Source organism: Variovorax paradoxus, from assembly GCF_030811855.1.
GTDB lineage: Bacteria > Pseudomonadota > Gammaproteobacteria > Burkholderiales > Burkholderiaceae_C > Variovorax > Variovorax paradoxus_L.
In genome coordinates this window covers 1-54689 of record NZ_JAUSRN010000013.1, presented here as the reverse complement: position 1 = coordinate 54689, position 54689 = coordinate 1, and the positions used below count along the sequence as shown (strand labels likewise).

Here is a 54689-nt window from a genome sequence, read left to right as displayed (position 1 = left end):
CATCGAATTCACGCATGGACAGCTCCGTGTGGCGTTGTTATTGATTTGCTGTTGCGCATTCAGGCGCCGCGCCGTGCCGCAAGGAGCAGCAACAAGCTCACGAACACCACGAGGGAGCCGAGCACCGCGAATTCCATGAACGACATGCCCGCTTCTTCCCGCAGCAGGTTCATGAAATTTCTTGGCGGCAGGTTGAACGATTCCATGCGTGTCCCCAGTGATGTGGTCGGCCGGCGCTGCTTGTTGCCCTCATCGGGCCCAAACCTTTCGCCGTGGGGTCACTGTAAAAATTGCGCCGCATGGGCACATGAGCGGTGCGCCCCTTCTGAAGCGAGACAAGCGCCCCGCGCGCCCTGCCCGCACCCATGACAAAGCGCCTGCCCGCCGGCGGGCGCGAATTACCGCAGCGCAGGGCAAAAAAAAGGCCCTGGCGTTGCGCCAGGGCCTTGTGTAACTACTGATCCAGCGGCTGGTTCAGGTGTCGAGCGACAGGTGCTGGCCATGCAGCGCGGCTGCCGCGGGCGATGCCAGGAAGCCGATGGTCTGAGCCGCAACCGCGGTCGAGACCCACTCGGCTGGATTCGCATTGGGCATGGCCTGTCGGTTGGCTGGCGTGTCGAGCACGCTGGGCGCCACGCTGTTGATGGCCACACCATGCGGCGCCGCCTCGGCCGCCATGGATTCCACCAGGCGCTGCAGCGCACTCTTGGATGCGATGTAAGCCGCCATGGCCGGCAAGCCGCGCGCGGCCACCTTGGCCGTGACCGCCACGATGCGGCCGGCGCCGTGCTCGATCATCGAAGGCAGCACCGCCTGCGTGACCGCCACGAAAGACCAGGCATTCAGATTCATCATGCGGTCCCAGCTCGCACGCGAGAGCGCATGCGTTGCCTCCCCCATCTCGAAGCCCCCCGCAATGTGGATCAATGCGTCGATGCGGCCGAAAGCCTTGAGCGCCTGGCCCGCGAGCTCCGACATTTCAGACGCCGAGGTCACGTCTCCCGCGAGCAGCAGGTGCTGTGAATTGTCCAGGCCCGGGAAGACCTCGGACAGGTGGTCGGCACGGTGGTCGACCAGCGCAAGGCGTGCGCCCTGCTCCAGAAAATGCTGCGCCACTGCGCGCCCCAGCGCGCCTGCGGCCCCCGTGATCACAACATGGGGCATGGTGGTTGTATCTGTCATGGAAGTTTCTCCTGGTGGAAGGCCCGGGCCCGTCGAACGATGGCCAATGCTAACGCTGCCGTGCACAAAATCGTTGAGCCCCAGAATTTTTACGCTATACTTGCGGTCTTGCCAAAAAACGCAAAACGTTTTCTAGTGCAAGGGCTCTTAGCTCAGTTGGTAGAGCAGCGGACTCTTAATCCGTAGGTCGAGTGTTCGAGTCACTCAGGGCCCACCAACCAACATCGCGGAAACGCTGAAAAGCCTGCTACCTCATCGGTAGCGGGCTTTTTTCATTGGCTCAACGGCTACGACTTACCGGTCAACCAGCCCTCGACAAACCGCGACAGGACGTCCCGCTTTTCCCTCACCTCCGCCAGCAGGTATTGCCGCGCGTGCTCTTGGGCGAGTTCGCTCGACAAGAACCATGCCTCACGCGCATCGTCTCCCTGTGGAGGCGGGGTGCCCCAAGATGTGAGACCGCGGCCGAGAAAGGCCTCCGTGACGGGCAAGCGTCCATCGGTTCGGCCCAACTCCGACAGCGGGTTGCGTGGCCCGCCGAGTTCGACGCGGATGTGCACAAGGTCTTCGTCCGCCACGATGGACGCACCCAAACCACCTTGCTGCTGAACCTGCCACAGTTGGGCCGCGACAGCATGGCGGATCCAGCTTTCCAATGCCCGCTCCAGGCTTTCGATGATTGTTTGCTTGTCCATCCGGGACTCTTTCATATCTGAATCAATGGTTGAAGCACTACCTGCCCCGCGCAGGATAGCCGTGCGCATGTCCTGCGGAACCTCGACCGCGCGATGGCTCTCGAGCGAGGTGGTCACAAGCACCTGCTTCATCTGCATGCGCAGTTCGCCGCTGGCGGGGTCGAAGCAGCGCAACACGAGCGTCATGGAGCGCGAGCCCAGCCGCTCCACCGCAAGGCCGAGCGTGACCTTGTCGCCCATGCGGCTCACGGCGCGAAAGTCGGCTTTGAGCCGCACCGTTGGCAAGCCGATGCGCCGCTCGCCGATGAGCGCGTGGTAATCGATACCCAGCCCGTCGCTCACCCAGTCTTCCACCAAGCCGTTGAGCATGACGAAGTACTGCGGATAGAAGACGATGCCCGCGGGGTCGCAATCCGAAAAGCGGATCATCCGCGGGCGCTGGAATTCGGCCAAGGAGGCTTGCGCTTCGCCTGCTTCGCTCATCGTCAGCCCTCCTCGCCCGACGGCTCGCTGCGCATCACGTGCACGCGCAGCTGGCCGAGCTGCGTGTGCATCTGCTTGACGGTCTTCATGTCGAGGCCCGAGAACATTTCGAGAATCCACTGCTCGTGTTCCTTGGCCATGGTCTCGAAGGTCGCGCGGCCCTTGGGCGACAGGCTCACGATCCACGAGCGGCGGTCGTCGGGGCTGTGCGCCCGCGCCACCAAGCCGTCGCGCTCCAGTTCGTCGGTCAGGCCCGTGACGTTGCCGCCGGTCACCATCAGGTAGCGCGACAGCACGCGCATCTTGAGGCCTTCTTCATAGCGGTAAAGCTGGGCCATGTAGTCGAAGCGTGCCAGCGAGATGCCGAAGCGCTCGCGCAGCCGGCGCCGGATTTCGGCCTCGATCTGCGTGGTGCTGGCCAGCATGCGCAGCCAGAGCCTGAGCATGGCGTGGTCTTCGCGGCCGGCGCGGGCCTCGTGGCCGAGTTCTTCGGCATCGCTGAGTGCGGCATGCGAAGCGTCGTTGCGCATCACATCACCTCCCCGCCCGACACCGAGACCGACTGCCCGGTAACGGACGCGGCGCCATCGCCGCAGAGCCAGCGCACCGCGTCGGCCACCTCGGCAGGCTGCACGATGCGCCGCTGCGGATTGACGCTGGAGAACTCGGCCAGCGCGTCGGCCTCGCTGCGCCCGGTCTTGCCCACCACGTTGGCGACGCTTGCGCGCAGGATGTCGGTGTCGGTGTAGCCTGGGCACACCGCATTCACGGTGATGCCCTTGCGCGCCACTTCGAGCGCGAGCGAGCGCGTGAGCCCGATCAGGCCGTGCTTGGCCGCCGAATAGGCCGCGACGTAGGCATAGCCCTTCTGGCCCGCGGTGCTGGCAATGTTGACGATGCGGCCCCAGCCGGCCTCGAGCATGTCGGGCAGCGCCGCCTGCGCACACAGGAAGCTACCGGTCAGGTTTACCGACAGCATGCGCTGCCAGAGCTCGACCGAGGTCTTGAGAAACGGCGCGCTCTCGGCAGCCCCGGCGTTGTTGACGAGGATGGCAACCGGCCCGCGCTCGGCGCGAGCCAGCGCAAAGGCCGACTGGACCGCCTGCGCGTCGGCTACGTCGGCAGCGGCAACACCATGCCCTTGGCCTTCAAGCGTGGACGCTACGCGCTGCAGCGCTTCGAGGTCGCGCCCCAGCAGGGTCAACGTTGCACCCTCCACAGCCAGTGTGCGGGCAATCTCGGCGCCAATGCCGCGCGCGGCACCGGTGACGAGGGCGTGGCGGCCAGTCAGTGAATTTGCGTTCATACTAAATTGTTTAGTTCTGAACTATTCTAGCGCCCGGTCCAAAGTCTATGCACTCACATCCGATCGCGCAGTTTGAACTTCTGCACCTTTCCATCTTGCGGCCCAGCTTTTTAAGCCGCGTGGCCGATGAGAGCGACAAAATTCCACCATTGGAGACCCTCTCGCAAACCCGCAATGAAAAAGCCCGCGCTTCTTGCGAAGCGCGGGCTTTCTTTTGGGGCGAGGCAGCCGGCCGGCCGCTTCGGAATGGATCAGCGCGTCGGCTTGAACGCACGCTTTTGTGCGTCGCGGGGCACGAACACCTTGCCCGGGCCGCCATGGCCTGCGCCATTGCCGCGCGGTGCGAAGCCTTCGCGGGGTGCAAACCCTTCACGGGGCGCAAAGCCGCCGTCGCCTCGGCCGCCGCCATGGCCATGGCCGCCGCGCGGAGCGCTGTCGCCCCAGCCCGGCTTGCGGCCATAACCACCGCCACCGCCGCCATTGCCGCCGTCGTCACGGCTGCCACCGAAGCCGGCGTTGTTGCCGCCCTGGAAGCCGCGCGGGCCCTGGTGACCTTGGCTCGGGGCCGGACCGCGTGCATTGCGGTCGTTGAAGCCGCTGGCACCGGCGTAGCCGCCGCTGTTGCCGCCGCGGTAACCACCGCCGCCGCCTGCGCCGCCATTGCCGAACTTGCGGTCGCGCGACTGGTTGTCGCCACGGCCACCGCGGTACTCGCCCATCGGGGGACGCGATTGCGGCATGCGCTGTTGCGGCTCGAGGCCGGCGACCACTTCGGCCTTGAACTGCTGGCGGCTGTACTGCTCGATGTCCATGATCTTGCGGCGATCGCGGAATTCGGCAAACGTGATGGCCAGGCCATCGCGGCCTGCACGGCCGGTGCGGCCGATGCGGTGGGTGTAGTCCTCGGCCTTCATCGGCAGGCCGAAGTTGAAGACGTGGGTGATGGTTGGCACGTCGATGCCGCGGGCGGCAACGTCGGTGGCCACCAAGATCTGCACCTGGCCCTGGCGCAGCGCCATCAGGCGGCGGTTGCGCAGGCCCTGGCTCAGGGCGCCGTGCAGCGCTACGGCGCTGAAGCCTTCTTGCTGCAGGTCGCCGGCGAGGCCGTCGCATTCGACTTGCGTGCTGGCGAACACGATCGCCTGGTTGATGCTGGTGTCGCGCAGCCAGTGATCGAGCAGCTTGCGCTTGTGCTGGCTGTTGTCGGCCCAGTACAGCGATTGCTTGATGTTGGCGTGCTTCTCTTGCGGGCTGTCGATGGTGATGCGCTGCGGCTCGCGCATGACGCGCTGGGCCAGCTGCTGGATGCGCGGCGCGAAGGTGGCGCTGAACATCATGGTTTGCTGGCGCTCGATGGTGAGCTGGTTCACTTCGGCCAGGTCATCGGAGAAGCCGAGGTCGAGCATGCGGTCGGCTTCGTCGACCACCAGGAATTTGACCTGGTCGAGCTTGAGCTGCGACGAGCGCTGCAGGTCGAGCAGGCGGCCGGGCGTGGCCACCACGAGGTCGGCGTTCTGCAGCTTGGCGATCTGCAACTGGTAGGGCATGCCGCCCACCACATTGGCAACGCGCAGGCCGCGGCAATGGCGAACCAGTTCGATGGCGTCGTGCGCCACCTGCTGCGCGAGTTCGCGCGTCGGGCACAGGATCAGGGCGCCGGGGGTGGCGGCCTTGAAATGGCGTGCGTTGGTCGGGTCCTTGCGCTTCGGCTTCTTCGGCACGGCTTCGCCGCGGGCAGCGGCTTCGGCGGCCAGGCGCTGGAATTCGGCCTTGGCTTCGGCTTCGGCTTCGGCCTGGCGCTTGAGCAGCGTGTGCAGCACGGGCAGCAAGAAGGCCGCGGTCTTGCCGGAGCCGGTCTGGCTGGAGACCATCAAGTCGACGAAACGGGCCTTGCCGTCCTGGCCGGCTTCACCGCCCATGGCGAGCGGGATCACCTTGTCTTGCACGGTGGTGGGCTGGGTGAACCCCAGGTCGGCCACGGCGGCGATCAGTTCGGGCGCGAGGCCGAGCTTGATGAAGCCGTTGGGCAGGCGGGGTTCTTCGGCCACGGCCGCTTCGGGGGCAGCTGCATCGAGCGCCTCCAGAATCGGCGCCTCGGACACGGTGTCCACGGTGGCGATGAATTCGTTGTTGTTGGTGGATTGCACAGGCGCGAACTCGCCCTGCGCTTCAAAAGCGTCGGTCATGTAGATATCAATCTCAAACGCGAGCGCTGCCGTAGGCGGCGCCCCGTTGGTGGTTAAAAACATCAACCATCCAACGACATTCAACTTCTGGCTTACGCCGGAGGCTGCGGCCCTTTTTGATCAGCGGATGCGATCGGGCGCGGTGTGCAAGATAGGGAGATGCAAGAGACGCTGACCAGAAAAACCAAAAATACCGGTAGCCCGGATCAGCGAAGCCTTCGATTATGGCACGGGTCGGGGTTTTTACCTAATCCGTGAGTTTTAGAAAGGTTTCCCGGTAGTGCGCGAGCTCTTCGATGGATTCGTGCACGTCGGCCAGCGCCGTGTGCGCCTGCTGCTTCTTGAAGGAGCTGTAGGCCGCGGGCTTCCAGCGCTTGGCCAGCTCCTTCAGGGTGCTGACGTCGAGGTTGCGGTAGTGGAAGTACGCCTCGAGCTTGGGCATGAACTTGACCAGGAAGCGCCGGTCCTGGCCGATGGTGTTGCCGCACATGGGCGAGCCGCTGCGCGGAATGTATTTGGCGATGAATTCCAGCAGCTGCTGCTCGGCCGCCGCTTCGTCCAGCGTGGAGGCCTTCACCTTGTCGATCAGGCCGCTGCGGCCGTGCGTGCCCTTGTTCCAGGCGTCCATGGCGTCGAGCACCGCGTCGCTCTGGTGGATGACCAGCACGGGGCCATCGATGCGGGGCGTGAGGTCGGGGCCGGTGACGACCACGGCAATCTCGAGCAGGCGCTCTTTTTCGGGGTCGAGGCCGCTCATTTCGCAGTCGAGCCAGACCAGGTTCTGGTCGCTTTTCTTCAGGACGGGCGTGGTCGTGACGATCGTGGGGTCAAGGGATTCGGGCATCGCTGGATTGTCGTCGAAGGTCTGCATCGGTCGGACCCGAGGGCTAAACTCGGCGCTCATGTCCTATTCGCTCATCTTCACCACTGCCTTCGCCTCTGCGCTGGTCGCGGGCCTGCTCGTGAAGTTCTGGCTCGCCTCGCGGCAGATACGCCATGTGGCGCGGCACCGGAGCGCCGTGCCGGCCGCTTTCGAACACACCATCAGCCTGGCCGCGCACCAGAAGGCGGCCGACTACACCATTGCCAAGGCGCGCCTCGGCCTGGTCGAGATGGCATGGAGCACGGCGCTGCTGCTCGGCTGGACGCTGCTGGGCGGCCTGGACGCACTCAACAGGCTGTTGCTGGCCTGGCTGGGCGGCGGCATGGTGCAGCAGTTGGCTCTGCTGGCGACGTTCGCGGTCATCGGCGGCCTGCTCGAGCTGCCCTTTACGCTGTGGCAAACCTTCAAGCTCGAAGAACGTTTCGGCTTCAACAAGATGACCCTTCGCCTCTGGCTCGGCGACACCCTCAAGTCGACGCTGCTTGGCGCGGCGATCGGGCTGCCAATCGCTGCGCTGATCCTCTGGCTCATGGGCGCCGCGGGCAGCACGTGGTGGCTCTGGGCCTGGGCCGTGTGGATGGGGTTCAACCTGCTGGGGATGCTGATCTATCCCACCTTCATTGCGCCGCTGTTCAACAAGTTCAAGCCGCTCGACGACCCCGACCTCAAGGACCGGGTGACGGCCTTGATGAAGCGCTGCGGCTTTGCCGCCAAGGGCTTGTTCGTGATGGACGGCAGCACCCGCAGCGCCCACGCCAACGCGTACTTCACGGGCTTTGGTGCGAGCAAGCGCGTGGTGTTCTACGACACGCTGCTGCGCCAACTCAACGCCAGTGAGGTGGAAGCCGTGCTCGCACATGAACTCGGCCATTTCAAGCATCGCCACATCGTGAAGCGGCTCGTGGCCATGTTCGCGCTGAGCCTGGCGGGCTTCGCGCTGCTGGGCTGGGTGTCGACCCAGGCCTGGTTCTACACCGGCTTGGGCGTGCAGCCCAATATGGCCGCAACGGCGCCAAACGATGCGCTTGCGCTGCTGCTCTTCATGCTCGCGGTTCCGGTGTTCGGCTTCTTCGTCGCGCCCTTGCCCGCCCGTCTGTCGCGCAAACATGAATTCGAAGCCGATGCCTATGCCATTGCGCAGACCAGCGGCGCCGACCTGTCGGCCGCGCTGCTCAAGCTCTATCAGGACAACGCATCGACGCTCACGCCCGACCCCGTGTTCGTCAAGTTCTACTACTCCCACCCTCCGGCCTCCGAGCGCCTCGCGCGCATGACGGCGGCCTGAAAAATACCTGCCCCGGAAGCCGAGACCATGAGCAGCATGTTCAAGCCCAAAGACTGGAAAAACATTCCTCCCCGCCACGCACTGAGCGCCACCGAGATCGTGTCCGGCCTGGCCAAGCTCGACGGCTGGAAGCTCAGCGGCGACGGCAGCGACGTTGCCATCGAGAAGACCTTCAGCTTCGCCAACTATTTCGAGACCATCGCGTTTGTGAATGCGCTGGCTTTCGTCGCCCACACGCAAGACCATCACCCGGATCTGTCAGTGCACTACAACCGCTGCGTGGTGCGCTTCAACACGCACGACGTGGGCGGACTGTCGGTCACCGACTTCGACTGTGCGCGGCAAGCCAACGCGCTGGTTGCGGACCCCGCCGCATGAGGGAACACGCCCGTGGCTAAGCCGGGCCGCGCCGCCGCCTCCGCATCCACTGCTGCGAAGACACTTCACGACGGCCTCGTTGTTGCCAGCCATGGGCGTCATTGCCTTGTCGAAACACCCGCCGGCGAACGGCTGATCTGCCATCCGCGCGGCAAGAAGAGCCAGGCCGTGGTCGGCGACCGCGTGCGCTGGCAGGCCACGGAAGACGAGGGCACCATCGAAGAGGTATTGCCGCGCCGCAATCTCTTCTATCGACAGGACGAGATCCGCACCAAGTCATTTGCGGCCAACCTTGACCACGTGCTGATCCTGATCGCGGCTGAGCCGGAGTTTTCCGAGCACCAGCTGGCGCGTGCATTGATTGCGGCGGAGGCCGAGCGCATCACGCCGATCATCGCGCTCAACAAGAGCGACCTGGTCGAGCCCTTCGCACGCGCATGGAACAAGCTGGCGCCCTATCGCCGCATGCATCACGGCGTGCTGCCGCTGTCGCTGAAGGCTTCGGGCGAAGCGGACTACGCGTCGCTGATGAAGCTGCTTGCCGGCAAGTCGACTCTCGTGCTCGGACCCTCCGGCTCGGGCAAGAGCACCCTGACCAACCTGCTGGTGCCAGGCGCGACCGTGCTGACGCAAGAGATCTCGCAGGCGCTGAACTCAGGCAAGCACACGACCACCAGCACCACTTGGTACTGGATCGACGAGGCACGCACCACCGGCCTGATCGACTCTCCGGGATTTCAGGAATTCGGGCTCAACCACATCCAGCCAATGCAGCTCGCGAAGCTGATGCCCGACATTGCAGAGCACGCGAACGACTGCAAGTTCTACAACTGCACCCATCTGCACGAGCCTGGATGCGGCGTGATCGCGAACGTGGATTCGCCGGCCAGGCCTGGGCCGATCAGCGCGTCGCGCTATAGGATCTACGGCGAGCTCTTTGCCGAACTGAGCCAGTCGCGTTATTGAGCCACTGAGCTACTGAACGCCCAGGATCGATTCGAGCGCCCGCACCAGCGCTCCGCACTGCTCCCGCGTGCCGATGCTGATGCGCAGGTATTGCGCAACGCGCGGCTGCTTGAAATGCCGCACCAGAACCGCCCGCTCGCGCAGCAGTGCCGCGAGCTCTGCCGCATCGCGCTTCGGATGGCGCGCAAAGATGAAGTTGGTCTGCGAGGGCAGCACTTCGAAGCCCAGGTCTTCGAGCTGCAGGCTGAGGCCTTCGCGGGTATCGACTACCTTGTCGCGGGTGGATCGGAACCAGTCTTCGTCCTCGAGAGCCGCGACCGCACCTGCCGTGGCCAGCCGGTCGAGCGGATAGGAATTGAAACTGTCCTTTACTCGGACCAGCGCGTCGATCAGATGCGCCTGCCCGCACGCAAAGCCCACCCGCAAGCCCGCCAGCGAGCGCGACTTGGACAAGGTCTGCACCACCAGCAGGTTCGGATACTTGCCAATGAGCGGCAACGCGCTCTCGCCGCCGAAATCGACATACGCCTCATCGACCAGCACCACACGCGCGGGGCACGCTGCAAGCAGTTGCTCGATGCGCGCAAGCGGCAGCCCGATGCCCGTCGGCGCGTTCGGATTGGCGATCACGAGGCCGGCACAGCCGCCGCGGGCACGGGCCGCCATGGCATCGACATCGACGTGCAGGCCCTCGTCGACCGGCATTAGTTCGCATGCAATGCCATACAGCTGCGCATAGACGCGATAGAAGCTGTAGCTCACATCGGGCATCAGCAAGGCTTCGGCCTGCTGGAAGAAGGCGAAGAAGGCGTGCGCCAGCACCTCGTCGGAACCGTTGCCCGCAAACACCTGGTCGGCTTGCAGGCTGCGCCGCCGCGCCACCGCTTCGCGCACTGCAAGCGAGGTCGGGTCGGGGTAGCGCTCCAGGCCGTTCGCAGCCGCTTGCTGGATCGCATCGATGGCGCGCGGCGACGGCGGATAGGGGTTCTCGTTGGTGTTGAGCTTGACGAGGTTGGCAATGCGCGGCTGCTCGCCGGGCACATAGGGTTCGAGCGCGCCGATGCGCGGGCTCCAGAAAGCCGGCACTGGGGAAGTCATGGCGTTTGCGTTGCTTGTTCTCAGCCGAGCAGCCGGGCCAGCGTGAGCAAGGCCAGCAGAACCATCCACATCACGACCGAGCGCCAGACCAGACCGACCACGCTGCGCAGGTGGCCGGGCTCGGGCTCCCGGCCCGGCGTGCTGCCGCTGTCGGTCCGGCCGCCGTCGACCATCGAGTCGCCGGCCTGCGCGCGCGGCAATGGGTCGGTGACGGGAATCGGGCTCAGCGCACCGCCGCCCAGGCGCACGTTGACGGCGCCCGAGGTCGCCGCGAGGATCACGCCATCGTTTTCACTCGGAAAACGCCGCGCATCGTTGCGCCAGCAATCGATGGCCTCTTCGAAGCTTCCGACGACCGCGAAGCCCAGCGCGGTGATGCGCGCGGGCAGCCAGTCGATCGCGTGCCAGGCGCGTTCCGCGGCCCGCTGCACCGAGACACTCGAAGGCTGTATTGCGGCGCCGATCTTGTGCGTCCAATAGCGCGAGACGAATTCGCTCATTCGATAGAACGCCGCACCGGCCGGCCCCAGACCCAGGGCGGCCAGGATCGAGAACCACGCCAGCACGCCGAACACGTGGCGGTGCGCCGCGATCACCGAATGCTCGATCACGTGGCGGACGATCTCGCTGCGCGGCAGGTCGGCCGCATCGACACCCTGCCAATGCGCCAGCAGCGAGCGCGCGAGCGGCTCGTCGCCTTCGTCGAGCGCATCGCGAATATCAGTGAAGTGGTGGCTGAACTGCCGGAAGCCGAGGGTGACGTAGAGCACCGCAATGCTCCAGAGCACGGCGAACGGAAGCCCCAGCGTGAGCACCAGCAGCCAATGGATGCCAAGCGTCAGCAAGGTGGGCACGAACACCGCAAGGGCCCACGCAACCCATCCGTGATGCGGCTTGCCGGCATCGAAGTTGCGGCTGGTCCAGCGCGTCCACGCCAGCACGCCGCTATACACCGGGTTGTGGGGGGCGAGCGGCCGCACCTGCTCGATCAGCAACGCACACAGGATGGCAAAGAAGCTCATCCTTCGATGATAGCGAGAGAGTTTGCATAGGCCCGGTCCGGGCCAAGTTCAGGCGCTGAGGAAGCGATAGAGATTGCGCAGCATGCCTGCGGTGGCGCCCCAGACAAAGCGCTCTTCGGCGCCGTCCTGGTAGGGCATCGAATACCACTCGCGCCGCGTGCCGTCGGGCGCGGGCACGGTGTGGCGGCGGTGGTTGGCCGGGTCCATGAGCCAGGCCAGCGGCACTTCGAAGGCCAGCGCCACTTCGTAGGGATTGATGGTGAGCTCGAAGTCGGGCTTCACCAGCGCGACCACGGGCGTCACGATGAACGAAGTGACGGTCGTGTAGGTCGGAAGGCTACCAAGCACTTCGATGAACCGGGCGGACAGGCCCACTTCCTCCCAGGCTTCGCGCAAAGCGGCCGCCGCGACGTTCGCGTCCTCGGGGTCGACACGGCCGCCCGGAAACGCCACCTGGCCCGAGTGGGTGGACAGGTGCGCGGTGCGCTCGGTCAGCAGCACGGTGGGGCCCTGCGGTCGCTGCACGATGGGCACCAGCACGGCGGCCTGTGCCGGCGCGCGCTCGGTCATGCGCGGCTCGCGGCGCAATTCGGGCACCCACTCCGGTGGGGCGGCAAAGCGGCTGCGCAGCGCCTTGGTGGTCAACTGCGCGGGTGCAACAGCCGGCAGGCCGTCAGGACCGCCCACCACCGGTGCTTTGCGCGGGTCGATCGCCAACAGCGTGGGTGGCACCACGGCGTTGACGGGTTCATCGGGCGCAAATGACATGGAGGCGGCGGAATTGGTCAAGTGAGAGAGTTTCAGTGAAGGAGTAGAGCGTAAAAAGGGCCTGCTGTCTTTTCGCAGGTTCGCAAGAAGCGTGCACGGCACACAACGCAAAAAGCCGCCAGAGCGGCGGCTTTTTGCACGGGAGCAAGCAGCTTACTTGGCAGCCTGCGACTTGCCCGGCAGCTTTTCCTTGATACGTGCCGAACGGCCGCTGCGGTCGCGCAGGTAGTACAGCTTGGCGCGGCGGACATCGCCGCGGCGCTTGATTTCGATGCCGGCGATCAGCGGGCTGTAGGTCTGGAACGTACGCTCCACGCCTTCGCCGCTGGAGATCTTGCGCACCGTGAAGCCGCTGTTAAGGCCGCGATTGCGCTTGGCGATCACGACGCCTTCGTAGGCCTGCACGCGCTTGCGGGTGCCTTCGACGACGCTCACGCTGACGATGACCGTGTCACCGGGCATGAAATCGGGGATCTTCTTGCCGAGGCGGGCGATTTCTTCCTGCTCGAGGGTTTCGATGAGGTTCATGATTTCCTGATATTCGATCGTGCTCGCGCTACACAAAAGGCGCCTTTGGTTTCATTGCTTCTTTACTGCCAAAGGCAAAAAGAATCCGCAACGAGGCCAGGCGCGGCCGGGCAGAGGATCGGGGAACCGAAGATTATAGCTTTTTTTTCAAAGCCGCCTCATCGGCCTTGCTCAAGCGGCCGCCAGCGCGCGCGGCGTCAATCAGGTCGGGACGCCGTGCGGCGGTAATGGCCAGCCGTTGGTCGCGCCGCCAGCGCTCGATCTGCACGTGGTGCCCCGAGAGAAGCGGCGCCGGCACGCCCTGCCCGTTCCATTGCTCGGGCCGCGTGTAATGGGGGCAGTCCAAGAGGCCATCGAGCGACGGATTGAAGCTGTCCTGCACATGGCTGGCTTCGTCGCCCAGCACGCCAGGCTGCAGACGGGCTACCGCATCGAGCAGCGCCATGGCCGGGATCTCGCCACCGGAGAGAACGAAGTCGCCGAGGCTGATCTGGTGCGTGACGCGCGTGTCGATAAAGCGTTGGTCGATGCCTTCATAGCGGCCGCAAACCAGCACCGCGCCCTCACTGGCGGACCAGCGCTCGACCGCTTCGTGGCGCAGCGCCTCGCCGATGGGGGAAAACAGCACGACAGGCGCCAGGGAGCCGCGCGCAGCGAGCGCCGCATCGAGGCAGGCTGAGAGCGGCTCCGCCATCATCACCATGCCGGGACCGCCACCGAAGGGCCGGTCGTCCACGCGCTTGTAGTTGCCCTGCGCAAAATCGCGCGGATTCCACAGCACGACCTCGACCTGCTTGGACTCGTAGGCACGGCGCGTCACGCCGCTGGCCATGAAAGGCGCGAACAGTTCGGGAAAAAGCGTGAGGACGTCGAAGCGCATGCGCGCGAGCCTCAATCAGTATTCAGGCTGCCAGTCGACCGTGATGAGGCGGCCAGCCAGGTCGACCTTGTCGACGAAGACCGAGACGAACGGCACCATGCGCTCGATGGCCTTGCCGTCTTCTTCGGCCGCGAGCACCAGCGTGGTCTGCGGTCCGGTGGCGAGCAGTTCGCGCACCGTGCCGAGCGCCACGCCTTCGCGGTTGACCACCGAAAGGCCGATCAGGTCGACCCAGTAGTACTCGTCGTCGCCTGCCGTCGGAAAGCTCGAGCGCGGCACGAAAACGCGCGCACCGCGCAGTGCCTCGGCGGCATTGCGGTCGGGCACCTCTTCGGACGAGGCAACGATGCAGTCGGAGTGTTCTTTGGCTTCGCGGATCGCGAGCCGGAAAGCTGCGGTTGCCGAGGCTCCGGGAGCCTGCAGGAACCAGCGCTTGGAAGAAAAAAGCGCCTCTGGCTGGGCGCTGTGGGGCAGGACCTTGAACCAGCCCTTGATGCCCCATGCATCGGCGATGCGTCCTACCTCGATCGCATCCACCGGCAATTCGGCGGCTTCGAGTGTAGGCAGCATCGGCGTGCCGGGCAGCTTAGGCAGCTGCCTTGGGCGCTGCGGCTGCAGCTTGCTTGATCAGGCGCAGGACCGTGGGCGAAGCTTGTGCGCCAACGCTCTTCCAGTACGCCAGGCGGTCCTGGGCAATACGGATGCTTTCTTCGTTTTCCTTGGCGATCGGGTTGTAGAAACCCAGGCGCTCGATGAAACGGCCATCGCGGCGAACGCGCTTGTCCGACACGACGATGTTGAAGAACGGACGGCCTTTGGAGCCGCCGCGGGAGAGTCGAATGACGACCATGATTTATCCTTGGGTGGTGCAGCAAGCCCGTTTTCTAAACAGAAGGCCCGCTCACAGTGTTCTTTCAACGTCGAGACACGCGACATGGCCACCCGGCCAGCGACACGCTGAAAAGCCTGCGATTATAGCCCGACCCGCGTTTTCTCCAATTTCAGCGCTTGGCGCGCTTCGATTTCCACCCGCATGACCCTCACCATCCGCCCCAGCCGCGACGAAGACGTCGCAGCCATCACGGCCATTTACGCCCACCACGTGCTGAACGGCACCGGCACCTTCGAGACCGAGCCTCCCTCGACAGCCGACATGATTGCGCGGCGCGCCGACGTGCTCGGCAAGAACCTGCCCTACCTCGTTGCCGAAGAAAACGGCGAAGTGTTGGGTTTTGCCTACTGCAACTGGTTCAAGCCACGCCCGGCCTATCGCTTTTCGGCCGAAGACTCGATCTATATTTCCGAAGCCGCACGCGGACGGGGCCTGGGCAGCAAGTTGCTGGCGGCCCTCTCAGAGGCCGCAGAGGCGGTGGGCGTGCGCAAGCTCATCGCAGTGATCGGCGACTCGGCCAACGCGGGCTCTGTGGGCGTTCATCGCAGCCAGGGCTTCACGCACGTGGGCGTGCTCAAGGACTGCGGCTGGAAGTTCGGCGAATGGCGCGACGTGGTTCTGATGGAAAAGGTGCTCGGCGAAGGCAGCACCACCAAACCCGAATGAAAAACAAGACCATTGCCGCCTGGCTCTCTTTCCTGGGCGGCCCCTTGGGCCTGCATCGCTTCTACCTTCGCGGCATGGGCGACTGGCTCGGCTGGCTGCTGCCCATTCCCACGGCACTGGGCCTCTATGGCATTGAGCGCGCACGCATGTACGGCCTGGACGACGGCTGGAGCTGGGTGCTGATCCCGCTCCTGGGCTTCACCATTGCCGGATGCGCGCTGATGGCCATCATCTACGGCCTCATGACACCCGAGAAGTGGAACGCACGCTTCAACGCGGGTGCCGCATCGGACGCCGAGCCCGGCCGCACCAACTGGGCCACGATTGGCGCCGTGGTGCTTGCGCTCCTCTTCGGCACCACGGTGCTGATGGCCAGCATCGTGTTCAGCTTCCAGCGCTACTTCGAACACCAGGTCGAGGAAGGCCGAAAGATTTCCCAGTAGCCGTGCGCGCCGCCGGCGGCGGCTGCACGCGTCAGAAAATCTGCAAGCTGACCCAGTAGGCGATGGCGGCCACGAAGGCGGACGCCGGAATCGTGAAGATCCAGGCCCAGACGATGTTGCCCGCCACGCCCCAGCGCACCGCGCTCGCGCGCTGCGCGGAGCCGACGCCGACGATGGCGCCGGTGATGGTGTGGGTGGTCGATACCGGAATGCCCAGCGCGGTGGCCAGGAACAGCGTGAGCGCGCCGCCGGTCTCCGCGCAGAAGCCGCCCACCGGCTTGAGCTTGGTGATCTTCTGGCCCATGGTCTTCACGATGCGCCAGCCGCCGAACATGGTGCCCAGCGCAATTGCGGCATAGCAGCTCACGATGGTCCAGGTCGGCGGGCTCGCATCGGTGGCCGAGGCATAGCCGGTGGCGATCAGCAGCATCCAGATGATGCCGATGGTCTTCTGCGCATCATTGCCGCCGTGGCCCAGACTGTAGGCCCCAGCCGAAACCAGTTGCAGCCGCCGGAACCAGCGGTCGACGCGTGACGGCGTGGCGCGGCGGAAACCCCAGGCCACCACCACCATCATCATCGAGCCGAGCACGAATCCGAGGAATGGCGAAACGAAGATGAAGGCCACGGTCTTCCAGATGCCAGTGGCCACCAGGCCGCCGGTGCCGGTCTTCGCGATCACGGCGCCGACGATGCCGCCGATCAGCGCATGCGACGAGCTGCTCGGGATGCCGTAGTACCAGGTCACGAGGTTCCAGCTGATGGCGCCCACGAGAGCGCCAAAGACCACGTGCACATCGACCACACCGGGCTGGGCAATGCCCTTGCCGACCGTGGCCGCCACGCTCAAGTGGAAGATGAAGATGGCGACCAGGTTGAAGAAGGCCGCGAACAGCACGGCGTGTCCCGGTTTGAGCACGCCGGTCGACACCACAGTGGCGATCGAGTTCGCCGCATCGTGGAAGCCATTCATGAAGTCGAACAGGATCGCGAGCGCGACCAGCACCATCACCACCCAAAGGGCGACCTGAACCGTTGCCATCGAGTGCTACCGATCAGGAATTCTCGAGGACGATGCCCTCGATCACATTGGCCACGTCCTCGCATTTGTCGGTGATCGTCTCGAGCAATTCATAGATCGCCTTGAGCTTGATCACCTCGCGCACATCGGGCTCCTCGCGGAACAGCTTGCTCATGGCGCTGCGCATCACGCGGTCGGCGTCCGACTCGAGGCGGTCGATCTCCTCGCAGGTCTTGAGCGTGGCCTCGGCCACCGCCGGATCGGCGATCTTGCCCAGGAACTTGACGGCGTCCTTCAGGCGGTCGCAGCACTTCACGCTCAGGGCCGTGAGGCGCACGATCTCGTCGGTCATGTGGCGCACGTCGTACAGCGCCATGGTCTCGGCCGAGTCCTGGATCAGGTCGGCCACGTCGTCCATCGTGTTGATGAGCTTGTGGATCTGCTCGCGGTCGATGGGCGTGATGAAGGTCTTGTGGATCAGCCTGTTGACGTCGTGCGTGACACGGTCGGCCGCACGTTCGGCATTGTCGACGTCGCGGTTGTATTGCTCCCGCAGATGCACGTCGTTGTAATTGGCCACGAGTTGCTCGAACGCCCGCGCCGCTTCGACGATGCGCTCGGCGTGCTGGTTGAACATCTCGAAAAAATTCCCCTCGCGGGGCAGCAGCTTGCCAAACATGGCGCTCTCCTGGGTTCGCGGCTGCCACAAATGCGTGACAACGTCATGAAAAACCGCGCAAGTGTAATGGGCGGCGCAAAGTCGGCCGGTCCGGCAGGGTTCCGGACTCCGGCCGGGTCAGTCGCGGATTCGCTCGATGACCTGCGACGAGACGCGGGCGAGCGCCGCGCGCGGCACCTTGTCCGGGGCGATCTCTGCCAGCGGCTTGAGCACGAAGGCGCGATCGCGCATGCGAGGATGCGGCAAGCTCAGCGCGGGGGTGTCCTTGATCGCATTGCCGTGCATCAGCAGGTCGAGGTCGAGCGTGCGCGGCGCATTGGGAAACGGCCGCTCGCGGCCGGCCTGCTCCTCGAGCAGATGCAGCTCGGCCAGAAAAGCCTCGGCCGTGAGCCCGGTCCGCACGGCCACCACGGCATTGATGAAATCGGGCCCGGTTGCATCGACGGGTGCGCTGCGGTAGAGCGACGATCGCGCCGTGACCACGGTGCGCTCGATGGTGCCGATGGCATCCATGGCCGCTTTCACCGCCGCCTGTGCGTCGCCCAGGTTGGCGCCAATGGCGACGAAGGCCTGCACGGTCGGGTAGTCCTCGCGCGTGCGGCGCGCGGCGGGGCTGCCTGGCGCGACCTTGCCTGAAGGCCGGCTGGGCGCGCGGCGTGCCGGCGCGGTGCCGCTCTTCGGCTTGGCGGCGCTGCCACGCGGCGCGGGCGTGCGCTTGCCGCCGGTTGTTCCACTCTTGCCGTCCTTGGGCCGGTTGGGCGCGCTCATTCGCCTGCGGCGCTCCCGCCGCCCTCGCCTGCACCGCCACCGCCTGCGGCACCACCGGTGCGGGGCTTCCGACGCCGCCGGCGTTTGCGCGGCGCCGCGGCATCACCGTCGGCCGACGCGCCGGCGGTTTCGGTTTCCAACTCATCGTCCGGCTGCGCCGGCTCCTGGCTGTCCTGTTGCTGGCGGGCAGCCGGCTCGCTGCGGGGCTTGGAGGGGACTGGATCGCGCGTGCGCACGCGCTGGCGGGTCTTCTGCTCGTCGCGCACCTGCTCCAGCAAGTCTTGCCGGCGGACGTCGTCGGAGGTACTGAACTCCTGCCACCACTCGGCAATGGCCTCGCTGACCTCACCCACGTCAGCGCGAAGGCGCATGAAGTCGAAGGCCGCGCGGAAGCGCGCTTGCTCGACCAGGCTGTAGGGCGTGGAGCCCGTGCGCTTGTCGAAGCGCGGCTGCATCATCCAGATCTCGCGCATGTCGGCGGCCAGCTTGCCGCGGCCCGATACGTCGCCAATGCGGGCGTTGAACACGTCGTCGATCGCGTCTTGCAGCGCCGGGAATGGTGGCTGCGGACGCTGGCCGTGCCGGCCTTCGATGCGCTGGGCCCAACCGTCGCGCACGTCGGCCCAGAGCACGCAGGCCAGGAGGAAGCTGGGCGCCACGGGCTTGCCTTCGCCCACGCGGCGATCGGTGTCCTGCAGGGCGGCCTTCACGAATTGCGAATCGGCGCGCTCCACCACCACGTCGAGCAGCGGATAGATGCCCGTGACCAGACCCAGCTTGCGCAGCTGCTCGACCGTGGCAATGGCATGGCCGGTCTGCAGCAGCTTGAGCATCTCGTCGAACAGGCGACTCTGCGGCACGTCGGCCAGCAGCTTGCTCGATTCGACCAGCGGTGCGGCGGTCTTGGTTTCCATCTTGAAACCGAGGGCCGCGAGCTTGGCCGAGAAGCGAATGGCGCGAATGATGCGCACCGGATCTTCGCGGTAGCGCGTGGCCGGGTCGCCGATCATGCGCAGCGTGAGCTTTTGCGCGTCCTTGATGCCGTTGTGATAGTCGACCACGATCTGGTTGGCCGGGTCGTAATACATGGCGTTCACGGTGAAGTCGCGGCGCGCAGCGTCTTCGTCCTGCGGGCCCCAGACGTTGTCGCGCAGCACCCGGCCGCTCGAATCGACCGCGTGCGTCATGCCCGCGAGCTCGCCCTTGCTGGTGCGCTCGTTGCCCTTCACCTGCTCGGCTGCCGCGTTGTCCATGTAGGCGCGGAAGGTCGAGACCTCGATCACCTCGTGCTCGCGGCCGCGCCCGTACACCACGTGCACGATGCGAAAGCGCCGCCCGATGATGAACGCGCGCCTGAAGAGCGATTTCACCTGTTCGGGCGTGGCGTTGGTGGCCACATCGAAGTCCTTCGGACGCAGTCCCAGCAGCAGGTCGCGCACTGCGCCGCCCACCACGTAGGCCTCGTAGCCAGCCTGCTGGAGCGTGGTGACGACGTTCTTCGCGCGTTCGTCGACCAGGGCGGGATCGATCTTGTGAACCTCTGCAGGCACCTCCTGGCGCTTGCCGAAACGGCTCTTGCCCTGTGCGCCGCCGGCCGATTTGCCGAGCAGCTTGTCGATGAATTTCTTGATCATTGTTGGTTGAAGCTCTTCTTATTCGTTTTCGAGCATGGATCGGATCAGCGGGATCGTGATCGCGCGCTGTGTCTGCAGGGCATAGCCGTCGAGCTGCGTGAGCAGCTCCATGAGGCTGCCCAGGTCGCGGCTGAAGCGGTGCAGCATGAAGTCGAGCACGTCGTCCGACAGCATGACGCCGCGCGCGTCGGCCGCCTGCCGCAGCACCGCGCGGCGTTCGCTTTCGCTCAGCACCTGCAGGTGGAACACGTGGCCCCAGCCCAGCCGGGTGCGAAGGTCTTCGCGCAGCGGCAGGTCCGCCGGCGGCAGGGCGCCCGCGGCCACCACGCCGCGCTGCAGACTCTGCGCGTTGACGAACCAGTTGAAGGCCGCGTGCTGCTGCACCGCGGTGTACAGGTGCACGTCGTCGAGCAGAACGGCGCCCCAGCGCTCGTCGAACTCGGGCGGCTCCAGCAGGCCGGCGTGCAGCCAGCCCACGCTCGCGCCCTGCTCGCGCAGTGCGACACGCACCGATTCGAGCAGATGGGTCTTGCCACTGCCGCTTTCGCCCCACAGATAGGTGGGCACTGGAGAGTGCGGCACCGATTGGCCGGCGCCGCCCACCCACAGTTGCAGGTGCCGCAGCGCCGCCTCGTTGGGGCCGGCAAAAAAAGCGTCGAAGCTGGGGCCCGTCGCAATGCCGATATCGAGCGCGAGCTGTTTCATCCCGGGAAGGTTCATGGAGGGGGCCCGGAGGGCCCTTAAAATCGTGAGGAATTCTATCGGCCCGGCCGCTTCGGTGACCGGCGCCCCTACCTCTTCGTCTCCTTCCCGCCCCTTTCTCGACACCGTCCGACCATGACTTCCCCTACGCCCACCCCGCTCAGCTACAAGGATGCCGGTGTCGATATCGATGCCGGCGACGCCCTGGTCGACCGCATCAAGCCCCTCGCCAAGAAGACCCTTCGCGAAGGCGTGCTGGCCGGCATCGGCGGTTTTGGCGCGCTGTTCGAGGTGCCCAAGCGCTACAAAGAGCCGGTGCTGGTGAGCGGCACCGACGGCGTGGGCACCAAGCTCAAGCTGGCTTTCGAATGGAACATGCACGACACGGTCGGCATCGACCTGGTGGCCATGAGCGTCAACGACGTGCTGGTGCAGGGTGCCGAGCCGCTCTTCTTTCTCGACTACTTCGCCTGCGGCAAGCTCGACGTGGACACGGCCGCGGCCGTGATCGGCGGCATCGCCCGCGGCTGCGAGATTTCAGGCTGCGCGCTGATCGGCGGCGAAACCGCTGAAATGCCCGGCATGTACCCGGCCGGCGAGTACGACCTGGCGGGCTTCGCGGTCGGTGCGGTCGAAAAGTCGAAGATCCTCACGGGCCAGAACGTCAAGCCCGGCGACGTGGTGCTGGGTTTGGCCTCGGCCGGCGTGCACTCCAACGGCTTCAGCCTGGTTCGCAAGGTGATCGAGCGCGCGGGTGCCGATCTGCCCGCCACGCTCGACGGCAAGCCTTTCCGCGAAGCCGTGATGGAACCCACCCACCTCTACGTGAAGCCGGTGCTCGAAGCGCTGGCCAAGCACCCGATCAAGGCACTGGCCCACATCACGGGTGGCGGCCTGCTCGAAAACATTCCGCGCGTGCTGCCCGAAGGCACGGCGGCCCATCTCAAGAAGGGCAGCTGGCCGCAAACCGAGCTCTTCGCCTGGCTGCAGAAGGTGGCGGGCATCGACGACATCGAGATGAACCGCACCTTCAACAACGGCATCGGCATGGTGGTGGTGATCGACGCGGCCGAAGCCGACGCGTGCGCCGCCACGCTGCGCGCGGCCGGCGAGTCGGTGTTCGTGATCGGCACCATTGCCGAGCGCGGCGCGGGCGCCGCCGTGATCGTCGGCTGATCTTTCACTCCGAGGCTCGCGCGCGCAGCACCCGGACCCTGATGGCCAAACCCACCCTCGTCACCATCGACACCAAGCCCAAGCCAGCTTCCCGCAACGTGGTGCTGGCCAGCTACCTGCTGATGCCGGCCGCCCTGCTGCTGGTGATGTGGGAACACCTGCTGCCCGGCCTTTTGTGTGTGTGCATCGGTTTTCTGGCCACGCGCTGGTTTGCACGTCTGATCGGCAATGGCCTGGCGCGGCTGAGGCTGCCGCCGCTGCGTGCGGGCGTGCTGGCCCGGTTCCTGGCGGTCACGCTGATGCTGCTCGCTCCCATTGCGCTGATTTCTCTCGGCCTGTCGGAGGCGCGGGAGTACATCCTCGATGCGCCCGACCAGTACCGCGACCTGCTCGACTACACGGCGCGCACGGTGCTCGAGCTGCGGCTAAAGCTGCCCCCTGAAATTGCGGTCTACCTGCCCGAAGGCGCGGCCGAAGTGCAGCGCGTGGTGGCCAACTACCTGCGGGCGCAGGCCGGTTCGCTGGCCCTGGCAGGCCGGGCATGGCTGGGCGGGCTGCTGTTCGCCTACGTCGGACTCATCGTGGGCGGGCTGGCCGCCATTGCGCCGCCGCCATTGCGGCACCGGCCACTGGCTGCGCAGCTGTACCGGCGCATCACCATCTTCGGCGAGGCCTTTCGCCAGATCGTTGCCGCGCAGTTCTGGATCGCGGCCTTCAACACCCTGCTGACCGCCATCTTCCTGCTGTTCCTGATGCCGCTCTGGGGCCCCCACCTGCCCTATACGCCGGCCCTGATCACGCTGACATTCGTGGCGGGCCTGGTGCCGATCGTGGGCAACCTGGTCTGCAATTCGGTCATCACGCTGGTGGCGCTATCAGTCTCGCCGATCACGGCGCTCGCCTGCCTCGTTTTCCTGATCCTCATCCACAAGGCCGAGTACGTGATCAACGCCAAGGTGGTCGGCAGCCGCACGCAGATGCGGGTGTGGGAACTGCTGGCGGTCATGTTCGTGGCCGAAGCGGTGTTTGGCCCGGCTGGCCTGGTGGCGGCGCCGCTTTTCTACGCGTACCTCAAGAAAGAGCTGCAGGCCGCCGAGCTCGTGTAGGGCTTATGTCCTGATCTGATCGGTTCTGGTCTGCTTTGGCGCGGACCGGGCGCTGGCGACACTGAAGAATAGGAGGCATCATTCACTCCGCCCTTCGAGCCCGCACCCATGAAATCCTGTCTGATTGTGATCGACGCCCAGGAATCGTTCCGGCAGCGCGCCTATTGGTCCGAAAGCGTTGCGCAGCCATATTTCGCCGCGCAGAACGCGCTGATCGAAGGCTGCTCGGCCGCCGGTGTCCCGATCGTTCGCATCTTCCATGTCGACGAACCCGCGATTGCAAGCCATCCCTTTGCGGTCGAGTCGGGCTTCGTGCGGCCGATCGAAGGCTTGGCACCGTTCGACGCCTCTGCCACCTTCACTAAGCACCGCCACAGCGCGCTGGTCAATAGCGGGTTGGACATTTGGCTCACGCGGCACGGCATCGGACGGTTGATCGTGAGCGGCATCCGCACCGAGCAATGCTGCGAAACGACCACGCGCCACGCCTCCGACCTGGGCTGGGAGGTCGACTACGTGACCGACGCCACGCTGACCTTCGACATGGTGCAGCCCGACGGCCGACCTCTCGCTGCGGCCGATATCAAGGATCGCACCGCGGCCGTGCTGGACGGCCGCTTTGCCAGCGTCTGCAGCGTGGCGCAGGCGCTGCAACGTGCCGGCGCCAAGACCAGCGAAAGCGTGGCGGCATGACCTTGCGCGTACGGATCCTCGCTTACGACGGCCTCGAGGCGCTCGACTTCGCCGGCCCGTTCGAAGTGTTCACCACCGCGAGCCGCGTCAGCCAGCGGATGAACTCCGGCGCACCAACCCCGTTCGAGGTGGCGTCCGTGGCGCTCGCGCGCAACGACCAGCCCGTGCAGGCGCGCGCCGGCCTGCGTCTGCTAGCAGACCATGACCTGGCCGCAAACCCGGACGCCGACTTGCTCATCGTGCCCGGCGGTGTGGTTGACGCGCCGCTTGCGAGCTCCGATACGCTGCGCTGGATCGCCGAATGCGCGGCCGGCGCGCAGCTCGTAGCCTCGGTCTGCACCGGCGTCTTCCTGCTTGCCAAAAGCGGCGTGGTCACGAACGAGACCGTCACCACCCATTGGGAAGACATCGCGGACTTGCGCGAGCAATTCCCCGCGCTGGATGTGCGCGAAGGCGAACGCTGGATCGACAGCGGCCGCGTGGTCAGTTCCGCGGGCATCAGCGCGGGGATCGACATGAGCCTGTACCTGGTTGAACGGCTGGCAGGGCGCGCGCTGGCCGAACGCACCGCGCGACAGATGGACTACGCATGGAACTCCGGCAGCAGCAACCCATCCGCGTAGTGTTCGTGCTGCTTCCGGGCAGCCTGGTGCTCGACTGGGCCGGGCCTGCCGAGGCATTGCGCATCGCGAACCAGCGGCTGTGCGCGGCGGGCCAGCCCGAGCGCTTTGAGATCGAATTCACCAGCCCGCGCCCTACGTCGATCGGTTCCGTGGGCGTCGTGCTGGCGGACCTCGCGCCCTTGCCGGCACAATGGAATGGCCCGGCCTGGATCGTGCTGGTCGGGCTGCCCGGCGACTCCATCCCGGTGGACAACGCCGAGACCCAGGATCTTCTGCACTGGCTGCGCGGGCAGCGCTTCGAGCGCGGCCGTCTCGAACTGGTCACGGTGTGCGCAGGCGCCCTGCTCGCCGCGCATGCCGGCGCACTCGCGGGCCGGCGCGTCACCACGCATCACCACCACCTGGACGAGCTGCGTGCGGTAGAGCCGCGCTGCGACGTGGTGGCCAACCGCGTGTTCGTCATCGATCCGCCGGTCTACAGCAGCGCCGGCGTCACGACCGGTATCGACCTGATGCTGCACCGCATCGCGGACGTATGCGGCGAACCCCTGGCAGCCCAAGTGGCGCAGACCATGGTGGTGGCGCAGCGGCGCGGTCCGCACGATCCGGAGTTGTCGCCCTTCCTTGCCTACCGCAACCACCTGCACGCCGGGCTGCACCGGGTGCAGGACGCCGTCAGCGAGCAGCCGCAAGCCGACTGGAGCGTGCCCCGTATGGCGGAAGTGGCCCACACCTCGGCACGACACCTCACGCGGCTCTTCGTCGAGCACGCGGGTGTGGCGCCGTTGGCCTACCTGCGGCGGCTGCGGCTCGCAGCGGCGCAGCTTGCGCTGGCCTCGGGTGCGAGCGTGACGCGGGCGGCGGAAATCTCAGGGTTCGGGTCGGACACGCAGCTGCGCCGCGCATGGCATCAGTTCGGACTGCCTGGCTCGCCGTCGGCATCCACTCAGCTGTTGAAAGCCTAGCGCGGCCGGCTCCGAGATCAGCGTTCCGGCAGGGTGCAGGCCCGCGCCCGCGCCAGCAGCAATGTCTTCTCGCGCGTGTTGCGCGTGAGCGCGGCGGCGCGGTCGAATTCCCTTCGCGCCTCGTCGCGCCGGCCGAGCTTGAAGAGCAGATCGCCGCGCACCGTCGACAGCAAGTGATAGCCCTGCAGCGCCGGCTCACCGACGAGTGCATCCACCACGTCGAGCCCGGCGGCAGGCCCAAAGGCCATCGAAAGTGCGACGGCGCGGTTCAGTTCGACGATGGGCGACGGCGACAGCTGTGCCAACGCGTCGTACAGCGCGGCGATGCGCGGCCAATCGGTTTCTTCCGCCGTGCGGGCACGGGCGTGGCAGGCGGCAATGGCGGCCTGCAGCGCATAGGGGCCGAGCGCGCCACCCAGCGCTTCGGCTCGCGCCAGCCCGGCCAGTCCACGGCGAATCAGCATCTGGTCCCAGCGCGCGCGGTTCTGCTCGAGCAGCAGCACCGGTTCGCCCGACGGACCCACGCGTGCGGCGGTGCGAGAGCCCTGGATTTCCATCAGCGCCACAAGGCCGTGCACCTCCGATGCGTCCGGCATCAGCTCCGCCACGATGCGGCCGAGGCGCATGGCTTCGTCGCAAAGCGCTGGCCGCATCCAGTCGTCGCCCGCGGTGGCCGAGTAGCCTTCGTTGAAGATCAGGTAGAGCACTTCGAGCACCGACGCAAGCCGGGCCTCGAGTTCATGCCGGCGCGGCACCTCGAAGGGCACGCGCGCTTCAAGCAGCGTGCGCTTGGCGCGAACGATGCGCTGCGCGACGGTGGCCTCCGGCACCAGGAAGGCGCGGGCGATTTCATCGGTCGTAAGGCCGCCCATCAGGCGCAGCGTGAGTGCCACGCGCGCCTCGGTCGAAAGCACCGGGTGACAGGCGGTGAACACCAGCCGCAGCAGGTCGTCGCCGATGTCGTCGTCGATGGCGGCATCCACCGCTTCGGCAAAATCGTCCTGCGCCATCTCGTGCTGCGCATCGAGCTCCCGGCCGATTTCGATGGCCTTGCGCTCGGCCAGCTGACCATGGCGCAGGCGGTCGAGCGCGCGGCGCTTGGCCACGGCGGTGAGCCAGGCTGCGGGGTTATCGGGCACGCCAGTTTCGGGCCATTGCTCTAGGGCTGAAACGAGCGCGTCCTGGGCCAGTTCTTCCGCCAAGCCGACGTCACGCACCATGCGCGCGACGGTGGCGATGATCTTCGCGGATTCGATGCGCCACACCGCCTCGATAGTGCGGTGGATGGAGGCCTCGTCGCGAGGCGCAGCGTTCATGCCTAAGTCTTCTTGACCGCCTGCATCGACGGCAATTCAGTGGTCAGGGCCTGCACCTCGGGCGGATAGTCGGCAATCTCCTGGATCTGCCGGACCTCGATGACTTCGTTCTCGCCGCCCGGGCAGCGCGTGGCCCATTCGATGGCGGCGGCACGCGAGGGCACGTCGATGATCCAGTAGCCGCCGAGCACTTCCTTGGCTTCGGCAAACGGGCCGTCCACCACCTTGGGCTCTCGGCCCGGAAAGCTCACGCGCGCGCCCATCGAGGGCGGGTGAAGGCCGTCGCAGCTGATCAGAATGCCGGCCTTCTGCATCGACTCGTTGTAGGCCATCATGGCCGCCACCGCATCGACGTCGTCGGGAATGGTGCCTGGCGCGGCCGTTTCGTAGCCGTGGGGAATCATCAGCAGCATGAATCGCATGGTGGTCTCCTCGAGCTTCGGCCTGTCAGCTGCCGGCCTTGGTGCGGGACTCGGACTCCGCGCGCAGGCGCTCCTCCTGCGCCAGCAGTTCAGGCGTCATCGAATCGCCGAAATCGGAGGCTTCGAACACCTGGCGGATCTCGATCTCGCCCTCCTGGAACGGGCTGCGCTTGATCCATTCGATGGCTTCTTCCTTCGACTTGACCTGCAACAGCCAGAAGCCCGCAAGCAGTTCCTTCGTCTCGGCAAAGGGGCCGTCGATGACGGTGCGCTTCAGCCCTTCGCAGCGCACGCGCGCGCCCCTGGACGACGGGTGCAGACCTTCGCCAGCCAGCAGCACGCCGGCCTTGACCAGTTCCTCGTTGAACTTGCCCATGGCGGTGAGCACTTCGGTGCTGGGCATCACGCCGGCTTCGGAATCTTTATTGGCCTTGACCAGAACCATGAATCGCATGTCGTATCTCCTGAAGGTTGATGAGGTTCGAGAGCCGCAAAAAAAGCGTGCTCCTGTTCACACGTCGGACGAGCGAAGGTCGGATCGACACGCGCGCGCCAATCCAGTTGTAACTATTTGAAACTCAAGGCAGATAACCGCAGAAGCGCAGGATGTGCCCATCCGGTTCTCGGATGGCGAATTCGCGCAGGCCCCAGGGCTGGGAGGCCGGCGGCTCGACCACCGTCACGCCGCGCTTGACGTAGGCGGCGTGCAGGCCGTCCACATCCTTGCCCACGTGGATGACGATTTCGCCGCGCCAGGGCGGCGTGCCGCGCGTGTTGCACTGCCACAACCGCAGGTAGACCGGATCGCCGTAGCTGCGGTCGCCCTTCTTGACGCGTGCATAGCTGGGTGGTTCGCCCGCGATGAAATCGAGCTCGAAGCCCAGCACGTCGCGGAACCAGCGCGCGGCGCGCGTGACGTCGGACACCGGCAGCACCGGCTGCATGCCATGAAATTCGTGCAGCGTGCCGAGATCGGTCGCCGCGGCCGCGCCGTCCCGGGCGTTCATCGCGTCAGTTGGCCGTGCGCCGCAACGCGGCCACGCGCTCGGCAATGGCGTCGACGTCGAGCGCGTCTTCGGCATGGGCCAGGTAAGTTTCGAGGTCGCGCACCGCAGCTGCGGTGTTGCCCTGCTCTGCATGCGCGATGCCCCGGTCGCGGTATTCGCCCCAGGCGGTTGGCAGCAGCGCAATCAGGCGGTCTTGCACGGCGATGGCACGCTGCCAGTCTTCCTGGGCGCGGTGCACTTCCTTCAGGTTGCGCAGCATGCGGCCGATGATTTCGCGCGAACTGGCCGGCTGCAGGTAGAGCCCGAGCGGCACGTCGAACTCGCCCACCAGCCCGTTGCTGCGCTTGTAAGGTTCGAGCCGCTCGCCCAGTTCTTCGCGCGAGAGCGATTTGCCGGTGAAGGGGTCGATGACCACCTGCCCCTTCGGCAGCGTGACCTTGAGCATGAAGTGACCCGGAAAGCCGACGCCGCGCGCCTGCAGCCCCAGGCCCTGCGCCAGCTCCATCCACAGCACCGCCAGCGAGATCGGAATTCCGCGGCGCGTGCGCAAGACGGCGTTCAGGTAGCTGTTGTCGGGGTCATAGTAGTCGTTGACGTTGCCGCCGAAGTTCAGATCGTTGAAGAAGAACTGGTTGAGCGCGCGCAGCCGGGCCAGCGGCGCAGCATCGGCCGGGAGCCGGCGCTTGAGGCGCGCCAACAGCTGGTCGACGTCGCCGAGCACCTGCTGCACGTCCAGGTCGGGGTATTCGTCTTGCGCAATGCTGGCGGCAGCCTCGAGCAGCGGAAAGTGATCGTCGCTCTGCACCAGCGATTCGAAATACGCGAGCGCGGTGGGAACCTGAAAGCTGAACGTCATATGTCTTTGTAGAGGAGCATTCGGGGAGCGTCAAGGCGGTGTTTTCAGCTTGCACAATTTGAAAACAACGCCGTTGCCCAAGCCCCGACCGGGCAACGTCGCGGGGCGCTATCGGCGCATGAAACTGCGCAGCCGAACGCCCACGGCGGCCAGCACGGCGAAATACAGCAGCCCCGCCCCCGCGATGAGCGCCGCCAGCAGACCGATGCGCTGGAGCCTGTGGGCGCTCAGGCCGATCCAGTCGAAATAGTACGAGCCCCAGGCGAGCAAGGCGGCCAGCACCAGTGTGCCCGCCGCCACCTGCAGGATGAACTTGCCCCAGCCCGGTTCGGGCTTGTAGCTGCCGCGGCGGATCAGCCCGGCCAGGAGCCAGAGGGCATTGACCACCGCACCGATGGCAATGGTCAGCGTGAGCGCGGCATGCTGCAGCACCGGTACCAGGAAAATATTGAGCACCTGGATCAGCACCAGCACGGAGACGGCAATGATCACCGGTGTGCGCATGTCGTGCCGGGCGTAGTAGCCCGGCGCCAGCACCTTGATGGCCACGATGCCCACCAGCCCGACGCCGTAGCCCATCAGCGCCAGCGTGGTGCGCTTCACGTCTTCGTCGCCGTAGGCGCCGTTGTGGAACAGCACGGCCACCAGCGGCTGCGAGAACAGCAGGAGCGCAATGGCACAGGGCGCCGAGAGCAGCACCACCAGCCGAAGCCCCCAGTCGAGCAAGGCCGAGTAGCGCTCGTCGTCCTTGGCGGCGCGGGCGCCGGCCAACTGGGGCATCAGCACCACGCCCAGCGCCACTCCCAGCATGGCGGTAGGAAACTCCATCAGCCGGTCGGCATTGACCACCCAGGTCACGCTACCCGTGGCCAGGTGCGAAGCGATCTGCGTGTTGATCAGCAGCGAAATCTGCGCCACGCTGACACCCAGCAGCGCGGGCAGCATCAGGCTCATGACCTTGCGCGTGGTGGGATCGGTCCAGGCGGTGCGCAGCGCCGTCCAGCTGGCACCGATACGCGGCATGAGGCCCAGGGCACGCAGGGCCGGCACCTGCAGCGCCAGCTGCAGCACCCCGCCGACCAGCACGCCGGCGCACTGGGCATAGATGGGCTCGATGCCGTAGCGCCTGAACAGCGGCGCGCCCACCACGATGGCAAGGATCAGCGAAAGGTTCAGCAAGACCGGCGAAGCGGCCGGCACCGCGAACTTGCGCCAGGTATTGAGCACGCCGCCCGCCAGCGCCACCAGCGACATGAAGCCGATGTACGGGAACATCCAACGCGTCATGACCACGGCCGCGTCGAAACCGGCCAGCCCGCTGGCCATGGCCCACACCATCCAGGGTGCGCCGACCACCCCGGCCACGCACAGGGCCACCAGCGCCCAGGTGAGCAGCGTGGCGACGTGGTCGATCAGCGCCTTGGCACCCTCCTCGCCGGCCTCGGTCTTGCGAGCAGCCAGCACCGGCACGAAGGCCTGGCTGAAGGCACCCTCGCCGAAAACACGCCGGAAGAGGTTGGGAATGCGGAACGCGACGTTGAAGGCGTCGGTCAGGGCGCTGACGCCAAATACCGAGGCAAAGAGCACGTCGCGCACGAGGCCCGTGATCCGCGATGCAAGCGTCAAGAGGGAAACGGTGGAAGCGGATTTGAGCAGGGACACGGGGCGAGTGTAGGGCCCGTCAAGCCCCGATTCGGCGAAAAAGCCAACCCGGCCTATAATGGAGGGCTTTGCTGCATCATCCTCAGACACCTAAGGAACTAAATCATGGCATCCGCCAAGCCCAAGAAAAAGAACCCGCGCCTCGCCTCCGGCCGTAAGCGCGTCCGCCAGGACACCAAGCTCAACGCTGCGAACACCTCGCTGCGCTCCAAATACCGCACCGCCGTGAAGAATGTCGAAAAGGCCGTCCTGGCCGGCGACAAGACCAAGGCCAGCGAACTCTTCGCGAAGGCCCAGAGCATCGTCGACACCGTCGCCGACAAGGGCATCTTCCACAAGAACAAGGCCGCTCGCGACAAGAGCCGCCTGTCGGCGAAGGTCAAGGCCCTCGCCCTCGCGCCTGAAAAGGCAGCCGCCTGACACCTGTCAGGCAAGCCCGGATCGGAATTCTCCGATCCGCCGTTTGATCGGGGTGCGCTGCAGCAAAGTGTAAAAAACCGCCTTCGGGCGGTTTTTTCATGTCCGATCGCTTCCTGAGACTGGAAGCGCTGGCTCAGGTTTTGAGTGGTGCGACCGGCGCGTCGGGGACCAGGCAGGCTTCGGCCACCTGCAAGTCGTTGTCCCGCGCGAAGTTGACGCAGAAATCCCAGGCCATGGGCTCGGCATCGCGCAAGGCACGGTTCACGACCACGCACTTGACCCCGTTGAGGGTCGTCGGAACGCACCAGGGCGAATAGCTCAAATGGCTCCCCGGATACGCGCCGCCGGGCCGAAAAGAGCACATCACGCCGGCCAGCCGCTCGGCCCAGTCGCTCGGTCGAAAAGTCCGGCCATCATGAGTGATGCCCTGGATGAAGATTTCTTTGGCAGTGGGGGAAATCATCGTTGAATCAGGCGCCCGGAGCGGGTGCTGCGGTGCAACAAGCGATTCTATCCGGCCCGCTTTTGCCTCTCGGACCGCGGGCATTGCTGTGATGCGGAATCCTCAATGAAGCCGCCATGGCGCACGCCTAGAATCCGCGGTTCCCTTTCTGGAGAACCCGAATGAGCGCTACCGCCCAGCCCACCTCGCCCCACGTCATGAACACCTACGGTCGCCTGCCGATCGCGCTGTCGCACGGCCAGGGCTGCCGAGTCTGGGACACCACGGGCAAGGCGTACCTCGACGGCCTCGGCGGCATTGCGGTGAACACCCTGGGCCACAACCACCCCGAGCTGGTGCCCGCGCTGCAGGACCAGATCAGCAAGCTGATCCACAGCTCCAACTATTACCACGTGCCCGGGCAGGAACAGCTGGCCACCAAGCTGACCGAGCTGTCGGGCCTGACCAACGCCTTTTTCTGCTGCACGGGCCTGGAAGCCAATGAAGCCGCCCTGAAGCTGGCGCGCAAGTTCGGCCATGACAAGGGCATCGAGCGACCCGAAATCGTGGTGTACGAAGCCGCGTTCCATGGCCGCAGCATTGCGACCCTGTCGGCCACCGGCAACCCGAAGGTTCAGGCCGGCTTCGGCCCGCTGGTCGAGGGCTTCATCCGCGTGCCGCTGAACGACATCGAAGCGCTCAAGAAAGCCACCGAGGGCAACCCGAACGTGGTGGCGGTGTTCTTCGAAACCATCCAGGGCGAAGGCGGCATCAATCCGATGCGCTGGGAATATCTGAAGCAGGTGCGCGCCCTGTGCGACGCCCGCGACTGGCTCATGATGATCGACGAAGTGCAATGCGGCATGGGCCGCACCGGCAAGTGGTTCGCGCACCAGTGGGCCGGTATCAAACCCGACGTGATGCCGCTGGCCAAGGGCCTGGGCTCGGGCGTGCCGATCGGCGCCGTGGTGGCTGGCCCCAAGGCCGCCAACATCTTCGGCCCTGGCAACCATGGCACCACCTTCGGCGGCAATCCGCTGGCCATGCGCGCCGGCATCGAGACCATCCGCATCATGGAAGAGCACAAGCTGCTCGAGAACGCCGCCACGGTGGGCGAGCACCTCAAGAGCGCGCTGGAACGCGAAATCGGCGGCCTCCCAGGCGTGACGGAAATCCGAGGCCAGGGTCTGATGCTGGGCATCGAGCTCGACCGGCCCTGCGGCGTGATCCTGAACCGCGCCTGCGACGCCGGCCTGCTGCTGAGCGTCACGGCCGACAAGGTGATCCGGCTCGTGCCGCCGCTCATCCTGAGCATTGCCGAGGCCGACGAGATCGTCGCCATCCTCGCGCCCCTGGTGAAAACCTTTCTGTCGGAGCCCGTAGCGCAATGACGACCGCCACCACGCCCAACGCCATTCGCCACTACCTGCAGTTCTCGGACTTCACGGCCGACGAATACGCCTACCTCTTCGATCGCATGGCGATCATCAAGAAGAAGTTCAAGACCTACGAAAAGCACCAGCCGCTGACCGACCGTACGCTGGCCATGATCTTCGAGAAGGCCAGCACGCGCACCCGCGTGAGCTTCGAGGCCGGCATGTACCAGCTGGGCGGCAGCGTGGTGCACCTGACCACCGGCGACAGCCAGCTCGGCCGCGCCGAGCCCATCGAGGACAGCGCCAAGGTCATCAGCCGCATGGTCGACCTGGTGATGATTCGCACCTACGAGCAGACCAAGATCGACACCTTCGCCGCCCATTCGCGCGTGCCGGTGATCAACGGCCTGACCAACGAGTTCCACCCCTGCCAGATCCTCGCGGACATCTTCACCTACATCGAGCATCGCGGCTCGATCCAGGGCAAGACCGTGGCCTGGGTAGGTGACGGCAACAACATGGCCAACACCTGGCTGCAGGCCAGCGAGATCCTGGGCTTCAAGGTGCACGTGAGCACGCCCAGCGGCTACGAGGTCGACCAGTCGGTGGCCGGCCTGCGCTCGGCCGACAGCTACCAGGTCTTCAAGGACCCGATGGAAGCCTGCCGCGGCGCCGACCTCGTCACCACCGACGTCTGGACCAGCATGGGCTACGAGTCCGAGAACGAGGCGCGACGCAAGGCTTTCGCCGACTGGTGCGTCGATGAAGACATGATGCGCATCGCCCAGCCCGACGCACTCTTCATGCACTGCCTGCCCGCGCATCGCGGCGAGGAAGTGCAGGCCGAGGTCATCGACGGCCCGCAGTCGGTGGTGTGGGACGAAGCCGAGAACCGGCTCCATGCGCAGAAGGCGCTGATGGAGTTCCTGCTCCTGGGCAGGCTCTGAATTCCTGAAGGCGCGGCCGCGTGTCCGATTGCCAGCAATGCGGCGCCTGCTGCGCCAGCTACCGCGTCGACTTCAGCGTGCATGAGCTCGACGACAACGGCGGGCGCGTGCCCTCGGGCCTCGCGGTCGAGGTGAACGATGCGCTTTGCCGCATGCGCGGCACCGACCACACGCCGATGCGCTGCGCGGCGCTCACCGGCAAGATCGGCCACGCCGTCGCCTGCGGCATCTACGAATGGCGCCCCAACCCATGCCACGAGCTGCAGGCCGGCAGCGACGCCTGCGAGCGGGCGCGCTCGCGGCACGGGCTGCCGCCGCTGGCTCACTGACCCCGGTTCATCTCGTCACGCATGGTGTTGGAAATAACCGACACCACGACCCCTTGCCGGGCGCTAACTTCGCGCCATGGCTTCCACACATCCTCAACGCATCTGGGACATTTCGCCGCCCGTGCATGAAGGCACGCCGGTGTTTCCCGGCGACACGCCCTACCAGCAGCGGTGGGCTGCGACCATTTCGCCGGAATGCCCAGTCAACGTCAGCGAGATCAAGCTCTCGCCGCATGTCGGCGCGCATGCCGATGCGCCCTTGCACTACGACCCCGAAGGCCAGACCATCGGCCTGGTGGACCTGGCACCCTTCATCGGCCCTTGCCGAGTGATCCATGCGATTGCCAAGGGCCAGCTGATCGAGTGGGAGCACATCGCGCATGCCATCACCAGCCAGCTGCCGCCGCGCGTGCTGGTGCGCACCTACAGCGCCATGCCCATCGACCGCTGGGACCCGCAGCTCGCGGCCTACGCACCGGCCACCATCGAGCGCCTGGCGGCCATGGGCGTGAAGCTCATCGGCATCGACACCGCCAGCATCGACCCGGCCGACAGCAAGACGCTGGAAAGCCACCAGCGCATCCGCCGCCTCGACCTGCGCGTGCTCGAAAACCTTGTGCTCGATGAGGTGCCCGAGGGCGACTACGAACTCATCGCGCTGCCGCTGAAGCTGGTCAGCGCCGATGCCTCCCCCGTACGCGCGGTGCTGCGCGAACTTTCACTGAACCCGACCCATGACGACTCTTGAAGACTGCCGCGCGCTCGACGCGCAAGACCCGCTGCGCGCGCTGCGCGATCAATTCACACTGCCGGAAGGCGTGATCTACCTGGACGGCAATTCGCTCGGCGTGCTGCCCAAGGCCGCGCCGGCGCGCATTGCCGAAGTCGTCACCCAGGAATGGGGCCAGGGCCTCATCCGCTCATGGAACACCGCAAGCTGGTTCGACTTGCCGCAGCGCCTGGGCGACAAGGTGGCGCGGCTGATCGGCGCAGCGCCGGGTGAAGTGGTGTGCACTGACAGCACTTCCGTGAATCTCTACAAGGTGCTGTTCGCAGCGCTTTCGCAGCAAAAGGACACCGGACGCAAGCTAGTGGTGAGCGAGCGCAGCAACTTCCCGACCGACCTCTACATCGCCGAGTCCCTTTGCCGCGAACGCGGTTTCACGCTCAAGCTGATCGAGGCGGGCGAACTGCCCGCCGTACTGAACGATGAGGTTGCCGTGCTGATGCTCACGCACGTCAATTACCGCACCGGCGCCATGCACGACATGAAGGCCATCACCGCCGCGGCGCATGCCGCTGGGGCGCTGACCGTATGGGACCTGGCGCACAGCGCTGGCGCCGTGCCTGTAGCGCTCAACCACAGCAATGCCGACTACGCCATCGGCTGCGGCTATAAATACCTGAACGGCGGGCCGGGCGCACCTGCCTTCGCATGGGTTCATACGCGGCATGCGGGCAAATTCGAGCAGCCCCTGTCGGGCTGGTGGGGCCACGCGGCGCCGTTCGAGTTCACGCCGCACTATCGGCCCGCACCGGGCGTGGGCCGCTACCTCTGCGGCACGCAGCCGATCATCGCTTTGGCCGGATTGGAATGCGGCCTGGACACTGTGCTTTCCGCCGAAGCATTCGACAAGGATCAAGGCGCCATGGCCGCACTGCGCGCCAAGTCGCTCGCGCTCACCGACCTCTTCATCGAACTCGTCGAAGAGCGCTGCGCGGGCCAGGGCCTGTCGCTGGTCACGCCGCGCGAACACGCGCAGCGCGGCTCGCAGGTGTGCCTGAGCCGCGGTGAAGGCGCCTACGCCATCGTGCAGGCGCTGATCGCACGCGGCGTGATTGGCGACTACCGCGCCGGCGATTCGCAGATGCCCGACATCCTGCGCTTTGGCTTCACGCCGCTTTACATCGGCTTCGAGGACGTGTGGAACTCCGTCGAGCACCTGGTGCAGGTGCTCGAATCCGGCGAGTGGAAGCGCGAAGAATTCAACCGCAAGAACGCAGTGACCTGAGCAGCACCTACCCATGAAACACCGATTGACCGCCCTCTTTGCATCGCTCCTGATGCTGGCCGCACCGGCCTTTGCACAGCAGGCCAGTTTCACGCTGGAGCAACTCAAAGCCTTCGCCGCGCTCACGCCCGATGCCTTCCGCCAGCAGGTCAAGGCCCGGGGCTTCTCCTACGTCGACAGGACGGTGACCGACCAGGTCAGCATGATCGAATACGACAAGATGGTCGATGACGAGACCGTCCGCCTCATGAAGTCCACCTATGTCGAAAGCCGCGCCAGCGAGAACAGCGTCGAGCTCTCGCTGACCGACAAGGCCGCTTTCGACCGGCTGGTCAAGGAGGTTCGCGCCGCAGGCTATGCCCCTGCCGAAAAGGGCCGCATTCCCGGCGGTGAGACCTACCAGGACTACAAGCGCAAGACCGATGTCGTGCGATTCGTCTACCCCCGGAAAGACTCGATTCCGGGTCGCCCCTCCTACACCGCCGTGGTCTCGCGATGACCGGCCAGCAAACATCATGAGCACCGAAAAAATCGTTCACGAAGAGAAGGCGCAGCTCGATTTCAGCAAGTCGATGAGCTACGGCGACTACCTGCACCTCGACGAAATCCTCAACGCGCAGCATCCGCTTTCGCCGGCGCACGACGAGATGCTGTTCATCGTGCAGCACCAGACCAGCGAACTCTGGATGAAGCTCATGCTGCATGAGCTGCGGGCCGCCACGCGCTGCATTGCGGAAGAAAAACTTGCCGACGCCTTCAAGATGCTCGCGCGCGTGAGCCGGATCATGGAACAGCTGGTGAGCGCATGGACCGTGCTCTCGACCATGACGCCGCCCGAGTACACGGCAATGCGCCCCTACCTTGCCAATTCCAGCGGCTTCCAGAGCGCGCAATATCGCTGCATCGAGTTTGCGCTGGGCAACAAGAACGCCGCCATGCTCAAGCCGCATGCGCACCGGGTCGATCTGCTGGCGCAGGTGGACGTGGCCTACCGGTCGCCTTCGCTCTATGACGAATCGCTGAAGCTGCTTGCGCGCCGTGGCCTTCCGGTGCCCGCCGACCACCTGGAGCGCGACTGGACCCAGCCCTACGAGGCCAGCGATGGCGTCGAGGCGGCGTGGCTCATCGTCTATCGCAACCCGCATGACCACTGGGAGCTTTACCAGCTCGGCGAAAAACTCACCGACCTCGAAGACGCCTTTCGTCTCTGGCGCTTTCGCCATGTGACCACGGTCGAGCGCGTGATCGGTTTCAAGCGCGGCACCGGCGGCACGGGCGGCGTGAGCTACTTGCGCAAGATGCTCGACGTGGTGCTGTTCCCCGAAATCTGGAAGCTGCGCACCGATCTTTGATGCGGCTTGTTGCCTCGTTTGCACAAAGCGCTACATTGACAACAACGGAGGCACTGCCAATGAACGATGTCCAGTTCTCGCTCGAAGAGCTTGCAACCCTGCGCGAACATGGCGTGGTCCTGTTCGCGGATCGCGTGATCTTCGATGCGCAACCACCGATGGCCGAGCCGCGCATCGCTGCGATCGAAGCGCAGTGCGCGGGGCCGATTCCAGAGGCGCTGTCCGCGCTGTGGCGGCAAACGGCCGGCGGCCGGCTCGACTACGACCTGTCGCTGCTGATGAACGGCAACGTGGAATCCATCAGCTGGTCGGAGCTGTTCTGGGACGGCAGCGACGGCTACCGCGATCTGCAGGGCTGGATCGGGCATGAACAGGAGTTGGCCGCAGAGGCCGCCGAAGATGAAAGCCGCCCCTGGAGCGGCAAGCTCACGCATCTGCCCTTCGGCGGCTTCGAGTACCTCGACCGCGTCTACGCGGTGGTCGAGCCCGGCCCCCAGCACGGGCACATCACCGCATGGAAACAAGGACTGCCGCCGGCCTGGACGCATGCGCTGCACGAAGACGGCGTGAGCACCATCGCACCCGACCTGCGCGGCGCCTTTGCGGCCCTGCACCTCGACGAAAACCCGCTCACGCCCACTAGCGACTATTTCTCGGGCCAGGCCCTGCTCCAGTACCTCGACGACAGGCACCAGGACCACGGCCTGGATCTCGACTTGATGGACAAGCTGGTGGCCTTCTATTGCCGCGCCGTGATCGACTGGCGCACGCCGCTGGCGGATGGAACGCTGCGCAGATTGCCGGCGACGGCACGTGCGGCGCTGCACCATGCATTGGCTACCGACGACGCGGACCTGGTGGCCGAACTCGCGGCCGCGGGCGTTAGCTTCGACGGCCCGCAGCAAGGCAGCGCACTGGCCACCGACGTGGCCATCGGCAAGGACGCCTTCGCCGCGGCCATGGCGCTGGTGCGCGCGGGTGCGCCGGTGGCAGCCGACGCCTTGCGCAACATCGACGGCCAGATTTCGCCCGAACTCACGAGCGCACTGCTCGCCAATGGAGCGGAGCCCAGCGTGGCGGCCATCGTGAATTGCGCGGCTTGCGGCGCACCGGCAAGCGCGCACCTGATCGCCGATGCCTGCGCGCAGGCCGGCATCGACGTGCAGCCCGCGTTCGCTGCCGAACGCGATGCGATGCTGGCCGAACTCGAGGCCACGCTGCTCGAAGTTCGCGATGGCTCCCACGGCCACTACCTCGGTGCCGAAGGATTGGCCGAACGCATCGAGCACCTGCGGGCGTTCAGGCTCTGAGCCCCCGGCGCGGCCATCAGCCGCCGTAGAGCCAGGGCTGGTCCAGCAGCCGCGCCCCCAGCGCGCGCATCGCAACGTCGCGGCCCAAACGCATGGGGCCGGTGGCATGAAAGACCTGCCCGTTGCGGCGAGCCCTTGCCTGCACCATGGCGTTGCGCTGCCAGCGTGCCTCGGCATAGCGGGCAAAGGCGGCCGGCACCTCGGCCGCCCCGCCTTCGCCCAGCGCTTCGGCCAAGGCCACCGCGTCCTCGATGGCCATGCCCGCGCCCTGCGCGAGGTAGGGCACCATCGGATGCGCGGCATCGCCCACCAACGCGACGCGCTCGTAGGCCATGTCGGCTGCTGAACTCAGCGGAGCGCGATCGCTGAGCGTCCAGGCGCGCCAGCCGGGCATGGCTTCGAGCAAGGCCTGCAGGTCGCCGCCGCTGCGGCCCGTGGCCTGCTGCAGCGCGGCAAGACTGCTGGCCTGGTCCCAATCGCGCGCATCGCCAGCGGGCGCGGATTCGGCAATGACCACCACGTTGAGCCACGCACCGCCGCGCACCGGGTAGGCCACCGCATGCAGGCGCGGACCGAGCCACACGTCGATCCGTTGGCGACGCAGCGCCTGCGGCAAGTCGGCCTGGGCGACGATTCCGCGCCATGCTGTGTGGCCCGTGACGCGGGGTGGCTCGGCCGCCGATGGCGAATCAAGCCGTTGCCGGGCCACGCTCCAGAGACCGTCAGCACCGACCAGCGCCTCACCCTCCCAGGCCCGCGCGCCGCTGCTCGAGACACACACCAGTTCGTCGTCGGCTTCAACCTGCGCGATGTGTGCATCAGTCACTAGGGTGCCAATGCCGCGCGCGCGCACGGCGTCGAGCAGCAGCGAATGCAGATCGGCGCGATGCACGCAAAGATAAGGGGCGCCATAACGCTGGCGCATGGCATCGCCCAGCGGCAGGCGGGCCAGCTCGGCGCCGCTGCCGGCACTCTGGACCACCAATGCCTCGGGACATGCGGCAACGGCCGCAAGGCCATCAGCCAGGCCCAATTGGTGGAGACGCCGCGTGACGTTGGGCCCAATCTGGATGCCGGCGCCAATTTCGCCAAACGCGGCCGCCTGCTCGAAGACGTCGACTCGGTGCCGACCGCCGGAGAGCGCCAGCGCGCTGGCAAGCCCCCCGATGCCGCCCCCGACGACGAGGATGTGTGCGGGCATCGGCCTCAGCGGCTGTGCGTGGACAGCGCGCCGCGGCCGGCTTCTTTGGAGGACTCCTTCTTGTCGGCTGCCTTGGGGCCACAGCTGCCACAGCTGTCGCAGGAGCCGCAGCCCGAAGTCTTGGCCAGCGAGGCGGCCAGTTGGTCGGCGCGCTCCTGGTCGACCAGCCCGGCACGGTGCGTACCTGATGCGAGCTTGCGCGCCGCGCTGCGCCGCCAGCCCGCGGGCATCCAGCGCCAGACCGCGTAGAACGCGGCGGCCGCGACGATCAACCCGACGATCAGTTGCTGTGTCATTTCTTCTTCAAGCCTTTCATTGCAGGTTTTAACCTGCTCCGAGCGCCACCGCGACGCGGTAGGTGATGAAGCATGCCGCATAGGCGAGGCCGAACAGGTAGCCCGCCATGATCCACACGTAGCGCCATGATCCGGTCTCGCGCTTTACGGCGGCCAGCGTCGAGATGCACTGCGGCGCAAACACGTACCAGACCAGCAGCGACAACGCGGTGGCGAGCGACCAGCTGCCCGCGATCAGTGGCTCGAGCTGCCCCGCCACGTCGTCGCCGCTGGCCGAGAGCGCATACACCGTGCCGAGCGCGCCCACCGCCACTTCGCGCGCCGCCATGCCCGGCACCAGCGCGATGGAGATCTGCCAGTTGAAACCGATGGGCGCAAAGATGTGTTCGAGCCCGCGGCCGATCATGCCGGCCAGGCTGTACTGGATGGCGGGCCCCGTGGCGCCTTCGGGCGGCGACGGAAAAGTCGACAGGAACCACAGCAGGATGGTAAGCGTGAGGATGATCGTGCCCACGCGCTGGAGGAAGATCCAGGCTCGTTCATACAAACCCACAGCAAGGTTGCGAAGACTGGGCCAGCGGTAGGCCGGCAGCTCCATCATCAGCGGCGAATGCTGCTTGTTGTCGCGGAAGCGCTTCATCACCCAAGCCACCGCCATCGCCGAGACGATGCCGAAGACATATAGCGCGAACAGCACCACGCCCTGCAGGTTGAACACGCCGCCCACGGTGCGCGCCGGAATGAACGCCGCGATCAGCAGCGCATAGACCGGCAGGCGCGCCGAGCAGGTCATGAGCGGCGCAATCATGATGGTGGTGATGCGGTCGCGCCAGTTGCTGATGGTGCGCGTGGCCATCACGCCCGGAATGGCACAGGCAAAGCTCGACAGCAGCGGAATGAAGGAGCGGCCCGAAAGCCCCACGGTGCCCATCACGCGGTCGAGCAGGAATGCGGCACGCGGCAGGTAGCCCGAATCTTCGAGCGCCAGGATGAACAGGAACAGGATCAGGATCTGCGGCAGGAACACAATCACGCCGCCCACGCCGGCAATGACGCCATCGACCAGCAGGCTTTGCAGCATGCCTTCGGGCATGTGGTCCTTCAGCAGGTTGCCAAGCCCCTCGGTGCCGGCCTTGATGGCGTCCATCGGCACGTTGGCCCAGCTGAACACCGCCTGGAACATCAGGAACATCGTGACCGCGAGCACCAGCATGCCCCAAACCGGGTGCATCACCACGCGATCGATGCGGTCGCTGGTGGCCAGGCTGCCGACCGGCTCGCGCACAGCGATGCCGAGGATGCGGCGCACTTCGCGCTGCGTGGCCAGCACGTCGTCGAGCCCCGGCGCCTGCCAGGCCTGCTGCGGCGCGGCGGCGGCCACCGGCGCATCGAGCGCCTCGAGCAGGCCCTGTGCGCCGCCCGAATGCACGCCGACCGTCTCGACGACCGGCACGCCCAGTTCGCGCGATAGCACGGCCGTGTCGACGGCAATGCCCTGCTTCTTCGCCATGTCGGTCATGTTGAGCGCCACCACCATCGGCAGCCCGAGGCGCTTGGCCTCGAGTACAAGCCGCAGGTTGAGCCGCAGGTTGGTGGCGTCGGTCACGCACACCAGCAGGTCGGGCAACGGCTCGCTGCTCTTGCCGGTGACCACGTCGCGCGTCACGGCTTCGTCCGCGCTGAGCGCGTTGAGGCTGTAGGCGCCCGGCAGGTCGAGCACGAACACGCGGCGGCCCGATGCGGTGCGCAGCAGGCCTTCCTTGCGCTCTACCGTCACACCGGCGTAGTTGGCCACCTTCTGGCGGCTGCCGGTGAGCAGGTTGAAGAGCGCCGTCTTGCCGCAGTTGGGGTTGCCCAGCAGTGCAATGCGCCCCGGCTGTGCCGTGGCGGCAAGGCGTCCCGGCCCCTGGATGACCGCCTCAACCATGGCGTGCGCCCTCCGGCACGCCCGGTGTCACATGGATCAACGCGGCCTCGTGGCGGCGCAACGCAAAAGTGGTGTGGCCCAGCCGCACCGCCAATGGCTCGCGCCCCGGAAGGCCGCTGGCGACGATGCGCACTGCTTCGCCGGGCACGAAGCCGATCTCGGTCAGGCGCAGTGCCAACTCTTGCCCCTCGGCATCGGCCGACCGCGCGACGTCCAACACCGTCGCCCACTGATGGCTGGGCAATTCGTCGAGACGGATAGAGACAGGGGTAGCGGCCACGGAAAGAGGGATGGTCATGCGGGTTGGAACTCGTTCATCTCAGCAATGAGAACAATTATCATTGAAACGGACTCATCCCTGGTCTCGGTGGGCCATCACTGCCCGCCCGAGGGTCGGCGGCACTAAATCCCGCCGATTCGTGCACTCCTGCACAGCGCTGTGCTGGCACGGCCGCCTCATCTACCTAAGATGGGCGGACATAAAAAAGACTTCAGGGAGTCGCAGTGTTTAACCAAACGCAGGCTATTGCGTGGGGCGCTCGTGTGCGCGCTACAAGCCGCCTTTCGGCGGGTTCGGCCTTGTCCATTCTGGCCATCACCCTCGTCGGGTGCGGTGCGCCTGCACCCAAAGAGTACGGTGGCTCCTGGGCGCCGGTGAACCGCTTCCAGAGTGCGGCTACCGAGATCCCGCTCTCGCCCGCCTACACGTTCTACGCTTCGCCCATGGACGCGACGCTCAGGACCATGCTGAAGCGCTGGGCGTCGGACAACGGACTGCAGTTGTCCTATCAAATAGGCTCCGACTTCACCCTCCACCAACCTGTCGCGAAGGTTCGCACCAACGACCTCCAGTCGGCCATGGGCGAGCTGAGCGCCATCTACTCGCCGCAGGGTGTGTCCATTTCGGCGGACGGCAAACAAATCCTGGTTCAGGCCACAAGCGCCGCTGCGCCGGCCACACCCGGGCCGCGCTGATGTTCAAGAACAACGCGTCGACCTCGAAGATCGACCAAACCATCAGTCAATCGGTCAACTTCGAACTCACTGTTGCGGACATCGCACGACGCAGCGAACGGCGCGCCTGGTGGGTTGCGGGCTCTGCCGTGGTCATGTCGCTGGTGCTGCTGGGCGGCTACTTCTACGTGTTGCCGCTCAAGGAGAAAGTGCCTTATCTGGTCATCGCAGATGCGTACACGGGCACCAGCACCGCCGCACGCCTGACCGACGACGCGGCTTTGCAGCGCGTCACCACGAGCGAAGCGATTAATCGCAGCAACGTTGCCCACTTCGTGCTGGCGCGCGAATCCTACGACCTGGCGATCACCAATTTGCGCGACTGGACCACGGTGCTGACCATGTCGTCGGGCAACGTCTCCGGCGGCTACACCAACTTGTATTCGTCGGGAAATCCCGTCAACCCGTACACCATTTACGGCAAGGACAAAGCCATCCGGGTCCGCATCCTGAGCATCACCCTGATCGGTGGCGGAGGCGGCGAAGTGCCCAAGGGCGCCACGGTGCGCTTCCAGCGCAACGTCTACAACAAGCAGAACGGCTCCTCGGTGCCTCTGGACAGCAAGATCGTGACGATGGCGTTCACCTACAAGTCCAACCTCACGATGGACGAGCAGCAGCGGATCGAAAATCCACTCGGCTTCCAGGTTACCGACTATCGCGTGGATACCGACTACGCCTCATCACCGCCCGAAGAAGTCCTGAGCAATCTCAAGCCCGCCGAAAGCATGCCCGCGATGCCCGGCGCAGCGCTCCCGCCGGGCACCGATGCCCTTGCTGGCGCGGTAGGCAGTGCCCAAGCGGTGACTTTGCCTGGGCAAGCCGTCATGCCAACCACTCCTCCTCCACCCACTTTCGGGGCACCAGGCGCCCCCGCGCCCGCCGCCCCAGTCGCGCCGACAGGTGCCAATCAGGGAACGCGCCGCCGATGAAATCACAACAGTCCAACCACCGCCGATGGGCGCTGATAGCCGCAGCGTGCGCAGTCATCGCCAGCGCCATGCCCTGCGCCTTTGCGCAAACCGTCCAGATGTACGAGTACCAGCCCGACCGCATCTACCCGGTGCGTGCCGGCCTGGGCATCAGCACTCAGATCGAACTGAGTCCTGAAGAAAAAATCCTCGACTACAGCACCGGCTTCAGCAGTGGCTGGGACCTTAGTCGTCGCGACAACGTCTTCTACCTGAAGCCGAAGAACGTCGATGTGGACACCAACATGATGATCCGCACCGCGATCAACTCGTACATCTTCGAACTCAAGGTCGTGGCCACGGACTGGCGAACCCTGGAGCAGGCGCGCAATGCGGGCGTTCAATACCGGATCAAGTTCACCTATCCGGCCGACATGACCTTCGGCAAGGAAGCCAAAAGCGTCGCCGAAGCACCCGCGCTCAATACGGCGCTGCTCAAGGACCGGAGCTACAACTTCGAGTACGACTTTGCCACCAGCAGCGCCGGCGCAGCCTGGCTGGTTCCGATCAATGTCTACGACGACAGTCGCTTCACTTACATCAAGATGAGCGACCTCAAGCAGTTCCCGACGGGCAACTTCCCGACCGTGTACATGCGCCAGAAGGAGCGAGACGAGGACTCCGTGGTGAACACCACAGTCGAAGGCAGCACCCTCATCGTCCACGGGACCTATCCCTACCTGGTCATCCGCCACGGCGACAACGTCGTGGGTCTTCGCAGGAACACCGTCCAGTGAACCAACATCCTCCTTCCCGAACAGGAGACGCCGTGCCCAATCACGACCGGCAAGATCCCACGGACGGCAATAGCCAGCCTGCTTTTCAAGCCAATCCCTATTCGAGGCAATTCGAGGGCATGGGAGCGACCGCCGCACCCAACCTGGACGCGCACGCGCCGGAGCTCAAATCCAGCGAAATGCAGCGCATGAATCGCCGCGCCCTCGGGTTCCTCGCGGGCATCGTGCTTCTGCTCGGGTTGGCTGCCATCTGGCTGATCGGCAACGTGATGCGTCCCGACAAGCCACAAAAAGCCAAGGAAGAAGTGGTGATGGTCCCCGCAGCGCCCCAACTGCCGGCACCGCCGCCCCTACCACGGGTTGCCACGCCACCAACCCCACCCATCCCGTTGGCCCAGCCATCGCTGCCGCCGATTCCGCCCGCACCGCAAGGCCCACAAGGTCAGCATGGTCCGACGCTCATGGAGCGCCGCATGGCATCGAGCGCGGGCACGATTGCAGTGGGTCCCGCAGATGGTGGCCAGCCCGGGCAAGGTCAATATCCCGGCATGGCACCAGGTATGGGCGGCATCCCCGGCATGCCCGGCGTGGGCGGCGACCAGGGCATCGCGCCGAACAGCGCCTATCGCATGAAGCCGCTGTCGGCCGTGTCGAGCGCACAAGCCCTTGTCCATCCGAACGTGCTCATGCTGCGCGGCACCTACATCCGCTGCGTGCTGGAGACGCATATCGTCAGCGACATTCCGGGTTTCACGTCCTGCGTCGTGACCGAGCCGGTCTACTCCGTCACCGGCAAGCGCATGCTGTTGCCGAAGGGCTCAAAGGTGCTCGGAAAGTACGACACCGAACCCAATGGCGATCGCATCGCCGTCATCTGGGATCGCATCGTCACCCCGAACGGGATCGATGTGAACATGGCCAGTCCCGGCGTCGACAACCTCGGCGGCTCGGGTCATCCGGGACACCTCGATCAGCACTGGGGCCAACGCATCACTTCGGCCCTGCTGATCAGCATGTTCGCCGACGCCTTCAAATACGCACTGGCACAGAACGGCCCGCAGTCGACCACCGTTGCGGCGGGGGGCCTCGCCGTCCAGTCGCCTTACGAGAGCACCACGGCGCAGACCTTGCAAAGCCTGGCCACCCAGGCCGTGCGCCGCAACGCCAACCGGCCTGACACGGTCACCATCAACCAGGGCACCGTCGTCAACGTCTACGTCGCCAAGGATGTCGACTTCAGCGCCGTGGTCGCGAGCTTCTGACACGGCATCGTTCCCCATGCCCGAAGAACTCGTTGCCGCCGTCTCGAACGAATTTCTGGATTACCAGTACCAGGTGCTGGGCATCCGGGACTTCATGCTCTCGCCCGACGTCACCGAAATCTGCATCAACCGGCCCGGCGAGATTTATCTCGAAAACCGTTCCGGCTGGCAGCGCGTCGAGGTGCCGGGTCTCACCGCCGCGCGTGCCTTGCAGTTCTGCACCACCGTGGTCAACGAGAGCAACACGGGCCAGCGCATCACCGACGTCAACCCGGTCGTCTCGCTGACCTTTCCCACCGGCCAGCGCGCGCAGTTCGTCATTCCCCCGGCCGTTGAAGCGAGCCAGGTGTCCATCACCATCCGGCTCCCGTCCAGGCAGACCCGCACCTTGGGCCAGTACCACGAGGACGGATTTTTCGACAAGCTGCTCGAAGAAACATCAGGCATCAGCGCGCAGGACAGGGAACTGCTCGAACTGCGCACCGCAGGTCGCTATGCGGACTTTTTCAAGCAAGCCGTCCTGCACAAGAAAAACATCGTGGTCTCGGGTGCCACCGGCAGCGGCAAGACCACCTTCATGAAGTCGCTCGTCCACCACATTCCGGCCGACGAGCGCCTCGTCACCATCGAAGACGCGCGCGAACTCTTCATCGAGCAGCCGAACGTGGTGCACCTGCTCTACTCCAAGGGCGGCCAGAGCACTGCCAACATCAGCGCCAAGACGTGCATGGAAGCATGCCTGCGCATGAAGCCTGACCGGATCATCCTGGCCGAATTGCGCGGCGACGAAGCGTTCTATTTCATCCGCAATTGCGCCTCGGGCCATCCGGGCTCCATCACGAGCTGCCACTCGGGCAGCACCGAGCAAACGTGGGACCAGCTGGCGCTCATGGTCAAGGCATCGAGCGAAGGCGCAGGACTCGAATTCGCCACCATCAAGCGCCTGCTCATGATGACGATCGACATCATCGTGCACATCAAGGCCCATGCGGGGCGGCGATACATCACGGGCATCGACTTCGACCCCGGTCGCCTGGCGCCCTCCGGCGCCTCCTGAGACCGAAGGAGCAAACACCATGTTCCCGGGAATGGAAGCCATCGCTTGCCCCAACCTTGCCGTTCCGGCACAGGTCATGCGGCATGTCGTCCATGTCGAATCCGGCGCCAATCCGTTCGCCATCGGCGTCGTCGGAGGCCAACTCGTGCGCCAGCCCAAAACGCTTGAAGAAGCAGTGGCCACAGCGCAAATGCTCAAGTCCAAGGGCTACAACTATTCGCTTGGCGCAGCGCAAGTCAACCAGATCAACTTTCGCCAGTACGGGTTCGATACCCACGAGAAAGCCTTCGATCTTTGCGCCAATCTGGCTGCGGGTGCCAGCATCCTGGCCAACTGCTATGCCCGTGCCGGCGGCGACTGGGGCAAGGCCTTCAGCTGCTACTACTCCGGCAACTTTGTGAGCGGATTTCGTAGCGGCTACGTGCAGAAAATCTACGACTCGATCAGCCGCGGCGTCACCCTCGCACAGGCACCGGCAGAGCCGCCCGCCGCGATTTCCCTGCGCCCGACCAGCGCGCAACCAACCGCCGCCGCGCCAGCACTCATGCCTGTCACCGGCGCGCAGTCCGCCACAGCGGTGCAACCCACCACCGCGGCATCACGCATCTCGATGCGCGTGGTTCCACTGGGTGCTTCCACGCAACCAGTTGCCGCGCCTGCAATCACTACCGCACCCATTGTCCCGCCAGATGCGGCGGCATCGGGCGCCGCCCTTAATGTTTTCGTGCCCCAGGTTCGCCATCCAGGCGCGGGCAACGCGCCAGCCGCAGCAGTACAGACCGCTCCGATCGATCGCCCTGCCGGCGACGGCGCGTTCGTCTTCTGACCCGGCCCTTCACTTTTACCAACCAGAGAGGAACTCACCATGCACCGCACACACAACAACACCGCTTCGTCGTTCGCCAGCAGCGCGCACGCACGCAGGCTCCGCGATCTCGCCATTGCCGCACTGATCGTTCTGCCGTGCCTTGCGGCACAGGCGACAGGGGCAGACGGCGGGCTCGGGGACACCGCGTGCGGTTTTGTCAAAACCATCGTCGGCGTGCTCAACGCCGTGTCTATCGTCGTGGTCACCGTCGCCATCATTTTCTCGGGCTATCAGATTGCATTTGCCCACAAGCGCATCAGCGACGTTGCTCCAGTCTTCATTGGTGCCCTGCTGATTGGCGCGGCCACCCAGATTGCCAAGCTGTTTCTTGGCGGCAGTTCCACCGTCGGCGGTGGCACTAGCTGCTCGGCCAGCATCACGATCGATCCCTTGACCCAACTCGCCGGCATCGTGCAGTCGCTGGCTCACTATGCATAAAAACGCGATGTTCCGCGGCTGCACCCGCCCGCCCATGTTTATGGGCGTGCCCTACGTTCCATTTTTTGTGGGCGCGGGCGGATGCATGTTGCTGTCTATGTACTTCAACCTGTTCTATTTGCTGCTGATCCCCCCGGTCATCTTCGTCATGCGCTTGATGGCCAAGCGCGACGAAATGATTTTCCGGCTGCTCGGGCTGCGCCTGCAGTTCCGTGTACGCACGCGCAACATCGGACAGCATGAGGGCATGTGGGTGTTCACGCCCAACGTATATCGCGGGCAGTCCAAAGACAACGTCTAGAAGAAGCCAGGATTCCACAGCCATGTCCACGCCCCTCTTCAGCCCTGACACGCCCATCAGCGATTTCATCCCGCTGTCCACGCACGTGTCTCCTACCGTGCTCAAGACTACGGGTGGCGACTACCTCCTGACTTGGCGACTCGAAGGGTTGCCCTTCGTCGGCCGCGAAGAATGGGAGCTCGAGCACCGGCACAACACCTTCAACCGCATGCTGCAAACGCTGCGCGCGCCGGACTTCACCAACGTGGCCTTCTGGGTGCACGACCTGCGCCGCCGCCGGCACGTCAAGGACAGCAGCCGGTTCAAGGAAGCCTTCAACCAATCGTTGTCCGATGCGTACTTCAAAGGGTTGTCGTCGCAAAAGCTCATGCAGAACGAGCTCTACGTGACGATGCTGTACCGCCCCGTGGTCTCGGGCAAACGCTTCGTCGAAAAGTCCGCCAATGTCTCTCGGCTGGCGTCCGAACAGCAGCAAGCCATCGACAAGGTACTCGAACTGGCCGGCAACATGGAGGCGGTGCTCAAGGACTACGCGCCCGCACGCCTTCGCATGTACGAAGCCACCAACGGCATCGTCTTTTCGGAAACCCTCGAATTCTTCGGCTACCTGCTCAACCGCGTCGACGAGCCCGTGCCGGTGCTGAAGGCGCCCGTCTACCGCTACCTGGCCGTCAGCCGCCAGCGCTTCTCGGCCAAGACCGGTGACTTCGTGTTGACCACACCCAACGGGGTCAATCACTTCGGCGCCATCCTCAATGTCAAGGAATACCCCGACGGTACCCATCCCGGCATCCTCAACGGGCTCAAGTACCTCGACTTCGAATACGCCATCACCCATTCCTTCAGCCCCATGGGACGGCACGACGCGCTCAAGGCGCTCGAGCGCACCAAGGGCATGATGATTTCGTCCGGCGACAAGGCCGTCAGCCAGATCATCGAGCTCGATCAGGCCATGGACCAGATTTCATCCGGCAACTTTGTGCTGGGCCAGTATCACTTCACCATCGCCGTCTACGCGCCCGACCAGGCGACGCTTTCCCAGCACATCGCCACCACCCGCGCCGAGCTTTCCAACGCGGGCTTCGTCTCGATCAAGGAAGACCTGGCCGTCACGGCCGCGTTCTACGCGCAATTTCCCGGCAACTGGAAATACCGCACCCGGTTGGCGAACGTCAGTTCGCTCAATTTTTTGGGCATGTCGCCACTGCACAACTTTGCCAGCGGCAAGCGAGACAACAACCCCTGGGGCTCGTGCGTCACCACGCTGCAGACCGTCAACGGCCAGCCTTATTTCTTCAACTTTCACGCCACGCTGCCGGGCGAGAACTCCCTGGGCGAGAAGGCCATTGCCAACACCATCGTCATCGGCAAGTCGGGCACCGGCAAGACGGCGCTCATCAACTTCCTGCTCAGCCAGATCCAGAAGCTCGACCCGTCGCCCACCATCTTCTTCTTCGACAAGGATCGCGGCGCGGAGATCTTCGTGCGCGCCTGCGGCGGCAACTACCTCTCGCTGGAAAACGGGCAGCCCACCGGCTTCAATCCCTTCCACTGCGAGCGCACCGAGGCCAACGTCCAGTTCCTGAGCGACCTCGTCAAGGTGCTGGCCGCCAAGCCGGTCTACACCTCTCGTGAAGAAGACGACATCTTTCGCGCCGTCGAAGCCATGCTCGACACCCCCGAGCACCTGCGCAACATGACCAACTTCCAGAAGAGCCTGCCCAACATGGGCGACGACGGCCTCTTCATCCGCATGCGCAAGTGGACCGCGGGCAACTCGCTGGGCTGGGTGTTCGACAACCCCAAGGACACCATCGACCTGCAGAAAGCCAACATCATCGGCTTCGACTACACCGATGTCATCGACAACCCCGAGGTGCGCGTCCCGGTCATCAACTACCTGTTGCACCGGCTCGATGCCCTGATCGATGGCCGCCGCCTCATCTACGTGATGGACGAATTCTGGAAAATTCTCGACGGCGGCGGCGCCCTCAAGGACTTTGCCAAGAACAAGCAGAAGACCATCCGTAAACAGAACGGCATGGGCATCTTCGCCACCCAGAGCCCTGAAGACGCGCTGGGCAGCGACATCTCGGCCGCACTCATCGAGCAGACCGCCACCATGATCCTGCTGCCCAACCCCAACGCCAGCCGCAAGGACTACATCGAGGGCCTGAAGCTCACCGAGTCCGAGTACCAGGTGGTGGTCAGCCTCGACGAGCGCTCGCGCCGCTTTCTTGTCAAACAGGGCCACATGTCCTCGGTGTGCCAACTCGACCTGCGCGGCATGGATGACGCGCTCGCCGTCATTTCCGCCTCCACCGACAACATCGAGATCCTGCACAGCGTGCTGGACGAGAGCGCCAGAGCCGAAGGCATCTCCGTCAACGAACTGCGGCCCGAGCAATGGCTGCAGGACTTCTACGACCAGCGCAAGGGCAGCGGCAAGCGAGCCTCCGCGTCCACGGATCAGCCCGTGCAGCGTTCGGCACGTCCGCGTCTCATTGCCTGATCGACCTCAAGCCATGTCACCCATCACTTCAATACTTCGGAGGTTTCCATGAGACTGCGCACCTCTTTCGCGGCCCTCTCCCTCGCACTGGGCATCGCCGGCGTGAATACATCCGCACAAGCCCAGGCTCCAGATCCCTGCACCCTCTACCTCTGCATGGCCAGCATCTCCGGCCAAGGCACCCCTACCGGCAGCTGTGCCTCCGCCATCGCCTACTGGCACATACCGTTCCCCGGTGGCCTTGCCATCTGGACCTACTATCCCGTTGTCAAATTCTGGCCAGACCAGTCTCACGACTACCGCAAGCAGTACATGAACAGCTGCTCGGGCGCAACCAACACCCAGAACAACAGCAATATTTCCGACGCCATCATGGACCAATGGGGGCGGGTCGAGTGAGCGCAGGCATCACAGCAACACACCCACACATGCGCCATGCAGGCCCCACTGAACAAGAAGCTGCGCCTCTACCTGCTGAGCTGGCGAACAGAAGCCATTGCCGTCCTTTGTTGCACGGTGATCTACCAGCTTTTCACCCACCCCAAAACTCTTTCTCAGTTTGCCGCGGATTCACTCGGTCGAGTTCTGATGATGCTTGGCGTGGCAGTGTTCGCAGTCGTGATCCTCTGGCTGTGGTGGCGCGTCAGCAGCAGGTTCTTTCGCTTTCTGCTCGCACCGCCGGTGAAAAAACTGGCAAGCCACAAGAACCACAAGAGCGCCAAACATTGAATTCAGGTCCGCACCGGCTGCCGCACCACGACAACTATGCCTAAAGGGAATCCCACCATGTCACAACACATTGAAGTCCGCCGATTCCTGCCAAGCAGTGCAATCCGTTGCGCTCTGGTCGTCGCAACCTGGATGCTGATGAGTGCCGCCCATGCGCAGGTGGATGTCAAAGACGCGGAGGCCGAAAAATCCCTGGACAAGATCGACTCGACCACTGGCGACATCAAGAAATCGGCCTCCGACATCCTCAGTCAGCTCAAGAACAGCACCCAAAACCTCGGCTTTGCCGCCACCCTAACTCCCAACAACAAGCTTCAGAAAATCGGCGACGTCTCCGGCTACATCTCCCAAGCCTGCCCCAGTTCCAGCAGCAGTGTCGCGGCGGCCGGTGCGGGCGCCGGCAGCCAGGCCCTCACCAGCCTGACCACCATCAGCGCAACCGGCAGCAGCGACGTGTCGCAAAAAATCTGCCAGGAACTCATCCAGCTTCGCGTGCAGTCGTTCAACGAGACGATCGACATGGCCAACCGCTTCGAGCAATACAGCCAGCAGATCACCGCCATCGACAACAAGCGCAGTTCCAGCAACACCCATGGCGACGTGCAAGCCCTCACCAACGAGGCCACTCGCACCACGGCCAAGCTGCAAGCCGAAATGGGCTTTTGGCGCACCCGTATCGACGCCTACGACGCGGCCATCAAATTCCACGAAGGCCAGCAGAACACCCTCACAAAGACCGCCATGAAGGGCAGTGGGAGCGGGGGTGCCAGTGCCGACAGCTTCGGCCGCATGAATGCGGGTCAGCTCATTCAAGCCGCCGCCATTGCCGCGGCCCTGGCCGTCAAGTAGCCATCGCCCCATTGCACCGAGCACAAACTTCCCTCAGGGAACCCCATGTCGCAACACATTGAAGCCCGTCCCTACTCGCCGCGCGGCGCCCTCCGCTCGGCACTCGCCATGGCCGCTCTGGCGCCCATGGGCGCAGCCCATGCGCAAGTGCCCGATGCCGGCGGCGGCGCCTTCGTCTTCGGTCTGATCTACAAGTGGCTGTCCGGCCGAATTAGCGATTTCGGCGTCGAGTTCATGGGCCGGGCCATGCAGTGGGTCAGCACGGTCGCGCTGGGGCTGCTCACGCTCTGGATTCTGATCCAGGGCTTTCGCATCCTCACCGGCCAGTCGCGCGAGCCGATGATTGCCCTGGTGGCCAGCATGAGCCGCAACGCCCTGATCGTGATCGCCGCAAGCACCATGGCCCTTGGGGGCTCAGACCTGCACTCGATCTTCACGAACGGTCTGCTCAAGGAGGTCAACTACATGGTTACCGGCGAGAAGGAATCGCCCGTCTCGGCCATCGACAAGAACCTGGTGCTCACCCAGGTGGTCATGTCGGCCATCGACAACGCGCAGGGCCTGGACGTGAGCACCAGCGGCTCCAACGTCACCAGCGTGGGCATGTCCTCGCTCGTCGGGGCGCTGGGCGTGTCCAGCCCGGCGATCACGGCCGGGGCGCTGCTGCTGACCTACCAGGTGGGGCTGGCGCTGTTCATCAGCCTGGGGCCGCTGTTCATCCTGTGCCTGATCTTCAAGCAGACCGAGTCGCTGTTTCACAAGTGGCTGCTGTACGGCATCGGGCTGCTGTTTTCGATGGCGGTGCTCAGCTTCATGGTGTCGCTGGTGCTGGAGTTGAACCTGCGCATTGCCGCGGGGCTGTGGGCGAGCAAGGCGATCACCAGCTTTCTGGGTGTAGGCGGCAGCACGGGCCTGACCAGCCAGGCGATGCTGCAAGGGGGCATCGGGCTGCTGCTGACGGTGCTGCTGGTGACCGCGCCTGCGGCGGCGGCGCAGTTCTTTGGGGGGACGCTGGGGCAGTTCTATACGAGCTCGGTGCTCGGTGGTGGGGCCGGCGCGCAGCAGGGGCCGGGGGGGCAGGCGCCGGGGACTTATTCGCCGGCGGCGCAACCGACATCAACCGCACCACCAAGAAGCGGCGGAATGGATCAATCTCAGGTCGGCAGCAATGTCCCAGCCTCCCGGACCTCTATGCAGCCCCCGGCGGATGAAATCAGACCCGCGTCCATTCCAGCCAAGGCTCTCAATATCGACGGAGAAGCGCGATGAGGTCCGCGCTACGTACGGCGGCCCTGTGGCTGGGTTTGCTGATGGCCAGCTTTGGGGTACATGCCGAGGGCGGGTTCTGCCCGCCGGGCACCATCGACCATAACAACGGCCGGGCAGCAGCGATTGTTTGCTCGCCGATTCCGGGATATGGGCAGCAGCAGGCGCCGCAGCAGCCCGCTGAGGTTTGGCAGGATCGGTTTGGGGCCATTGCAATTGACAGTCCCAATCGCATCACAGCTTCCGCCGTCAATATGCGAAACGAAGGATCTGCAAAAGCTACTGCAATATCCAATTGCAAAGCCCAAGGCGGCGTCACATGCGAGGTTGAAATTACGTTCAAGAACGGCTGTGGTGCAGTTACCACCAGCGACACAAACCATGTCGCTTCGGTCGGTGCAAACATCGACGACGCCAGTGCCGCTGGCTTGAAGAGTTGCAGATCACTCGGCGATCCGAACTGTCGCGTCTACTACAAGGTTTGCAGTCCAGCCGTGCGAGTTCGATAGCGACTATGACGCACCTCCTGCCGGGCTCACCGCTCTTCTTGCGATCACCACCACCCCCTGCTGGCAACGCTCCTGGATAAAGCGGCTACGAACCAGCAATTTCATAGCAAATACTCCATGAACCGCATCGCCTCATTTCTCGCCGGCACCGCTCTCGGTCTGGTTTGCCTTCATGCCTTTGCGCAGAACGCGCGGACACAGACGCAGGTACCCAGCTTGTGCGCGGCCAACGAAGAGCCGGTGTTCTCCTGCACGCTGCAAGGCTCCAGCCGC

The 54689-nt window shown here is 65.2% G+C and carries 63 protein-coding genes, 1 tRNA gene and 1 pseudogene (1 of these 65 running past the window's edge); 34 read left to right on the top strand and 31 right to left on the bottom strand.

Going from position 1 to position 54689, the window contains the following annotated elements; genetic code table 11:
• The 3 genes from J2X92_RS22165 to J2X92_RS22155 form a co-directional block, all read right to left on the bottom strand.
• Positions 1–16: the 5' end (the start) of an A24 family peptidase gene (locus tag J2X92_RS22165; RefSeq protein ID WP_307578771.1), read on the bottom strand. It extends 569 nt beyond the left edge of the window; only the first 16 of its 585 coding nucleotides appear in the window; it begins with the start codon at positions 14–16; its stop codon lies beyond the left edge, outside the window.
• Positions 17–59: 43 nt separating this feature from the next.
• The gene (locus J2X92_RS22160) at positions 60–206 is read right to left on the bottom strand and encodes a hypothetical protein (protein ID WP_307578769.1); all 147 of its coding nucleotides are present in this window, start codon (positions 204–206) and stop codon (positions 60–62) included.
• A gap of 268 nt (positions 207–474) precedes the next feature.
• Positions 475–1182, bottom strand: a complete 708-nt coding sequence (locus J2X92_RS22155) for an SDR family NAD(P)-dependent oxidoreductase (RefSeq protein WP_307578767.1) — start codon at positions 1180–1182, stop codon at positions 475–477.
• A gap of 141 nt (positions 1183–1323) precedes the next feature.
• Here J2X92_RS22155 and J2X92_RS22150 point away from each other — a divergent pair.
• Positions 1324–1399: transfer RNA gene (locus tag J2X92_RS22150), tRNA-Lys, on the top strand.
• Positions 1400–1919: 520 nt separating this feature from the next.
• Here J2X92_RS22150 and J2X92_RS22145 read toward each other — a convergent pair.
• From J2X92_RS22145 to orn, 5 genes and pseudogenes are all read right to left on the bottom strand, one after another.
• Positions 1920–2360: pseudogene (locus J2X92_RS22145) on the bottom strand (acyl-CoA thioesterase); the annotation flags it as partial.
• Between the two features lie 2 nt (positions 2361–2362).
• Positions 2363–2890, bottom strand: a complete 528-nt coding sequence (locus J2X92_RS22140; protein WP_307578765.1) for a MarR family winged helix-turn-helix transcriptional regulator — start codon at positions 2888–2890, stop codon at positions 2363–2365.
• Complete coding sequence (locus tag J2X92_RS22135) at positions 2890–3666, bottom strand: SDR family NAD(P)-dependent oxidoreductase (RefSeq protein WP_307578762.1); 777 nt, start codon at positions 3664–3666, stop codon at positions 2890–2892. Before J2X92_RS22135 ends, J2X92_RS22140 begins: the two co-directional genes overlap by 1 nt.
• A 251-nt stretch (positions 3667–3917) precedes the next feature.
• Complete coding sequence (locus tag J2X92_RS22130; RefSeq protein WP_055799529.1) at positions 3918–5852, bottom strand: DEAD/DEAH box helicase; 1935 nt, start codon at positions 5850–5852, stop codon at positions 3918–3920.
• A 247-nt stretch (positions 5853–6099) separates the two neighbouring features.
• The gene (orn, locus tag J2X92_RS22125) at positions 6100–6696 is read right to left on the bottom strand and encodes an oligoribonuclease (protein WP_307578760.1); all 597 of its coding nucleotides are present in this window, start codon (positions 6694–6696) and stop codon (positions 6100–6102) included.
• A 58-nt stretch (positions 6697–6754) separates the two neighbouring features.
• Between orn and J2X92_RS22120 the strand changes: the two genes are divergently transcribed.
• Genes J2X92_RS22120 through rsgA form a run of 3 tightly spaced genes read left to right on the top strand, consistent with a single transcriptional unit; the run spans position 6755 to position 9364 of the window.
• On the top strand, positions 6755–8020 hold the full coding sequence (locus J2X92_RS22120; RefSeq protein WP_307578758.1) for a M48 family metallopeptidase: 1266 nt from the start codon (positions 6755–6757) through the stop codon (positions 8018–8020).
• A 27-nt stretch (positions 8021–8047) separates the two neighbouring features.
• Positions 8048–8398 carry a 4a-hydroxytetrahydrobiopterin dehydratase gene (locus J2X92_RS22115; RefSeq protein ID WP_307578756.1) on the top strand — a complete coding sequence of 117 codons (351 nt, stop codon included), beginning with the start codon at positions 8048–8050 and terminating at the stop codon, positions 8396–8398.
• Positions 8399–8410: 12 nt separating this feature from the next.
• A complete protein-coding gene (gene rsgA, locus J2X92_RS22110) occupies positions 8411–9364 on the top strand; it encodes a ribosome small subunit-dependent GTPase A (RefSeq protein WP_307578754.1) in 954 nt (317 codons plus the stop codon).
• Positions 9365–9373: 9 nt separating this feature from the next.
• Here rsgA and hisC read toward each other — a convergent pair whose 3' ends face one another.
• The 7 genes from hisC to rpsP all read right to left on the bottom strand — a co-directional run bounded on the left by hisC (position 9374) and on the right by rpsP (position 14510).
• Positions 9374–10462 (bottom strand): histidinol-phosphate transaminase, encoded by a 1089-nt coding sequence (hisC, locus tag J2X92_RS22105; RefSeq protein ID WP_307578752.1) that lies wholly within the window; start codon positions 10460–10462, stop codon positions 9374–9376.
• Between the two features lie 20 nt (positions 10463–10482).
• Complete coding sequence (locus J2X92_RS22100; protein ID WP_307578750.1) at positions 10483–11484, bottom strand: CobD/CbiB family protein; 1002 nt, start codon at positions 11482–11484, stop codon at positions 10483–10485.
• A gap of 48 nt (positions 11485–11532) precedes the next feature.
• Positions 11533–12252, bottom strand: a complete 720-nt coding sequence (locus J2X92_RS22095) for a CoA pyrophosphatase (RefSeq protein WP_307578749.1) — start codon at positions 12250–12252, stop codon at positions 11533–11535.
• Positions 12253–12405: 153 nt separating this feature from the next.
• Entirely contained in the window at positions 12406–12780 is a 375-nt protein-coding gene (gene rplS / locus J2X92_RS22090; RefSeq protein WP_028259815.1) for a 50S ribosomal protein L19, read from the bottom strand.
• 133 nt (positions 12781–12913) lie between these two features.
• The gene (gene trmD / locus J2X92_RS22085) at positions 12914–13660 is read right to left on the bottom strand and encodes a tRNA (guanosine(37)-N1)-methyltransferase TrmD (protein ID WP_307578747.1); all 747 of its coding nucleotides are present in this window, start codon (positions 13658–13660) and stop codon (positions 12914–12916) included.
• 15 nt (positions 13661–13675) lie between these two features.
• A complete protein-coding gene (gene rimM / locus J2X92_RS22080; protein ID WP_307578745.1) occupies positions 13676–14230 on the bottom strand; it encodes a ribosome maturation factor RimM in 555 nt (184 codons plus the stop codon).
• A gap of 16 nt (positions 14231–14246) precedes the next feature.
• Positions 14247–14510, bottom strand: coding sequence for a 30S ribosomal protein S16 (gene rpsP / locus J2X92_RS22075; RefSeq protein WP_028259818.1), 264 nt, complete (start codon positions 14508–14510; stop codon positions 14247–14249).
• Between the two features lie 183 nt (positions 14511–14693).
• On the opposite strand from rpsP, the gene J2X92_RS22070 reads away from it, so the two are divergent.
• Positions 14694–15218 carry a GNAT family N-acetyltransferase gene (locus J2X92_RS22070; protein ID WP_307578742.1) on the top strand — a complete coding sequence of 175 codons (525 nt, stop codon included), beginning with the start codon at positions 14694–14696 and terminating at the stop codon, positions 15216–15218.
• Positions 15215–15661 carry an NINE protein gene (locus tag J2X92_RS22065; RefSeq protein ID WP_307578740.1) on the top strand — a complete coding sequence of 149 codons (447 nt, stop codon included), beginning with the start codon at positions 15215–15217 and terminating at the stop codon, positions 15659–15661. The genes J2X92_RS22070 and J2X92_RS22065 overlap by 4 nt, the downstream gene beginning before the upstream one ends.
• A 31-nt stretch (positions 15662–15692) precedes the next feature.
• Here J2X92_RS22065 and J2X92_RS22060 read toward each other — a convergent pair whose 3' ends face one another.
• The 5 genes from J2X92_RS22060 to hda all read right to left on the bottom strand — a co-directional run bounded on the left by J2X92_RS22060 (position 15693) and on the right by hda (position 20468).
• Positions 15693–16703 carry an inorganic phosphate transporter gene (locus tag J2X92_RS22060; protein ID WP_307578738.1) on the bottom strand — a complete coding sequence of 337 codons (1011 nt, stop codon included), beginning with the start codon at positions 16701–16703 and terminating at the stop codon, positions 15693–15695.
• 13 nt (positions 16704–16716) lie between these two features.
• Entirely contained in the window at positions 16717–17361 is a 645-nt protein-coding gene (locus tag J2X92_RS22055; RefSeq protein WP_021006205.1) for a DUF47 domain-containing protein, read from the bottom strand.
• A 117-nt stretch (positions 17362–17478) separates the two neighbouring features.
• Positions 17479–18129 (bottom strand): 2-amino-4-hydroxy-6-hydroxymethyldihydropteridine diphosphokinase, encoded by a 651-nt coding sequence (folK, locus tag J2X92_RS22050; protein WP_307578735.1) that lies wholly within the window; start codon positions 18127–18129, stop codon positions 17479–17481.
• Positions 18126–19763: a polynucleotide adenylyltransferase PcnB gene (pcnB, locus tag J2X92_RS22045; protein WP_307578733.1), complete on the bottom strand. Its 1638-nt coding sequence runs from the start codon at positions 19761–19763 to the stop codon at positions 18126–18128. Before pcnB ends, folK begins: the two co-directional genes overlap by 4 nt.
• 18 nt (positions 19764–19781) lie before the next feature.
• A complete protein-coding gene (hda, locus tag J2X92_RS22040) occupies positions 19782–20468 on the bottom strand; it encodes a DnaA regulatory inactivator Hda (protein WP_307578730.1) in 687 nt (228 codons plus the stop codon).
• Positions 20469–20600: 132 nt separating this feature from the next.
• Between hda and purM the strand changes: the two genes are divergently transcribed.
• The 5 genes from purM to J2X92_RS22015 all read left to right on the top strand — a co-directional run bounded on the left by purM (position 20601) and on the right by J2X92_RS22015 (position 25028).
• On the top strand, positions 20601–21641 hold the full coding sequence (purM, locus tag J2X92_RS22035) for a phosphoribosylformylglycinamidine cyclo-ligase (protein WP_307578728.1): 1041 nt from the start codon (positions 20601–20603) through the stop codon (positions 21639–21641).
• A gap of 41 nt (positions 21642–21682) precedes the next feature.
• On the top strand, positions 21683–22747 hold the full coding sequence (locus J2X92_RS22030) for an AI-2E family transporter (RefSeq protein ID WP_307578727.1): 1065 nt from the start codon (positions 21683–21685) through the stop codon (positions 22745–22747).
• A 108-nt stretch (positions 22748–22855) separates the two neighbouring features.
• Positions 22856–23440, top strand: coding sequence for a cysteine hydrolase family protein (locus J2X92_RS22025; RefSeq protein ID WP_307578725.1), 585 nt, complete (start codon positions 22856–22858; stop codon positions 23438–23440).
• A complete protein-coding gene (locus J2X92_RS22020; protein WP_307578723.1) occupies positions 23437–24063 on the top strand; it encodes a DJ-1/PfpI family protein in 627 nt (208 codons plus the stop codon). Before J2X92_RS22025 ends, J2X92_RS22020 begins: the two co-directional genes overlap by 4 nt.
• Positions 24030–25028 (top strand): GlxA family transcriptional regulator, encoded by a 999-nt coding sequence (locus J2X92_RS22015; protein WP_307578721.1) that lies wholly within the window; start codon positions 24030–24032, stop codon positions 25026–25028. The genes J2X92_RS22020 and J2X92_RS22015 overlap by 34 nt, the downstream gene beginning before the upstream one ends.
• A gap of 17 nt (positions 25029–25045) precedes the next feature.
• Here the strand turns inward: J2X92_RS22015 and J2X92_RS22010 are convergent, their stop codons facing one another.
• From J2X92_RS22010 to murJ, 6 genes are all read right to left on the bottom strand, one after another.
• Positions 25046–26344, bottom strand: coding sequence for an RNA polymerase sigma factor (locus J2X92_RS22010; protein WP_307578719.1), 1299 nt, complete (start codon positions 26342–26344; stop codon positions 25046–25048).
• 2 nt (positions 26345–26346) lie between these two features.
• Positions 26347–26766 (bottom strand): YciI family protein, encoded by a 420-nt coding sequence (locus tag J2X92_RS22005; protein ID WP_307578717.1) that lies wholly within the window; start codon positions 26764–26766, stop codon positions 26347–26349.
• Positions 26767–26791: 25 nt separating this feature from the next.
• Positions 26792–27220, bottom strand: coding sequence for a YciI family protein (locus J2X92_RS22000; protein WP_307578715.1), 429 nt, complete (start codon positions 27218–27220; stop codon positions 26792–26794).
• A 124-nt stretch (positions 27221–27344) separates the two neighbouring features.
• Positions 27345–27773, bottom strand: a complete 429-nt coding sequence (locus tag J2X92_RS21995; protein ID WP_307578714.1) for a bleomycin resistance protein — start codon at positions 27771–27773, stop codon at positions 27345–27347.
• A 4-nt stretch (positions 27774–27777) separates the two neighbouring features.
• On the bottom strand, positions 27778–28629 hold the full coding sequence (locus J2X92_RS21990) for a SirB1 family protein (protein WP_307578713.1): 852 nt from the start codon (positions 28627–28629) through the stop codon (positions 27778–27780).
• Positions 28630–28737: 108 nt separating this feature from the next.
• Positions 28738–30291, bottom strand: a complete 1554-nt coding sequence (gene murJ / locus J2X92_RS21985; protein WP_307578711.1) for a murein biosynthesis integral membrane protein MurJ — start codon at positions 30289–30291, stop codon at positions 28738–28740.
• Positions 30292–30396: 105 nt separating this feature from the next.
• Here murJ and rpsT point away from each other — a divergent pair, with 105 nt between their 5' ends.
• Positions 30397–30711 (top strand): 30S ribosomal protein S20, encoded by a 315-nt coding sequence (gene rpsT / locus J2X92_RS21980; protein WP_007831346.1) that lies wholly within the window; start codon positions 30397–30399, stop codon positions 30709–30711.
• A 133-nt stretch (positions 30712–30844) separates the two neighbouring features.
• Here the strand turns inward: rpsT and J2X92_RS21975 are convergent, their stop codons facing one another.
• Positions 30845–31174, bottom strand: coding sequence for a DUF3579 domain-containing protein (locus J2X92_RS21975; protein WP_055799599.1), 330 nt, complete (start codon positions 31172–31174; stop codon positions 30845–30847).
• A 161-nt stretch (positions 31175–31335) separates the two neighbouring features.
• On the opposite strand from J2X92_RS21975, the gene J2X92_RS21970 reads away from it, so the two are divergent.
• The 8 genes from J2X92_RS21970 to J2X92_RS21935 all read left to right on the top strand — a co-directional run bounded on the left by J2X92_RS21970 (position 31336) and on the right by J2X92_RS21935 (position 38479).
• Positions 31336–32544, top strand: a complete 1209-nt coding sequence (locus tag J2X92_RS21970) for an aspartate aminotransferase family protein (RefSeq protein WP_307578709.1) — start codon at positions 31336–31338, stop codon at positions 32542–32544.
• Entirely contained in the window at positions 32541–33476 is a 936-nt protein-coding gene (argF, locus tag J2X92_RS21965; protein WP_055799605.1) for an ornithine carbamoyltransferase, read from the top strand. The genes J2X92_RS21970 and argF overlap by 4 nt, the downstream gene beginning before the upstream one ends.
• Positions 33477–33496: 20 nt before the next feature.
• Positions 33497–33805 carry a YkgJ family cysteine cluster protein gene (locus tag J2X92_RS21960; protein WP_307578707.1) on the top strand — a complete coding sequence of 103 codons (309 nt, stop codon included), beginning with the start codon at positions 33497–33499 and terminating at the stop codon, positions 33803–33805.
• Positions 33806–33881: 76 nt separating this feature from the next.
• On the top strand, positions 33882–34553 hold the full coding sequence (kynB, locus tag J2X92_RS21955) for an arylformamidase (RefSeq protein ID WP_307578705.1): 672 nt from the start codon (positions 33882–33884) through the stop codon (positions 34551–34553).
• Positions 34540–35817 carry a kynureninase gene (kynU, locus tag J2X92_RS21950; protein ID WP_307578703.1) on the top strand — a complete coding sequence of 426 codons (1278 nt, stop codon included), beginning with the start codon at positions 34540–34542 and terminating at the stop codon, positions 35815–35817. The genes kynB and kynU overlap by 14 nt, the downstream gene beginning before the upstream one ends.
• Before the next feature lie 13 nt (positions 35818–35830).
• A complete protein-coding gene (locus J2X92_RS21945) occupies positions 35831–36316 on the top strand; it encodes a hypothetical protein (protein ID WP_307578701.1) in 486 nt (161 codons plus the stop codon).
• 16 nt (positions 36317–36332) lie between these two features.
• Positions 36333–37169: a tryptophan 2,3-dioxygenase gene (gene kynA / locus J2X92_RS21940; RefSeq protein WP_307578700.1), complete on the top strand. Its 837-nt coding sequence runs from the start codon at positions 36333–36335 to the stop codon at positions 37167–37169.
• Between the two features lie 59 nt (positions 37170–37228).
• Positions 37229–38479 (top strand): SMI1/KNR4 family protein, encoded by a 1251-nt coding sequence (locus J2X92_RS21935; protein WP_307578698.1) that lies wholly within the window; start codon positions 37229–37231, stop codon positions 38477–38479.
• 16 nt (positions 38480–38495) lie between these two features.
• Here the strand turns inward: J2X92_RS21935 and J2X92_RS21930 are convergent, their stop codons facing one another.
• From J2X92_RS21930 to J2X92_RS21915, 4 genes are read right to left on the bottom strand one after another with little or no spacing between them, the layout of a single operon-like run.
• Complete coding sequence (locus tag J2X92_RS21930) at positions 38496–39680, bottom strand: FAD-dependent monooxygenase (protein WP_307578696.1); 1185 nt, start codon at positions 39678–39680, stop codon at positions 38496–38498.
• A 5-nt stretch (positions 39681–39685) separates the two neighbouring features.
• Positions 39686–39976 carry a DUF6587 family protein gene (locus tag J2X92_RS21925; protein ID WP_307578694.1) on the bottom strand — a complete coding sequence of 97 codons (291 nt, stop codon included), beginning with the start codon at positions 39974–39976 and terminating at the stop codon, positions 39686–39688.
• A 28-nt stretch (positions 39977–40004) separates the two neighbouring features.
• Positions 40005–41903: a ferrous iron transporter B gene (gene feoB / locus J2X92_RS21920; protein ID WP_307578692.1), complete on the bottom strand. Its 1899-nt coding sequence runs from the start codon at positions 41901–41903 to the stop codon at positions 40005–40007.
• A complete protein-coding gene (locus J2X92_RS21915; RefSeq protein ID WP_307578690.1) occupies positions 41896–42201 on the bottom strand; it encodes a FeoA family protein in 306 nt (101 codons plus the stop codon). The genes feoB and J2X92_RS21915 overlap by 8 nt, the downstream gene beginning before the upstream one ends.
• 281 nt (positions 42202–42482) lie before the next feature.
• Here J2X92_RS21915 and J2X92_RS21910 point away from each other — a divergent pair, with 281 nt between their 5' ends.
• The 14 genes from J2X92_RS21910 to J2X92_RS21845 are packed head-to-tail and all read left to right on the top strand — an operon-like array spanning position 42483 to position 54416.
• The gene (locus J2X92_RS21910) at positions 42483–42878 is read left to right on the top strand and encodes a TcpQ domain-containing protein (RefSeq protein WP_307578688.1); all 396 of its coding nucleotides are present in this window, start codon (positions 42483–42485) and stop codon (positions 42876–42878) included.
• Positions 42878–43849 (top strand): virB8 family protein, encoded by a 972-nt coding sequence (locus J2X92_RS21905; RefSeq protein ID WP_307578686.1) that lies wholly within the window; start codon positions 42878–42880, stop codon positions 43847–43849. Before J2X92_RS21910 ends, J2X92_RS21905 begins: the two co-directional genes overlap by 1 nt.
• The gene (locus J2X92_RS21900; RefSeq protein WP_307578684.1) at positions 43846–44625 is read left to right on the top strand and encodes a TrbG/VirB9 family P-type conjugative transfer protein; all 780 of its coding nucleotides are present in this window, start codon (positions 43846–43848) and stop codon (positions 44623–44625) included. The genes J2X92_RS21905 and J2X92_RS21900 overlap by 4 nt, the downstream gene beginning before the upstream one ends.
• Before the next feature lie 32 nt (positions 44626–44657).
• Positions 44658–45887, top strand: coding sequence for a TrbI/VirB10 family protein (locus tag J2X92_RS21895; protein WP_307578682.1), 1230 nt, complete (start codon positions 44658–44660; stop codon positions 45885–45887).
• Between the two features lie 16 nt (positions 45888–45903).
• Positions 45904–46944 carry a P-type DNA transfer ATPase VirB11 gene (virB11, locus tag J2X92_RS21890; RefSeq protein WP_307578680.1) on the top strand — a complete coding sequence of 347 codons (1041 nt, stop codon included), beginning with the start codon at positions 45904–45906 and terminating at the stop codon, positions 46942–46944.
• Positions 46945–46963: 19 nt separating this feature from the next.
• Positions 46964–47770: a lytic transglycosylase domain-containing protein gene (locus J2X92_RS21885; protein WP_307578678.1), complete on the top strand. Its 807-nt coding sequence runs from the start codon at positions 46964–46966 to the stop codon at positions 47768–47770.
• 39 nt (positions 47771–47809) lie between these two features.
• Positions 47810–48250 carry a TrbC/VirB2 family protein gene (locus J2X92_RS21880; protein ID WP_307578677.1) on the top strand — a complete coding sequence of 147 codons (441 nt, stop codon included), beginning with the start codon at positions 47810–47812 and terminating at the stop codon, positions 48248–48250.
• A gap of 7 nt (positions 48251–48257) precedes the next feature.
• Positions 48258–48551, top strand: a complete 294-nt coding sequence (locus J2X92_RS21875; protein ID WP_307578676.1) for a type IV secretion system protein VirB3 — start codon at positions 48258–48260, stop codon at positions 48549–48551.
• A 22-nt stretch (positions 48552–48573) separates the two neighbouring features.
• Entirely contained in the window at positions 48574–51063 is a 2490-nt protein-coding gene (locus J2X92_RS21870) for a VirB4 family type IV secretion/conjugal transfer ATPase (RefSeq protein ID WP_307578675.1), read from the top strand.
• Between the two features lie 48 nt (positions 51064–51111).
• Positions 51112–51462, top strand: a complete 351-nt coding sequence (locus J2X92_RS21865; protein WP_307578673.1) for a hypothetical protein — start codon at positions 51112–51114, stop codon at positions 51460–51462.
• 36 nt (positions 51463–51498) lie between these two features.
• Positions 51499–51792, top strand: coding sequence for a hypothetical protein (locus J2X92_RS21860; RefSeq protein ID WP_307578671.1), 294 nt, complete (start codon positions 51499–51501; stop codon positions 51790–51792).
• Between the two features lie 57 nt (positions 51793–51849).
• Positions 51850–52641, top strand: a complete 792-nt coding sequence (locus J2X92_RS21855; protein WP_307578669.1) for a hypothetical protein — start codon at positions 51850–51852, stop codon at positions 52639–52641.
• A gap of 45 nt (positions 52642–52686) precedes the next feature.
• Positions 52687–53910 carry a type IV secretion system protein gene (locus J2X92_RS21850; protein ID WP_307578667.1) on the top strand — a complete coding sequence of 408 codons (1224 nt, stop codon included), beginning with the start codon at positions 52687–52689 and terminating at the stop codon, positions 53908–53910.
• The gene (locus tag J2X92_RS21845) at positions 53907–54416 is read left to right on the top strand and encodes a DUF4189 domain-containing protein (protein WP_307578666.1); all 510 of its coding nucleotides are present in this window, start codon (positions 53907–53909) and stop codon (positions 54414–54416) included. Before J2X92_RS21850 ends, J2X92_RS21845 begins: the two co-directional genes overlap by 4 nt.
• Positions 54417–54689 lie beyond the last annotated feature (273 nt).

Coding starts and splice junctions, on each gene's coding strand:
- J2X92_RS22160 (WP_307578769.1), bottom strand. CDS start 206: ATGGAATCGTTCAACCTGCCGCCAAGAAATTTCATGAACCTGCTGCGG.
- J2X92_RS22155 (WP_307578767.1), bottom strand. CDS start 1,182: ATGACAGATACAACCACCATGCCCCATGTTGTGATCACGGGGGCCGCA.
- J2X92_RS22140 (WP_307578765.1), bottom strand. CDS start 2,890: ATGCGCAACGACGCTTCGCATGCCGCACTCAGCGATGCCGAAGAACTC.
- J2X92_RS22135 (WP_307578762.1), bottom strand. CDS start 3,666: ATGAACGCAAATTCACTGACTGGCCGCCACGCCCTCGTCACCGGTGCC.
- J2X92_RS22130 (WP_055799529.1), bottom strand. CDS start 5,852: ATGACCGACGCTTTTGAAGCGCAGGGCGAGTTCGCGCCTGTGCAATCC.
- orn (WP_307578760.1), bottom strand. CDS start 6,696: ATGCCCGAATCCCTTGACCCCACGATCGTCACGACCACGCCCGTCCTG.
- J2X92_RS22120 (WP_307578758.1), top strand. CDS start 6,755: ATGTCCTATTCGCTCATCTTCACCACTGCCTTCGCCTCTGCGCTGGTC.
- J2X92_RS22115 (WP_307578756.1), top strand. CDS start 8,048: ATGAGCAGCATGTTCAAGCCCAAAGACTGGAAAAACATTCCTCCCCGC.
- hisC (WP_307578752.1), bottom strand. CDS start 10,462: ATGACTTCCCCAGTGCCGGCTTTCTGGAGCCCGCGCATCGGCGCGCTC.
- J2X92_RS22100 (WP_307578750.1), bottom strand. CDS start 11,484: ATGAGCTTCTTTGCCATCCTGTGTGCGTTGCTGATCGAGCAGGTGCGG.
- J2X92_RS22095 (WP_307578749.1), bottom strand. CDS start 12,252: ATGTCATTTGCGCCCGATGAACCCGTCAACGCCGTGGTGCCACCCACG.
- rplS (WP_028259815.1), bottom strand. CDS start 12,780: ATGAACCTCATCGAAACCCTCGAGCAGGAAGAAATCGCCCGCCTCGGC.
- trmD (WP_307578747.1), bottom strand. CDS start 13,660: ATGCGCTTCGACGTCCTCACGCTTTTTCCCGAACTGTTCGCGCCTTTC.
- rimM (WP_307578745.1), bottom strand. CDS start 14,230: ATGCTGCCTACACTCGAAGCCGCCGAATTGCCGGTGGATGCGATCGAG.
- rpsP (WP_028259818.1), bottom strand. CDS start 14,510: ATGGTCGTCATTCGACTCTCCCGCGGCGGCTCCAAAGGCCGTCCGTTC.
- J2X92_RS22070 (WP_307578742.1), top strand. CDS start 14,694: ATGACCCTCACCATCCGCCCCAGCCGCGACGAAGACGTCGCAGCCATC.
- J2X92_RS22065 (WP_307578740.1), top strand. CDS start 15,215: ATGAAAAACAAGACCATTGCCGCCTGGCTCTCTTTCCTGGGCGGCCCC.
- J2X92_RS22060 (WP_307578738.1), bottom strand. CDS start 16,703: ATGGCAACGGTTCAGGTCGCCCTTTGGGTGGTGATGGTGCTGGTCGCG.
- J2X92_RS22055 (WP_021006205.1), bottom strand. CDS start 17,361: ATGTTTGGCAAGCTGCTGCCCCGCGAGGGGAATTTTTTCGAGATGTTC.
- folK (WP_307578735.1), bottom strand. CDS start 18,129: ATGAGCGCGCCCAACCGGCCCAAGGACGGCAAGAGTGGAACAACCGGC.
- pcnB (WP_307578733.1), bottom strand. CDS start 19,763: ATGATCAAGAAATTCATCGACAAGCTGCTCGGCAAATCGGCCGGCGGC.
- hda (WP_307578730.1), bottom strand. CDS start 20,468: ATGAAACAGCTCGCGCTCGATATCGGCATTGCGACGGGCCCCAGCTTC.
- purM (WP_307578728.1), top strand. CDS start 20,601: ATGACTTCCCCTACGCCCACCCCGCTCAGCTACAAGGATGCCGGTGTC.
- J2X92_RS22030 (WP_307578727.1), top strand. CDS start 21,683: ATGGCCAAACCCACCCTCGTCACCATCGACACCAAGCCCAAGCCAGCT.
- J2X92_RS22025 (WP_307578725.1), top strand. CDS start 22,856: ATGAAATCCTGTCTGATTGTGATCGACGCCCAGGAATCGTTCCGGCAG.
- J2X92_RS22020 (WP_307578723.1), top strand. CDS start 23,437: ATGACCTTGCGCGTACGGATCCTCGCTTACGACGGCCTCGAGGCGCTC.
- J2X92_RS22015 (WP_307578721.1), top strand. CDS start 24,030: ATGGAACTCCGGCAGCAGCAACCCATCCGCGTAGTGTTCGTGCTGCTT.
- J2X92_RS22010 (WP_307578719.1), bottom strand. CDS start 26,344: ATGAACGCTGCGCCTCGCGACGAGGCCTCCATCCACCGCACTATCGAG.
- J2X92_RS22005 (WP_307578717.1), bottom strand. CDS start 26,766: ATGCGATTCATGCTGCTGATGATTCCCCACGGCTACGAAACGGCCGCG.
- J2X92_RS22000 (WP_307578715.1), bottom strand. CDS start 27,220: ATGCGATTCATGGTTCTGGTCAAGGCCAATAAAGATTCCGAAGCCGGC.
- J2X92_RS21995 (WP_307578714.1), bottom strand. CDS start 27,773: ATGAACGCCCGGGACGGCGCGGCCGCGGCGACCGATCTCGGCACGCTG.
- J2X92_RS21990 (WP_307578713.1), bottom strand. CDS start 28,629: ATGACGTTCAGCTTTCAGGTTCCCACCGCGCTCGCGTATTTCGAATCG.
- rpsT (WP_007831346.1), top strand. CDS start 30,397: ATGGCATCCGCCAAGCCCAAGAAAAAGAACCCGCGCCTCGCCTCCGGC.
- J2X92_RS21975 (WP_055799599.1), bottom strand. CDS start 31,174: ATGATTTCCCCCACTGCCAAAGAAATCTTCATCCAGGGCATCACTCAT.
- J2X92_RS21970 (WP_307578709.1), top strand. CDS start 31,336: ATGAGCGCTACCGCCCAGCCCACCTCGCCCCACGTCATGAACACCTAC.
- argF (WP_055799605.1), top strand. CDS start 32,541: ATGACGACCGCCACCACGCCCAACGCCATTCGCCACTACCTGCAGTTC.
- kynB (WP_307578705.1), top strand. CDS start 33,882: ATGGCTTCCACACATCCTCAACGCATCTGGGACATTTCGCCGCCCGTG.
- kynU (WP_307578703.1), top strand. CDS start 34,540: ATGACGACTCTTGAAGACTGCCGCGCGCTCGACGCGCAAGACCCGCTG.
- J2X92_RS21945 (WP_307578701.1), top strand. CDS start 35,831: ATGAAACACCGATTGACCGCCCTCTTTGCATCGCTCCTGATGCTGGCC.
- kynA (WP_307578700.1), top strand. CDS start 36,333: ATGAGCACCGAAAAAATCGTTCACGAAGAGAAGGCGCAGCTCGATTTC.
- J2X92_RS21935 (WP_307578698.1), top strand. CDS start 37,229: ATGAACGATGTCCAGTTCTCGCTCGAAGAGCTTGCAACCCTGCGCGAA.
- J2X92_RS21930 (WP_307578696.1), bottom strand. CDS start 39,680: ATGCCCGCACACATCCTCGTCGTCGGGGGCGGCATCGGGGGGCTTGCC.
- J2X92_RS21925 (WP_307578694.1), bottom strand. CDS start 39,976: ATGACACAGCAACTGATCGTCGGGTTGATCGTCGCGGCCGCCGCGTTC.
- feoB (WP_307578692.1), bottom strand. CDS start 41,903: ATGGTTGAGGCGGTCATCCAGGGGCCGGGACGCCTTGCCGCCACGGCA.
- J2X92_RS21915 (WP_307578690.1), bottom strand. CDS start 42,201: ATGACCATCCCTCTTTCCGTGGCCGCTACCCCTGTCTCTATCCGTCTC.
- J2X92_RS21905 (WP_307578686.1), top strand. CDS start 42,878: ATGTTCAAGAACAACGCGTCGACCTCGAAGATCGACCAAACCATCAGT.
- J2X92_RS21900 (WP_307578684.1), top strand. CDS start 43,846: ATGAAATCACAACAGTCCAACCACCGCCGATGGGCGCTGATAGCCGCA.
- virB11 (WP_307578680.1), top strand. CDS start 45,904: ATGCCCGAAGAACTCGTTGCCGCCGTCTCGAACGAATTTCTGGATTAC.
- J2X92_RS21885 (WP_307578678.1), top strand. CDS start 46,964: ATGTTCCCGGGAATGGAAGCCATCGCTTGCCCCAACCTTGCCGTTCCG.
- J2X92_RS21880 (WP_307578677.1), top strand. CDS start 47,810: ATGCACCGCACACACAACAACACCGCTTCGTCGTTCGCCAGCAGCGCG.
- J2X92_RS21875 (WP_307578676.1), top strand. CDS start 48,258: ATGTTCCGCGGCTGCACCCGCCCGCCCATGTTTATGGGCGTGCCCTAC.
- J2X92_RS21870 (WP_307578675.1), top strand. CDS start 48,574: ATGTCCACGCCCCTCTTCAGCCCTGACACGCCCATCAGCGATTTCATC.
- J2X92_RS21865 (WP_307578673.1), top strand. CDS start 51,112: ATGAGACTGCGCACCTCTTTCGCGGCCCTCTCCCTCGCACTGGGCATC.
- J2X92_RS21860 (WP_307578671.1), top strand. CDS start 51,499: ATGCAGGCCCCACTGAACAAGAAGCTGCGCCTCTACCTGCTGAGCTGG.
- J2X92_RS21855 (WP_307578669.1), top strand. CDS start 51,850: ATGTCACAACACATTGAAGTCCGCCGATTCCTGCCAAGCAGTGCAATC.
- J2X92_RS21850 (WP_307578667.1), top strand. CDS start 52,687: ATGTCGCAACACATTGAAGCCCGTCCCTACTCGCCGCGCGGCGCCCTC.
- J2X92_RS21845 (WP_307578666.1), top strand. CDS start 53,907: ATGAGGTCCGCGCTACGTACGGCGGCCCTGTGGCTGGGTTTGCTGATG.